Origin of the sequence: Buttiauxella sp. (assembly GCF_049686335.1) — a bacterium.
Lineage (GTDB): Bacteria > Pseudomonadota > Gammaproteobacteria > Enterobacterales > Enterobacteriaceae > Buttiauxella.
On record NZ_JBAVHX010000039.1, the window covers coordinates 172,470 to 228,325 of the forward strand.

A 55,856-nucleotide genomic window follows, 5' to 3' on the forward strand; every position below is an offset into this window, starting at 1 on the left:
AATCAGCATCAGAATCGAACGCACCAGACGCAGGGACTGCACGCTGATGGTATCCAGATCGATTTCCGGCTCTTCAATAGTTTCAGCCGAGCCTTCTGTGCTGTGGGCATGAGCCGGTTCTTCTTCGCCGCGAGCACGCTGAGCCAGGATTTCTGCACGGCGATGTTTGGCGCGGTCAAATGCCAGACGGCGGCGCTGGATGAACATCCAACGGCGGAAGATGTGGTAAACGACCAGCAACAAGAACCAGATGGCGACCGATGTTTCCAGCCTTGCGAGCAACGCTTGTGCGGTGGCGAGATAACCGACCGCTGCGGCCAGAATGGCCAGTAACGGAGCCGCAAGCAGCAGGTTCCACAACATGGTGTTGGCAATGTTTTCGCTATTACCTTGTTTATCCAGATACAGCGGAATACCGGCGCGTTTCAGGCTTAACGTGACGAGCGCTGTCGCGCCGCATATGAGAATAAAGCACAGCCGCCCAAGGGAGTCGGAGAACTCACGGTCACTGAGATTATCAAACATAATCAATGCCATAATCAGTGGCACGATCAGGCAGATACTCAACATGTAATAGCGCAAGGCGCGGGCCACGCGGTGTTGAGGCCAGCCAAAATGCACAATGAACAAACCATTCGGGCGGGCGAACGTTGCACAAATCATTACCGCCCACAGCAGCGGAACGGTTGCCGTCACGCCATCACCAATCGCCACGGCGAGGGGATACGGCCACGCCGCTTGCAGCCCGAACCCTAGCGTCGCCCAAAGCACCGGTAACGGCAGCGCCACCAGAATCGACCAGAACACCGTACGCAACGTTAAGCTGAAATGATCCTGAGTCACCTTACCGACCCTGGCACTGGAGCGTTCAAGGAAGGCGGTGAAATGCCGGCGTGAACTGATGCTGAAGCCCACCAGAATCAAGGCGGCAAACAGCGGCAGCAGCGTTTCCTTGCTGGTCAGCATCATGACAGTGGCGCTACCGAGCTGGCTGAAGGTATCCATCGACACCAGACGACGCAAATCCTGCACAATCTCAACCGGCCAGGTGATGCCAATTGGACTGACATCTGAGGTCCAGAACAGGTAACGGTGGGTGGCTTCGTTGACCTCTTTTAACGCATCTTCAAGCTGGCTGTTGGCCACTTTCAGTTTGGTTAGTTCGAGGATCAGGTTATCGCCGCCCTGCAGCAGAGAGTTGAGCAGTTCGCGCTGGGTACGCAGTTGCGCTTCCAGAATACGATTCTGCTCGCTGGTGAGCTCCTTGCCATCTGCCTGGCGAATCTGGCGCAGTTGCTGCTGCTTGTTGAGCAGATCTTCGTAATGCAGGCGCTGAACGCGTAACTGGCCTAGTTCGGTATCCAGCTGCTGGGGTTTTGGCATTTCAGGCAAACGAGACACCTGCGCACGTAATGCCTCGCCCAACACATTCGACACGCCAAGCCATTGTGACTGTTCACGCAACGTGTTGAGTGCCTGACGGACTTGCAAGGTCTGGCTGGAGGCCTGGCGTTGCTGAGAGGCCACTAAATCCATACGTTGAGCCTGTTGATTCAACGCCTGAGATAATTCACGGTTATTTTTAAACTGATCAACGATATCTGATGGCAGGTTGGCACTGCTTTCTGCCAGCAACTCGGTGCTTTCCAGGGCTTTTTCAGCTTCCCGCTGGCGCTGGTTATTCAGTTGATTACGCAGTGCCTGAAGATAGGCATCCAACTGCGTGCTCTGTTTTTGCGCCAGTTCGGCCCGCAGGCGAGCGAGCTCCTGGCGGTTACTGGCCGACAGTTGTGCCAGTTCCAGCTCATCGACTAACGCTTTCAGGCGTGAAGATTCGGCCTGCAAAGAGAGATTTTGCGCCTGGGCTAACGGTGTGCTGGTAGCCGGAAGCGTACCAATTCGACGTTCTACGTCGTTTAACTGGCGGCGAGCATCGGTTTGCTGTTGCGGGAGTTGGCTGAGTGAATCGGTGATTTCGCGAGTACGTTCCTGCTCTTGCTGCGCAAGGCGGCTTTTATCCAGCAGCTGGCTGCTAACTTGCAAGATTTCCTGATTGAGCGCATCGGTCGTCATGCCTTCCGGCACTTTTTGCGGTTCTTCGCTCAGGTTGTTGATTTGACGACGTAAGGTGTCAGAGAGCTTCGGGAAGTTATCGATAACTTGCTGATATTGTGTGGCTCGCTCCAGAGAGACTTTGCGTTCATCAAGCGCGTTGAGGGCAGCCTGAAGCGCTTCCACGGTTTCAGCGTTGCCAGGTTTGTCTTTTGCAGACTTAGCTTGTTCGAGTTCCTGGGAGATTTGTTTGGCGTCGGGGGCCGTTGCGGCAAAGGCGCCAAAGCTGAGGCACCAGGCCATCAGGAAAGTGATTATCAGGCGCACGTCAGTCCCTTTGGTTTACCCTTCGTCCTTCAAGCTGTAACGGCGTTGGCTGCCTTCGTTCACCCCAGTCACTTATTTATATAAGCTCCTGGGGACTCATTCAGTTGCCGCCTTGCTACAGCTCGAATGACTTTGGGTTGGGTAATCGAATTAGATGTCTGGTTTGTTCTCTACCGCTTCAGCCGCAACTTCGACTTCCAGAATCTCACTTACCGGGATTTCTGGTTCAATCACAGGTTCGATGGAAATCGCCAGTGGCTCACCAATTTTAGTGGCAGACAGGCTTTGCAGTTGTTCGGCCAGATTGACTTTACCTGGAGCGAACAAATTGATGACGGTAGAACCGAGTTTGAAGCGGCCCATTTCCTGGCCTTTTAACAGCGCCACAGAACCTTCGCTTTCACCCGCAGGCCATGTCCAACGCTTAATCACACCTTCACGCGGTGGGGTGATGGTGCCAGCCCAAACGGTTTCGATGCTGCCAACAATGGTTGCACCCACCAGAATTTGCGCCATCGGGCCAAACTCGGTATCAAACAGACAGATAACGCGTTCGTTACGGGCAAACAGGTTTGGTACGTTTTGCGCCGTTAAGTGGTTCACGGAGAACAGATCGCCCGGCACGTAAATCATTTCGCGCAAAATACCGTTACACGGCATGTGAACACGGTGATAGTCGCGCGGTGACAGATAAGTGGTAACAAAGCTGCCGTTACGGAACAAATCCGCCATTAAATAGTTACCGGCGAGCAGGGCTTCAAGGCTGTAGTTGTGACCTTTTGCCTGCAGGATTTTGTCTTCTTCGATTGGGCCTAACTGGCTGATAACACCGTCTGCAGGCATCACCAGCACACTTGGGTCAGTGTTCACAGGGCGAACATCGTCACGCAGTGGGCGTACGAAGAATTCATTGAAGGTGCGATAGCTGGCGGTGTCCGGCTTCTGAGCTTCCTTCATGTCGACTTTGTAGTATTTGACGAACATGTCGATAACCAGTTTGGTTAACCAGCCAGCTCGTTTGCTTGCACCCCAGCCTGCCAGGCGAGTCAGCCAAAGTTTAGGCAGGATGTACTGGAGCGAAAGTTTAAAGTTGTCTAACAAGATAGCCTCCTGGCTAAGTACCCATGTAAGCGGGCAAACACAAAAAGGAGCGCGATTTTAGCGATGCCCAGCTTAATTGTCAGCGGTCGGTATCGGAAAAGGTTTTACGCGATTTTACCTCGGACATACTTTCCAGTATGCGATGGTAATTATCGAAACGCGTTTCAGCGATTTCCCCTCGCTCCACAGCTTCACGCAGCGCACAGCCTGGATCGTTGGTGTGGCTGCAGTCACGGTATTTGCAACGGCCTAAATAGTCGTGGAATTCAGTGAAACCCTGCGTAACTTGATCCGGCTCTAAGTGCCACAAACCAAATTCACGCACCCCTGGTGAGTCGATGACATCGCCGCCACCCGGGAAGTGATACAGACGTGAAGCGGTGGTGGTGTGCTGGCCTAAACCTGAGTTATCAGAAACGTCATTAACCAGAATCTGGACTTCTTTAAAACCGAGCAGGTTGTTCAGCAGGCTGGATTTACCCACGCCCGATTGCCCGGCAAAGATACTGACGCGCCCGATAAGCGCCTCTTCAAGCTCTTTCAAGCCTTCGACTTTGTGGCTGGAGACGAATAAAACGCGATACCCAATTTTGCGATAGATATCCATTTGTTCATTGACGAACGCCAGGCCTGCTTCGTCGAGCAGGTCGGTTTTATTCAGCACCAGCAGCGGTTCTACGTCGAGGGTTTCGCACGCAACCAGATAACGGTCAATAATATTTAGTGACAGCTCCGGCAGGATCGCGGAAACCACGATGATTTGGTCAATGTTGGCGGCAATCGGTTTGACGCCGTCATAGAAATCAGGACGTGTCAAAACGGTGGTGCGTTCATGAACGGCATCCACAATGCCTTTGATGGTGACACCCGCGGCAGCTTCTTTAGCCGGGCGCCAGACCACGTTATCGCCCGTTACCAGCGAACGGATGGTACGGCGAATATTACAGCGGTGAATTTCACCACCGGGTGCTTCAACATCGGCATGTTGGCCGAAACGGCTGATCACGCGGCCATCGCGCGGTTCACCAAACTGAGAGTCGTCAGGATCGGCTTTCTCCACAGTCTGTTTAAGCCGACGCTGGTGGTTTGCTGAAACCCGGCGCTGCTGTCCTTTGGAGAGTTTATTTTTGCTCAATCTTACTGGCTCCTGGTCGCCCGTGATGGGCAAAACCTCTATGATACACACTATTTTATACGAATTAACCCATCGACAAGGGTGGGCTACGCACAAGAAGGGTGGAAAATAGCATGAGTGGAAATGAAAACAATCTGATTTGGATTGATTTAGAAATGACCGGCCTGGACCCCGAGCGGGATCGCATAATTGAAATTGCCACTCTGGTTACCGATGCCAATTTAAATATCCTCGCCGAAGGCCCAACGATTGCTGTCCATCAATCTGACGAACAATTGGCTCTGATGGATGACTGGAATGTGCGTACCCATACTGGAAGTGGCCTGGTTGAGCGTGTTAAAGCAAGCCACCAGGATGATCGTGCCGCTGAACTGGCAACGCTTGAGTTCCTGAAGCAGTGGGTTCCTGCTAATAGCTCGCCTATCTGTGGTAACAGTATCGGCCAGGATCGCCGTTTCCTGTTTAAGTACATGCCGGAACTGGAAGCTTACTTCCATTACCGTTATCTGGATGTCAGCACGCTCAAAGAACTGGCTCGTCGTTGGAAACCTGAAATTTTAGCTGATTTCAAAAAGCAGGGGACTCATCAGGCAATGGACGATATTCGTGAGTCCGTCGCTGAACTTGCGTTCTACCGTGAGAACTTTATTAAGCTTTGACAGGCGTTATGGAGGAGCTAAACTCCTCCATCGTCGACAAATTAATCATTTTGTCGTTTAAATCGCCATTCGAACTTATTTTATGAAAAAAACCTTTTGCAGGGGTTGCGACTAAAACGTTTTCTCGTATAATGCGCCTCCCGTACCGATGCAGAATTTGCAGCGTTACACAGAGCGGGAATAGCTCAGTTGGTAGAGCACGACCTTGCCAAGGTCGGGGTCGCGAGTTCGAGTCTCGTTTCCCGCTCCAAATTTGATTACAGCAGTGCCACCAAATTCGATGGCTTTTAAGCACCAGCTTGAAAGACGAAGAATATGCGGGAATAGCTCAGTTGGTAGAGCACGACCTTGCCAAGGTCGGGGTCGCGAGTTCGAGTCTCGTTTCCCGCTCCAAAATTTGATTGGCTTTTTTACAGCCACGCACCACCCAAGCGGGAATAGCTCAGTTGGTAGAGCACGACCTTGCCAAGGTCGGGGTCGCGAGTTCGAGTCTCGTTTCCCGCTCCAAATTCTTATCTCCAGTACAAATTATCCACAACGCTAAGCAGCGTCAGTGGTGGTTTTTACGTCCATGATAAATTATTGTGAACAGAGTTATCCACAGATTCCTTCCTCTCTCTTCGATTGCTAATTATTTCTTAACTTTTACATGATTATTTTAATAGGTTGATTTATATCATGTTTTAAATATTTGGAAATGTTAACCCGACCGCTTGACGTTTTTTTTCTGGTTGCTTCACAAGGTGTTCTAATTTTTATTCACATCCTGTGGACATGTCACGCATCACGTTTTAGCCCCTTTTCAATGACGCGAACCAGACGCTGTTTTTGCGGTAACTGGACTTCCGTAGCATCTGCACTTCGCCTGGTTAATTGTTGCGCAATCGCCCAGTCAATGTGTTCATCAAGAAGTGGGTGCTCACCTTTTCGCTGTTGCAGCGCGTTCAGAATCGCTTCATCCCACGGGGCGTTACCCATCGCCACCGCAATATTTCGCAGCCAGCGTAAATGTCCAATACGTCGAATCGCTGAACCTTCCGTCAACCGGAGGAAGTAAACTTCATCCCAGCCAAATAGCTCAACGAGCGGCGGCGCATGTAACGCGCGGCGCGGGCTAAAATCGTCTTCTACGGTTAATTGCGAAAAACGGTTCCACGGACAAATCAGCTGGCAGTCGTCACAACCGTAGATGCGATTTCCAATGAGCGGTCTTAACTCTTCCGGAATGGCTCCTTCCAGCTCAATGGTGAGGTATGAGATACAGCGCCTGGCGTCCACGGTGTAAGGTTCAACAATTGCGCCAGTAGGGCAAATGGTCATGCAGGCCACGCAGCGCCCGCACTTTTCCTCAATGGGTTCATCAACAGGAAGAGGAATATCGACTAACAATTCCCCCAGGAAAAAGAACGAGCCTGCTTCTTGATTGAGGATTAGTGAGTGCTTACCTGTCCAACCCAGTCCGGCCTTTTCAGCCAGAGGGCGCTCAAGAAGCGGCGCTGAATCCACAAAAGGTCTAAAATTCAGCGTGGCACAGTGGGACTGGATCATTTCACCCAGTTTTTTGAGCCGGTTACGCAGCAGCTTGTGGTAATCGCGCCCCAGGGCATAACGGCTGATATAGCCGATTTTAGGATTTTTGAGTGTCGACGCAAACGCGGCATTAGCCGGAAGATAGTTCATCCGCACGCTAATTACCCGCAATGTACCGGGTAGCAGTTCGTGAGGCCGGGCGCGCATCATGCCGTGACGAGCCATCCAGTCCATCTCGCCGTGGTATTGTTTATCCAGCCACAACTGAAGCGCGGGTTCACTGGCAGTGAGATCGGTATCGGTAATCCCTACTTGCTGGAAGCCGAGTTCGATTCCCCACTGTTTAATATTTTGCGCTAATTGATTGAGATCGAGGGGCTGTGACATGACGGACCTGAGCCTAAAAATAACCGCTAAAAGTATACCACACTCAGTCTGGTCAGCAGACTGGCTACGCACAGCGGAAAAGCAGGCAGCAGATGACTTAGGATTAACGTTGTATGAGTTGATGCAGCGCGCAGGAGCGGCGGCGTTTAATCTGGCACGCGAACTTTACCCACAAAGCCAGCACTGGCTGGTGGCATGCGGGCACGGTAACAATGGTGGCGATGGATACGTAGTCGCACGCCTCGCCCAGGCCGCCGGGATCCGCGTGACGTTGCTGGCGCTAGAAAGTGATAAACCCTTACCAGAAGAAGCCGCTACGGCGCGTGATGCATGGCTGAATGCAGCGGGTGTCATTCATGCGCCGCAACATCTCTGGCCTGATGACATCGACCTGGTGATTGATGGCGTATTGGGTATCGGTCTGAATAGCGCCCCGCGTGAGGCTGCGGCACAGCTTATCGAAAAATGTAATCAATCTTCGGCGCCGATCTTAGCGCTTGATGTCCCTTCCGGTTTGCTTGCAGAAACAGGTGCCACCCCAGGTGCTGTGATTCACGCCTCCCATACTCTGACGTTTATTGCCCTCAAACCTGGGCTACTGACAGGAAAGGCCCGGGATGTAGTGGGAAAAGTGCATTTCCATGCGCTCGGCCTTGAAGAGTGGTTGAGCGGACAGACGGCGCCCATTACTCGTGTGGATAGCGCGCAATTGTCCGGCTGGCTGCACCCGAGAAAACCTACGTCGCATAAAGGCAGTAATGGGCGTCTGGTGATTATTGGTGGCGACCATGGCACTGCGGGCGCGATTCGCATGACAGGCGAGGCCGCATTGCGTGCAGGAGCGGGACTGGTCAGGGTGTTGACTCGCCCTGAGAACGTTGCCCCCTTGCTGACCGCTCGCCCTGAATTAATGGTCCAGGAACTGACTCCACATTCACTGGATGAATGTCTTGAATGGGCGGATGTGATCGTCATTGGCCCGGGTTTAGGGCAGCAACCCTGGGGCAAAAAAGCGCTGGAAAAAGTTGAGAACAGCCGCAAACCGATGCTCTGGGACGCCGATGCGTTGAACCTTCTGGCAATCAATCCCGATAAACGTCAGAATCGCGTGATTACGCCGCATCCTGGCGAAGCTGCCCGGCTATTGAATTGCTCAGTATCACAAATTGAGAGTGACCGCTTACTTTCAACTGACCGCCTGGTAAAACGTTATGGCGGAATTGTGGTCTTAAAAGGTGCCGGTACGGTTGTTGCCAGCCACAGCGGTGAATGCGCACTCATTGATGTGGGCAATGCTGGAATGGGCAGTGGCGGAATGGGGGATGTGCTATCCGGAATCATCGGAGCATTGCTGGCACAGAAGTTAACCCCGTATGATGCTGCTTGCGCTGGATGTGTTGCTCATGGAGCCGCCGCTGACATGTTGGCCCATCGCTACGGTACTCGTGGCATGTTAGCGAGTGACTTATTAACGACGCTGTACCCTTTTGTTAACCCGGATTTGAATAGCAAAGAAAATGATTAATCGAGTTATCGCATTACCTGATGAAGCCGCGACATTAGAACTGGGTGCCTCTATGGCTAAAGCCTGCGAAGGGGCTACCGTCATTCATCTGTATGGTGACCTGGGTGCGGGGAAAACCACATTCAGCCGTGGTTTTGTGCAGGCGCTAGGCCATAAAGGGAACGTTAAAAGCCCAACCTATACGTTGGTGGAGCCTTACACCCTCGGTGATCTGATGGTGTATCACTTTGATCTTTACCGTCTTGCCGATCCAGAAGAACTCGAATTTATGGGAATCCGTGACTATTTCACCAATGATGCAATCAGTCTGGTGGAGTGGCCACAAAAAGGTCAGGGTGTGCTTCCAGAACCGGATGTCGAAATCCACCTAAGTTACCAGGCTGACGGGCGCGAAGCGTGTCTGAAAGCAGTTTCCTCATCTGGTGAGTCGTTACTGGCGCGGTTAGCCAAATAACAAGGATGACGGGATGATCTATCGCGTAAAAAGTTGGTTGATGGCTGTATGTTTACTGGTGTTGACCTCACAGGTCAGCGCCGCAAATTTGGCAGATATTCAGGTATCAAACGGTGATTCTCAGGCCAGAATCACGTTTAGTTTTGTTGGCGATCCTGAATATGCTTTTTCTCAGGATGATAAGAAAAGCGTTGCACTGGACATCAAACAAACCGGCGTGATTAGAGGTCTGCCGCTGCTTTTCAGTGGCAATAACCTGGTGAAAAGCATCCGTTCGGGCCAACCGAAGGACAGTGATTCTTTACGGCTGGTCGTAGATCTCACGCAGGCGGGTAAAACACGTGCCGTGAAGCAGCAAAATGGTGCCAATTACACGGTGGTGTTTACCATCAATGCCGATGCACCGCCGCCACCGCCACCTCCGCCACCTGTCGTGGCTAAACGCGTAGAAGCGCCTGTGATTACCCGCTCATCGGAACCGGCTAAAAATCCGTTTAATTCGCAAACTGTTACTGGCGTAGTCGGCTCGAATACGGTTATCCATCCGGCACGTACTAAGCGTGCCAGTACTCCACAATCTGATGCGGTGGTCGTGGCTATTGATGCCGGACACGGCGGACAGGATCCTGGTGCGATTGGGCCTGGCGGCACCAAAGAGAAAAACGTCACCATTTCTATCGCGCGTAAACTTCGCTCGCTACTGAATGACGACCCGATGTTTAAAGGCGTCCTAACCCGCGATGGAGACTATTTCATTTCGGTGATGGGGCGATCGGACGTTGCTCGTAAGCAGAACGCCAATATTCTGGTGTCGATTCATGCGGATGCTGCGCCAAACCGTGATGCTACCGGAGCTTCTGTCTGGGTGTTGTCAAATCGCCGTGCAAACAGCGAAATGGCAGGCTGGCTTGAGCAACACGAAAAGCAATCCGAGCTGCTCGGCGGTGCTGGTGACGTGCTGGCTAATAGCCAGGCAGACCCGTATCTCAGCCAGGCGGTACTGGATTTGCAATTCGGCCATTCCCAGCGTGTCGGGTATGATGTGGCGACCAAAGTTCTGGCGCAGATGCAGCGCGTAGGCTCGTTGCATAAACGTCGTCCGGAACATGCGAGCCTTGGGGTGTTACGTTCTCCAGACATTCCTTCTGTATTGGTGGAAACTGGGTTTATCAGTAACAACTCGGAAGAACGTCTGTTGGATAGCGATGATTACCAACAAAAAATCGCCCAGGCTATTTATCAAGGGTTAAGGGATTATTTCCAGACGCATCCATTACAATCTGCTCCTGATTCCTCTCAGACCGCACGCTCAGGCGTAGGTCTTGATCAGGTCGCGATTACTCAATAAGGATTTTGCATGCCGATTCAGGTTTTGCCGCCGCAACTTGCCAACCAGATTGCTGCTGGCGAAGTGGTAGAGCGCCCCGCATCGGTGGTGAAAGAACTGGTTGAGAACAGTCTTGATGCAGGCGCCACGCGTATTGATATTGATATTGAACGTGGTGGTGCCAAGCTGATTCGCATCCGGGATAATGGCTGCGGGATTAAAAAAGACGAGCTGGCTCTGGCGCTAGCTCGCCATGCCACCAGTAAAATCGCCACGCTTGATGACCTTGAGGCCATTATTAGCCTCGGTTTTCGTGGTGAGGCGCTTGCGAGTATTAGCTCTGTTGCACGGCTGACGTTAACCTCGCGCACCGCTGAACAAAGCGAGGCGTGGCAAGCCTATGCCGAAGGGCGTGAACAGGATGTGACGGTGAAACCCGCCGCGCATCCTGTCGGAACCACGCTTGAGGTGTTGGACTTGTTCTACAACACGCCTGCGCGTCGCAAGTTCATGCGTACCGAAAAAACCGAATTCAATCACATAGATGAGATCGTCAGACGTATTGCGCTGGCGCGCTTTGATGTGTCGATAAATCTCACCCATAACGGCAAAGTGATTCGTCAGTACCGTGCAGTTACACAAGGCGCACCGCGTGAGCGACGCCTTGGGTCGATTTGCGGCACTGCATTCCTCGAACAAGCGCTGGCCATCGAATGGCAACATGGTGATTTGGCTTTGCGTGGCTGGGTGGCTGAGCCGTCAGCGACCACCTCTGCACTGGCAGAAATTCAATATTGTTATGTAAATGGACGCATGATGCGCGATCGCTTGATCAATCATGCGATTCGCCAGGCCTGTGAAGATAAGCTTGGAGCCGATCAACAACCGGCGTTCGTGCTATATCTTGAAATTGACCCGCATCAGGTGGATGTGAACGTGCATCCCGCTAAACATGAAGTTCGTTTCCATCAGTCGCGTCTGGTGCATGATTTTATCTACCAGGGTGTGTTGAGTGTCTTGCAGCAGCAGAGCGAAAATCGTCTGCCGCTGGAAGAGACCGCGGAAGATCCGCAACCACGCTGGCAGCCTGAAAATCGCGTGGCATCAGGGCGTAATCAGTTTGCGACGCCTGGTCCTGCCACAGCACATCGTGAAACGTCTTATCGTGAAACCGCGCCTCGTAGTTCTGGCCCAAATACCAGTGGGGATAGCCGCGCGAGTACGCATAAAAGTGCCCCGTTGTGGCCTCATGCGGCGCCTGGTTTTCAGAAGAAAGAAGGCGCGTTGTACCGCGAGTTACTGAATACGCCTTCACCAGTGACGGAAAACCGCATCACTGAGCCAGAAGTTGTCGAAGCACTAGACGCCCATGCGCAAAGTTTTGGCCGTGTGCTGACGGTTCTGGCACCCGATGTCGCATTGTTGGAACGCGAAGGCAAATTGATGCTGCTTTCCCTGAGCGTCGCTGAACGTTGGCTGCGAATGGCACAACTTGTCCCTGGTTGTGAAGGTGCCCGAGCTCAACCCTTGCTGATCCCCGTTCGTTTGAAAGTCACCAAAGAAGAGCAGGACATTTTGGTGAAAAATCAGCCGCTTTTACTGGAAATGGGCATCGATTTTGCTGTTGAGTCGCGTCAGATAACAATTCGCACGGTACCTTTACCTTTGCGTAAACAAAATTTACAAATCTTGATTCACGAACTGCCAGGATACCTGGCGCAACAGACAGAGGTTAACTCAACACAGATTGCTCAATGGTTTGCTCGTCAAATGGACGGCTTTCATGAACAATGGAACCAGGCGCAAGCTATTGCCCTGCTCGCTGATGTAGAACGCCTTTGTCCGCAGCTGGTGAAATCACCACCTGGCGGTTTGATACAACCTGTTGATTTACAATTGGCGATGAACGCCCTGAAACATGACTGAAGTTAAGCAAAACCTGCCACAGGCAATTTTTCTGATGGGGCCGACGGCCTCTGGTAAGACAGCGTTAGCCATTAATTTGCGTAAAACGTTGCCAGTAGAGTTGATAAGCGTCGATTCGGCCCTTATCTATCAAGGGATGGACATCGGTACAGCGAAGCCCACGGCGCAAGAACTAGCCCAGGCTCCGCATCGGTTACTTGATATTCTCGACCCGGCACAGGCTTATTCTGCCGCAGATTTTCGGCGTGACGCGCTGGCTGAAATGGCGGAAATTACCGCGAGCGGACGTATCCCCTTGTTAGTAGGGGGAACGATGCTCTACTTCAAGGCATTGTTAGAAGGTTTATCGCCGTTGCCATCCGCCGATCCACTTGTTCGGGAACGGATAGAAAAACAGGCAGCAGAGCAAGGATGGGAGGCGTTGCATCGTGAGTTAGCACTGGTTGACCCAGTGGCCGCTGCGCGTATTCATCCAAATGATCCACAAAGGCTTTCCCGGGCACTGGAAGTTTTTTTCATTTCGGGTAAAACTTTAACGGAACTGACACAAACGTCAGGAGAAGCTCTGCCTTACCAGGTGCATCAGTTCGCCATCGCCCCGGCGAGCCGTGAACTGCTCCATCAAAGAATTGAGCAGCGTTTTCATCAGATGTTAGCTTCTGGATTTGAAGCTGAAGTACGGGCTCTTTTTGCCCGTGGTGATTTGCATACGGACATGCCTTCCATTCGTTGTGTGGGTTACCGGCAGATGTGGTCTTATCTGGCGGGTGAAATTCCTCATGATGAAATGGTTTATCGTGGTATTTGCGCGACGAGACAATTGGCTAAGCGTCAAATGACCTGGTTGAGAGGTTGGGAAGGTGTTCACTGGTTAGACAGTGATAATCCGTCTCAGTCTTACAACGATGTACTACAGGTAGTTAGTGCGAAGCATCAATGAATGTGTACAATTGAATCGTTATGGTGCGCAGTATCTTACGCAGTTTTTCAGAGCCTCAGGGTTCTTGAGTTACAAACAACAAGCATATAAGGAAAAGATAGAATGGCTAAGGGGCAATCATTACAAGATCCGTTCTTGAACGCACTGCGTCGCGAACGTGTTCCAGTTTCTATTTATTTGGTGAATGGTATTAAGCTGCAAGGTCAGATTGAGTCTTTTGATCAGTTTGTGATCCTGTTGAAAAACACGGTTAGCCAGATGGTCTATAAGCACGCGATTTCAACTGTTGTTCCGTCTCGTCCGGTATCTCATCACAGCAATAACACCGGTACAAGCGGTTCTGGCAGCTACCACCATGGTGGAAGTGCGCAAGGTTCTGCGCCACAACAAGACAACGAAGACGCTGAATAAGGCGTAAACACGTTGTTTTTCCAAGCCGGGGAACCAGGGATGCTGGGTTCCCCGCTGGTCTTTTTGAGAGGTTATACGCTTGTTTGACCGTTATGATGCCGGTGAGCAGGCGGTGCTGGTACACATCTATTTTTCGCAAGACAAAGACATGGAAGATCTAGAGGAGTTTGAATCTCTGGTCTCTTCAGCCGGTGTCGAAGCATTGCAGGTGGTTACTGGTAGCCGTAAAGCTCCTCACCCGAAGTATTTTGTTGGTGAAGGTAAGGCAATTGAGATTGCCGATGCAGTGAAAGCCACTGGGGCATCGGTCATTTTATTTGATCATGCGTTGTCTCCAGCTCAGGAGCGTAACCTCGAAGCGCTGTGTGAATGTCGCGTCGTCGACAGAACCGGCCTGATTTTAGATATTTTTGCTCAACGTGCGCGTACCCATGAAGGTAAGTTGCAGGTTGAGCTTGCTCAGTTACGTCACATGGCCACTCGCCTGGTGCGTGGCTGGACTCACCTTGAGCGTCAGGGAGGGGGGATAGGTTCACGAGGCCCTGGGGAAACTCAGCTTGAAACCGACCGCCGTTTGTTACGCAATCGGATTATGCAGATCCTTGGTCGCTTAGAACGAGTTGAAAAACAACGTGAGCAAGGTCGAAGATCGCGTGCCAAGGCTGACATCCCAACCGTTTCTCTGGTGGGCTACACCAACGCCGGTAAATCCACCCTGTTTAACCAAATAACAGCGGCAGACGTCTATGCCGCAGATCAGTTGTTTGCCACACTGGATCCTACATTGCGTCGTATTGACGTGACCGATGTTGGCGAAACCATTCTGGCAGATACAGTAGGTTTTATTCGTCACTTGCCACACGATTTGGTGGCAGCGTTTAAAGCGACCTTGCAGGAAACACGTCAGGCCACATTGTTATTACATGTGATTGACGCAAGTGACCTCAGGATCCAGGAAAACATTGCCGCGGTTGATACCGTTCTCGAAGAGATTGAGGCGAATGAAATTCCGACGCTGTTGGTAATGAATAAAGTCGATATGTTGGATGACTTTGTTCCGCGAATCGACAGAGATGATGAAAATATGCCGATACGGGTCTGGCTTTCTGCCCAGACTGGTGACGGCGTTCCACTGCTTTTCCAGGCTTTGACTGAGCGTTTATCTGGTGAAATTGCACAGCATACGTTGTGCTTGCCCCCCCAGGCTGGGCGTCTGCGAAGCCGTTTTTATCAGCTTCAGGCAATAGAAAAAGAGTGGATGGAGGAGGACGGCAGTGTTGGCTTACAAATTCGTATGCCTATTGTTGACTGGCGTCGCCTCTGTAAACAAGAACCGGCACTCGCTGACTACATCGTTTAGCAAGTCAAGGGACTGTCCTGAAGACTTTTTCCCCTTAGGGGGATATCACCGCACAACAAATATGGAGCATAAACATGGCGTGGAATCAGCCCGGTAATAACGGACAGGACCGCGACCCGTGGGGAAGCAGCAAACCTGGCGGCGACTCTGGGGGTAACAAAGGAGGGCGGGATCAGGGGCCTCCTGATCTGGATGATATCTTCCGGAAATTAAGCAAAAAACTCGGCGGCCTGGGCGGCGGTAAAAGCGGTGGTGGTGGCGGTACCGGTGGCGGTTCTTCACAACTTCCTCGCCCTCACATCGGTGGCCGTATGGTCGGCATCGTTGCTGCTGTAGCCGTAGTTATTTGGGCTGCAACTGGGTTCTATACCATCAAAGAAGCAGAACGTGGTGTTGTGACGCGTTTTGGCCAATTCAGCCATCTGGTTGAGCCGGGCCTGAACTGGAAACCAACATTCATTGATAGCGTCCGAGCGGTTAACGTTGAAGCAGTACGCGAATTAGCGGCTTCCGGTGTGATGCTGACATCTGACGAGAACGTGGTTCGCGTCGAAATGAACGTTCAGTATCGTGTTACCGATCCGCGTCGTTACCTGTTTAGCGTAACCAGCGCAGACGATAGCTTGCGTCAGGCAACCGACAGCGCATTGCGTGGTGTTATTGGTAAATACACCATGGATAAGATCCTCACCGAGGGTCGTACCATCATTCGAAATGATACTCAGCGCGAACTGGAAGAAACCATTCGTCCATACAACATGGGTATCACCTTGCTGGACGTCAACTTCCAGGCTGCTCGTCCGCCGGAAGAGGTGAAAGCAGCGTTTGATGACGCGATTTCCGCGCGTGAAAACGAACAGCAATACATCCGTGAAGCAGAAGCCTATACCAACGAAGTTCAGCCACGTGCTAACGGTCAGGCGCAGCGTATTCTTGAAGAAGCTCGTGCTTATAAAACACAGACCGTGTTAGAAGCGCAGGGTGAAGTTGCCCGCTTCGCGAAGATGTTGCCGGAATACAAAGCTGCACCGGAAATTACCCGTGAGCGTCTGTATATCGAGACCATGGAAAAAGTGCTTAGCCATACCCGTAAAGTTCTGGTTAACGACAAAGGGGGCAACCTGATGGTTCTGCCTTTGGATCAGATGCTTAAAGGCGGCTCACAACCTGCAGCAAAGAGTGATACCAGTGGGGCGAATAACTTGTTACGTCTGCCACCGGCAAACAGCTCTAGCAGCGGTAGCGCCAGCACACAGTCCTCATCAAGTCGGGGCGATATCATGGATCAGCGTCGTGCCGATGCACAGCGCACTGATAACCAGCGCGTAGGGAGTGAATAACGATGCGTAAGTCAGTCATTGCTTTAATTATCATCGTGCTGGTAGTGCTGTTTACCTCGGTGTTCGTGGTGCAGGAAGGCGAGCGCGGGATTACGTTACGCTTCGGTAAAGTGTTGCGTGATGACGAAAACAAACCAGTGGTCTATGAACCAGGTCTGCATTTCAAAGTACCGTTTATCGAGTCGGTGAAAACCCTTGATGCGCGTATTCAGACCATGGACAACCAGGCCGATCGCTTTGTAACCAAAGAGAAGAAAGACCTGATCGTTGATTCTTATATCAAATGGCGTATCAGCGATTTCAGTCGTTACTACCTGGCAACCGGTGGTGGTGATGTTTCTCAGGCAGAAGTGCTGCTAAAACGTAAATTCAGTGACCGTCTGCGTTCTGAAATCGGTCGTCTTGATGTGAAAGACATCGTGACTGATTCTCGTGGCCGTCTGACGCTGGATGTCCGTGATGCGCTGAACTCTGGTACTGCAGGTACTGACGATGAAGTCGCAACACCGGCTGCGGATGATGCAATCGCATCGGCTGCTGCGCGTGTAACGGCGGAAACCAAAGGTAAAGTGCCAGTGGTGAATCCGAACAGTATGGCGGCGCTGGGTATTGAAGTGGTCGATGTGCGTATCAAGCAGATCAACCTGCCAGCAGAGGTTTCTGAAGCCATCTACAACCGTATGCGTGCAGAGCGTGAAGCCGTTGCTCGTCGTCACCGTTCACAAGGTCAGGAAGAAGCTGAGAAGCTGCGTGCGACCGCCGACTACGAAGTAACTCGTACTCTGGCAGAAGCTGAGCGTCAGGGCCGTATTAGCCGTGGTGAAGGTGATGCTGAAGCTGCCAAACTGTTTGCTGATGCATTCAGCCAGGATCCAGACTTCTATGCCTTCATTCGTAGCCTGCGTGCTTACGAGGCAAGCTTCAATTCTGGTCAGGACGTGATGGTGTTAAGCCCGGAGAATGATTTCTTCCGCTATATGAAAACACCCGCGAACAGTTCACGTTAATCTTCGCAAGTGATACAAGAGCCGGTTAAAACCGGCTCTTTTTTTATTGGTGTTTGAGGGAAATATGAATTCGACTATCTGGATGGCATTAGCGTTAGTTTTAGTGCTCGAAGGACTCGGGCCGATGCTTTATCCGAGAATGTGGCGCCGAATGATTGCCGCTTTAACTCAGCTTCCCGACAACACCCTGCGCCGTTTTGGTGGCGGTCTAGTGGTTGCGGGTATCGTTATCTACTACATGTTGAGTCGAACCGGCGGTTGATGGACATTGAGGGCGGTGATTACCATTTTGTATACTAAAAGGGCTGATCATCGTTGAAACCGATGGTAGAATCCTTTTTTAAGCAAACGGTGATTTTGAAAAATGGGTAACAACGTCGTCGTACTGGGCACCCAATGGGGTGACGAAGGTAAAGGAAAGATCGTAGATCTTCTGACTGAACGGGCTAAATATGTTGTGCGCTACCAGGGCGGTCACAACGCAGGCCATACTCTCGTAATCAACGGTGAAAAAACCGTTCTTCATCTTATTCCATCAGGTATTCTGCGTGATAACGTTACCAGCATCATCGGTAATGGCGTTGTGCTGTCTCCTGCTGCACTGATGAAAGAGATGAAAGAGCTGGAAGACCGTGGGATTCCGGTACGTGAGCGCCTGCTGTTATCTGAAGCATGTCCACTGATCCTTGATTATCACGTTGCGCTGGATGTAGCTCGTGAGAAAGCTCGTGGTGCGAAAGCTATCGGTACTACCGGTCGTGGTATCGGTCCTGCATATGAAGACAAAGTGGCCCGTCGTGGCCTGCGCGTTGGCGACTTATTCGACAAAGCCACCTTTGCAGACAAACTGAAAGAAGTTCTGGAATACCATAACTTCCAACTGGTTAACTTCTATAAAGTTGAAGCGGTTGATTACCAGAAAGTTCTGGACGATGTCATGGCAGTGGCTGACATTCTGACCAGCATGGTAGTTGATGTGTCCGATCTGCTGGATCAGGCACGTAAGCGCGGCGACTTCATCATGTTCGAAGGTGCTCAAGGCACGTTGCTGGACATCGATCACGGTACCTATCCGTACGTGACCTCTTCCAACACCACCGCGGGTGGCGTGGCAACAGGTTCCGGCATTGGTCCACGTTATGTTGATTACGTTCTGGGTATTATCAAAGCGTACTCTACTCGCGTTGGTGCAGGTCCGTTCCCAACTGAACTGTTTGATGACGTCGGCGAGTTCCTGTGCAAACAAGGTAACGAGTTCGGTGCAACAACCGGTCGTCGTCGTCGTACTGGCTGGCTGGACATCGTTGCTGTACGTCGCGCAGTGCAGATCAACTCCCTGTCAGGTTTCTGCCTGACCAAGCTGGACGTACTGGACGGCTTGAAAGAAGTTAAACTCTGCATCGGTTACCGTCTGCCAGATGGTCGCGAAGTGACCACCACCCCAATGGCTGCGGATGACTGGGAAGGCATCGAGCCAATCTACGAAACCATGCCAGGTTGGTCCGAAACCACCTTTGGTGTGAAAGAGCGTAGTGGTTTGCCTCAGGCAGCGCTGGACTACATCAAACGTATTGAAGAACTGACTGAAGTACCTGTAGATATTATTTCTACTGGTCCAGACCGTTCTGAAACCATGATTCTGCGCGATCCGTTCGACGCATAATGATGATACGGGGTGTGGCCATCACACCCCGTTTTGCTTCGCTTCTCGCCGTTTTTTTGCCTTCCCCAGTCAAATAAATTAGCCGCCAAACATATGGCTGGTTTATCATCAATCTATACCCGTCATACTTCACGTTGCAGCGGCGTTGGCTGCACTCACTCACCCCAGTCACTTACTTAAGTAAGCTCCCGGGGATTCTTGAGCTGGCCGCCTGGCTGCAACCCGAATTATTTAGGGTATAGTATTTACAGCTATTAAGCGTTTCCCCTCCCACCCAAGAGGTTGATGTGCAGTTAACGAGTTTTACTGATTACGGTTTACGTGCTTTGATTTACATGGCGTCTTTGCCAGCAGGAAAGATGACTAGCATTTCTGAGGTGACAGAGGTGTACGGCGTGTCACGTAATCATATGGTGAAAATCATCAATCAACTGAGTCGTGCAGGCTATGTGACGGCTGTGCGCGGCAAAAACGGTGGCATTCGCCTCGGCAAACCGGCGGAATCAATCCGTGTCGGTGATGTGGTGCGCGAGCTGGAACCGCTTTCTTTGGTGAACTGTAGCAGTGAGTTTTGTCATATTACCCCCGCATGTCGCCTGAAACAGGCACTGGCCCAGGCGGTGCAAAGCTTTCTAACAGAGCTGGATAAGCACACGCTGGCCGATTTGGTGGACCAAAACCAACCGCTCTACAAATTATTGCTGGTGGAATAAATCACGATTTCCTCAGCAAATGACAACGGAGGAACCGCAATGTCAAAAGATCCTTTTCAGGAACGAGAAGCCGAAAAATACGAAAACCCGATCCCAAGCCGGGAGTTTATTCTCGCTCATCTCTCCAAACGTGAAAAACCAGCCAATCGTGACGAACTGGCTGAAGAACTGAATATTACCGGTGAAGAACAACTTGAAGCGCTGCGTCGCCGTCTTCGAGCCATGGAACGCGATGGACAGCTGGTCTTTACCCGCCGCCAGTGTTACGCCCTGCCAGAACGTCTCGATTTGCTAAAAGGCAAAGTCATTGGCCACCGCGATGGCTTTGGCTTCCTGCGCGTAGAAGGCCGTAAAGACGATCTCTACCTTTCATCTGAGCAGATGAAAATGTGCATGCATGGCGATATTGTGCTGGCGCAGCCGTTAGGTGCCGACCGCAAAGGCCGTCGCGAAGCGCGTATTGTGCGCGTGCTGGAGCCAAGAACCGCCCAAATCGTTGGCCGCTATTTTACCGATGCGGGTATCAGTTTTGTGGTGCCTGACGACAGCCGTCTGAGCTTCGATATCCTTATCCCACCTGAAGGGGTAATGGGCGCACGTATGGGCTTTGTGGTGGTGGTTGAACTCACCCAACGTCCAACTCGCCGTACCAAAGCCGTGGGTAAAATCGTTGAAGTGCTGGGCGACAACATGGGCACTGGCATGGCCGTCGATATGGCGCTGCGCACCCATGAAATCCCTTATGTCTGGCCACCAGAAGTGGAAGCACAGGTTGCTTCGCTGAAAGAGCAAGTGCCGGAAGAAGCCAAAATTGGCCGCGTGGATTTGCGTGACCTGCCGCTTGTCACCATTGATGGTGAAGACGCGCGTGACTTCGACGATGCCGTGTTCTGTGAGAAGAAACGTGGCGGCGGCTGGCGTTTGTATGTCGCTATCGCCGACGTAAGTTATTACGTTCGCCCGCCAACCGCGCTGGATAAAGAAGCTCGCAATCGTGGCACGTCAGTTTACTTCCCTTCGCAGGTTATCCCGATGCTGCCGGAAGTGCTGTCCAACGGTTTGTGCTCGCTGAACCCGCAGGTTGACCGTCTGTGTATGGTCTGCGAAATGACCATCTCTTCGACTGGCCGCCTGACCGGCTCTAAATTCTACGAAGCGGTAATGAGTTCTCATGCGCGTCTGACCTACACCAAAGTGTGGCACATGTTGCAGGGCGATCAGGAGCTGCGCGAGCAGTACGCCCCGCTGGTGGGTCACATCGAAGAACTGCATAACCTGTATAAAGTGCTGGATGTGTCCCGTGCTCAACGTGGTGGCATCTCTTTTGAAAGCGAAGAAGCGAAGTTTATCTTCAACGCCGAGCGTCGCATTGAGCGCGTCGAACAAACCGTTCGTAACGATGCGCACAAACTTATCGAAGAGTGCATGATCCTCGCGAATATCGCGGCGGCACGCTTTGTTGAGAAGAACAATGAGCCATCTTTGTTCCGCGACCACGATCGTCCCACTAATGAGGCGATCACTTCATTCCGCTCGGTGCTGGCTGAACTGGGTCTGGAACTGCCTGGTGGGCAGAAACCAGAACCGCGGGATTACGCAGAATTACTGAATTCGATTGCCGATCGTCCTGATCATGAAATGCTGCAAACCATGCTGCTGCGCTCCATGAAACAGGCGGTGTACGATCCAGAGAACCGTGGCCACTTTGGTCTGGCGCTGCAATCCTATGCGCACTTTACCTCGCCGATTCGTCGTTACCCGGATTTGCTGTTACACCGTGCAATTAAATATTTGCTGGCAAAAGAGCAGGGTCATAAAGGCAACAGCACCGAATCGGGTGGCTGGCACTATGACATGGAAGAGATGCTGCAACTGGGTCAGCATTGTTCTATGGCTGAACGCCGTGCTGATGAAGCGACACGCGATGTTGCCGACTGGCTGAAATGCGACTTTATGCAGGATCAGGTCGGTCAGACCTTTAGCGGGATCATCGCAAGCGTTACCGGCTTCGGCTTCTTTGTACGCCTGACAGATCTGTTTATCGACGGCCTGGTACACGTTTCCACTCTCGATAACGACTACTACCGTTTCGACCAAATCGGGCAGCGTCTGATTGGTGAGTCCGGTGGCCAAACTTATCGTTTGGGTGACCGTGTCGAAGTGCGCGTTGAAGCCGTCCACATGGACGAGCGTAAAATTGATTTTGCTCTGATTTCCAGCACTCGTGTTCCTCGTGGTGCGGGTAAAACTGAGAAAGACCGAGCGAAAAAAGGCGCAAACGGCAATGGGCCAAAACGTCGCCAGGGCGGCAAACGCACGAACTTCGAGCCGGACAGCGCTTTCCGTAAAGAGAAAGGGCCAGGCACGCCGAAGAAAGCGAAAGCCGAGAAAAGCGTCGACCAAAAAGCCGAGCCGAAGGCGAAGAAACCAAAAACGCAGTCGGATAAAACTCGTAAAATAGCCGCCGCTACTAAAGCCAAGCGTGCTGCGAAAAAGCAGCCGAGCTAACGAATAATACCTCTCACCCTAACCCGCTCGGTTTTCTCCCTCTCCCAGGGGAGAGGGCCGGGGTGAGGGTGACCATATCAGCATTAACACTGGTGCATCAGCACCTGAAATGAGTAACAGTAATGAGTGAAATGATTTACGGCATTCACGCCGTCCAGGCACTGCTTGATAACGCCCCTCAGCGTTTTCGGGAAGTTTTTATTCTTAAAGGTCGTGAAGACAAACGTCTGCTGCCTTTGATTCATGCACTGGAAGCCCAGGGCGTGCCTGTTCAAGTGGCAAACCGGCAATGGTTGGATGAAAAATCTGAAGGCGCGGTGCATCAGGGCATTATCGCTCGTGTGAAACCGGGCCGTCAGTATCAGGAAAATGATCTTCCAGACCTGCTTGCCAGTATCGACCAGCCGTTCCTGCTGATTCTGGATGGCGTTACCGATCCCCACAACCTCGGTGCCTGCCTGCGTAGCGCAGATGCCGCTGGCGTGCATGCGGTTATCGTACCTAAAGACCGCTCTGCGCAATTGAACGCGACTGCCAAGAAAGTGGCTTGTGGTGCCGCTGAGCACGTTCCGCTTATCAGTGTGACCAACCTGGCTCGAACCATGCGTTTATTGCAGGAATCGAACGTATGGATCGTTGGTACCGCGGGCGAAGCAGACCACACCTTGTTCCAGAGCAAAATGACTGGCCCAATGGCGCTGGTGATGGGCGCGGAAGGTGAAGGAATGCGTCGTCTGACACGTGAACATTGTGATGAGCTGATTAGCATCCCAATGGCAGGGACGGTTTCATCACTGAACGTTTCTGTTGCTACCGGTATTTGTTTGTTCGAAGCAGTGCGTCAACGCAGTTAATCTCTCGTGGGGTGCTTTCGCACCCCGCTTTGTGATCCCCCTCCATGCATAAGTGCTGTCACCGTCCATACTAATGGCTATGCCATTAATGGGAGGGAACACGATGCGCTGGCAAACTCATACCGTTTTTAACCAACCGATACCCCTCAACAACAGTAACCTTTTTCTTTCTGATATTTCGTTAACCGAAGCTGTTGCCCGTGAAGGTGCTGGCTGGGATGCTGAGCTTCTGGCGAGTATTGGCCAGCAACTTGGCTCGGCTGAATCCCTGGAACTCGGGCGGCTGGCAAACACCCATCCACCAGAATTACTGCGTTACGACTCCAGTGGTGAACGACTCGACGATGTGCGTTGTTATCCGGCCTGGCATCTGCTGATGCAAGGGCTATGTGCCAATCGAGTACATAATTTGCCGTGGCAGGAAGATGCTCGTCAGGGTTCATTTGTTGCCCGTGCCGCGCGCTTTGTTCAACACGCGCAGGTGGAAGCCGGCACGTTATGCCCGATAACCATGACCTTTGGCGCGATCCCGTTATTACAAAAACATCTACCTAAGGAGTTTCAGCCGTGGCTGAAACCATTACTCAGCGATCGTTATGACGCGCATCTCTCACCTGGTGCGCAAAAACGTGGCCTGTTGATTGGTATGGGCATGACCGAAAAACAGGGTGGCTCGGATGTCCTGAGCAACACCACACGAGCTGAAGCCATCGATAAAAGCGGTGCAGGTGAAATGTATCGCCTTGTCGGCCATAAATGGTTTTTCTCCGTTCCGCAAAGTGACGCGCATTTGGTTCTGGCTCAGGCGAAAGGCGGATTGTCCTGCTTCTTCTTACCGAGATTTCTCCCGGACGGACAACGCAACCAGGTTCGCTTTGAGCGGCTGAAAGATAAACTCGGCAATCGCTCAAATGCCAGCAGTGAAGCGGAGTTTTTCGATGCGACGGCATGGCTGATTGGTGAAGAAGGCGAAGGGGTTCGCTCCATTCTGCAAATGGGGGGCTATACCCGTTTTGATTGCGCATTAGGCAGCCATGGCCTGATGCGCCGCGCGCTCTCAGTTGCGTTGTATCACGCACATCAACGCCAGGCATTCGGCAAAACGTTAATCGACTTGCCCCTTATGCGCCAGGTTTTGGGGCGTATGGCTTTGCAACTTGAAGGCCAGACCGCATTTCTGTTCCGCCTGGCTCGCGCCTGGGAATCCCCAGGTAGTCCGCATGAACTGGCATACAGCCGCCTCTTTACCCCAGTTGCCAAGTTTAGCGTCTGTAAATCGGGTATCCCGTTTGTTGCGGAGGCGATGGAAGTGCTCGGCGGAATCGGTTATTGCGAGGATAGTGAACTGCCGCGTATCTATCGCGAAATGCCGGTAAACAGCATCTGGGAAGGCTCCGGCAATATCATGAGTCTCGATGTATTGCGGGTGCTGACCAAACAGCCTGGCGCCATGGAAATGTTGCATGCTGAATTTGATGAGGTGAAGGGGCAAAACCGGCATTTCGATCGTAGCTGGCGTCAATTGCAACAGCGTTTGCACAAACCCCAGGAGGAGTGGGGCAGGGAACTCACCCGGCAGTTGGCCTTACTGGCAACAGGCGCACAAGTATTACAGCATCTCTCTCCACCATTGGGCGAGGCGTGGTGCCGTATGATGCTGGATTCACGAGGGGAAAGTGTTTTACCGAATCAAGTACTGACTGATGTGCTGCTGCGGGCGACGGGACGTACAGGATAGAAATATAAAAGCCAGCGCCATAGAATTCAATTAAATGGCTGCTGGCTTATTTATGCATAAATAATGGCTTGTACACGCCAGCCTTCTGGAAGCTGGTTTTCCTGCATTTTAACGATGCGATAGTACGATGCACCGTGTTCATCAGCCTTCAAGGCAATGACTTTTTCCACATCTTGCACGGTGCCGGCGATACCATTGACTGAAATCATGCCGATTTCATTCAAACCTGTCACACAATCTGCGGCAACATCCTCTGCCGATTGTGCCGACGTTGTGATTAGCCCCACTGACAGCAGTAATGAGGTTAAGGCAAGTGATCGTTTCATAGTGAGTTCCTTTAATACTTACCCTAAATCAGCAGGGCATTCCTTCGCGTGAGGTGAACTACGAACCTGTCCGTTGGCTGAGGTTCATTGTGCATAAGAAACGATCAGTTGGCGCAAAGCTATGTAAATCTTAATAAAGTAAACACAGCGCTACTTACTTGCGGAACAAAATTGCCTGGGCATACCATTGACCCGGAATCACCGTCTCATCGTTTAACAAGATTTGGTAGTAATCCGCTTTCGCAGCAATTGCTTTCTCTTTTATCACCCGCTCTGAGTCCATTGGAGAGCCGCGCTCGAGTGCTGTCACTGTCCCTATTTTGGTTAATCCCTGCGTTTGCGAACGCTGTATTTCCTGAGGACTTCCGGTTACCGGCGGTGCGGGTTGCGGCGTACCCTGTAACACGCTACAGGCACTGAGTGCTGTCGCAAGTAGCAAAGCTGATAGCAGTCGCATGATCGTTTCTCGTCTCTTAATAGCCATAGTGTAGCCCCGGTTTTTTTCTGGGAAGAGGGAATGTTCCCATTCTGTTAGCTTCCCCGCGCTTTTTAATCACTTTCGAATGAAAACCGCTAAGCAGATCTCATAGTGAATAATAATCTCTGTAAGCCTTTGGCTTGCCATACCGTCAATGCTGGCTTACAAAGGTATGCGCACAATGATACGGGGCGATTCCAATGATAGAAATGTACACTGAACAGTTAGGTGGTATCGAAGTTCTGCACGCTGTACCTGCTGGCCAAAAAGAGAGCTCGCTGCCGGTGGTCGTCTTCTATCATGGTTTTACTTCATCCAAACTGGTGTACAGCTACTTTGCTGTCGCACTCGCTCAGGCTGGAATGCGCGTCATTATGCCCGATGCGGAACAACATGGTTCCCGCTTCGATGGTGATGACACGGCACGCCTTTATCAATTCTGGTCGATTCTCAAACAAAACATTGATGAGTTTTCTCAACTACATCAGGCTCTCTGCGAGCGTTATCTCATCGATGAAAATCGTGTAGCCGTAGGCGGCGCTTCGATGGGAGGAATGACCGCTCTTGGTATTATGGCGCGTTACCCGCAAGTACGCTGTGTGGCCTGCCTGATGGGCTCCGGATATTTTATGTCGCTTGGGAAAACACTCTTCCCGCCTCGGGTAGAAGAGCGCGAATCCCTTCACGCACTCGCAGGTTACGACATTAGCTACCAACTGGAAAATATCGGAAACCGGCCACTTATGTTGTGGCACGGCGAAGAAGATGATGTGGTTCCGGCAGCCGAGACATGGCGCTTAGAACAGTCGCTGGTTGAGAAGGGGCTGGATAAACAAATGATCTGTTTACGTGAGCCGGGCGTAAAGCACCGTATTACACCCACTGCGCTCGAGGCAACCAGCCGCTTCTTTAGCGAATATCTTTGATTAAACCAGAATGACTTGCACACCCTGTTCTTCAAGCTTTTTGATGACTTCAGGGTTTGCTTGCTTACCTGTAATCACCAGGTCAATTTGTTCCGCACGGCTAAAGAGCATTCCGGCTCGCTGACCAATTTTTGTGCTGTCGACCAGCACCGCCAGTTTACCCACCACCCCCAACATTTTCTGTTCAGCCATAGCAGTCAGCATATCTGTTTTATACAGGCCTTCTGCTGTCAGCCCTTTGCCGCTGGTAAACATCCAGTGTCCGGCGTAGAGCGAGGTTTCGTTATCTTGCGGGCCAAGCGTAATGGAGTGGCTTTTATTGTACTGGCCACCCATGATGACCACACTTTCATGCTCTTGATCGATAAGATAATTTGCCAGTGGTAAGTAGTTAGTAATGATCTGTACCGGCTTGCCACAAATTTGCTGACCAAGCAGAAAAGCGGTGGAACCACAGTTAATGACCACGCTTTCACCCGGTTTTACCAGCGCCGAGGCGGCACTGGCAATGCGGCTTTTCTCATCATGATTTTGCGCCAGATGAATGTTCATCGGCGTCCAGCGTGGGCGCTGCTGACTGATAGCCTCGGCACCGTTACGGACTTTCTTTAGCCTGCCACTTTCATCCAATTTATTAATGTCGCGCCGCGCAGTTGCTGGCGAAATGGCGAGACGTTCCATCACTTGCTCGACAGTCACAAATCCGGTTTGCTGTAACAGTTCGAGCAGTATCTGGTGGCGTTGTGCTTCAGTCATGCGTGTTTCCGATGGATGATGATTTTTAAAGATGATATTTGAAATGCGTTGAAATACCTATGAGTAAACTGAAAAAGCCGGGCATCACCCGGCTTAATTTTAGAGGAAAGATTTAAACGGTAAATCCGGTTCGAGTGTAAAGCAGTCCTCAAACCCGCGTGGATAATGGTACTCGAACTGATCTTTATCCAAAGGCCAGGTAAATTTGCCGCCAACTTGCCAGATAAAAGGCTTAAAGCCATATTTCAGACGATCTTTTTTCATCTCCCATAGCACACGGATCTCGTGTGGATCAGCCTGGAAATTCGACCAAATATCATGATGGAACGGGATCACCACTTTGGTGTTCAGGGATTCCGCCATGCGCAGGATATCTGAACTGGTCATTTTGTCGGTGATGCCACGTGGATTTTCACCGTAGGAGCCCAGTGCGACGTCAATCTGATGGTCATTACCATGTTTGGCGTAGTAATTGGAATAATGGGAGTCCCCGCTGTGATACAGCGAACCGCCCGGCGTTTTAAACAGATAGTTCACTGCGCGTTCGTCCATCCCATCGGGTAATACGCCCGCCGCTTTTTCTTCCGCAGGCAGGGTGATCAAAGCAGTACGGTCAAATGCATCAAGTGCATGAATTTCAATATCTTTTACTTTCACGATGTCGCCTGGCCTCACCACAATGCAACGCTCACGCGGCACACCCCAGCCAGTCCAGATATCCACACACGTTTGCGGCCCGATAAATGGCACATCAGAAGCACAGTTCTGCATTACTGCCGCTGCAACATTCACATCGATATGATCGTTGTGATCATGAGTGGCCAATACCGCATCAATACTGCGAATGGCAAAAGGATCGAGTACAAATGGCGTGGTGCGCAGGTTCGGTTGTAATTTCTTCACACCAGCCATGCGCTGCATCTGGTGGCCCGTTTTCATCAGCGGGTTGCCGTGGCTTTGCTTGCCCGTGCCACACCAAAAATCGACACAGATATTTGCCTCTCCCTGAGACTTCAGCCAAATACCGGTACAGCCCAACCACCACATAGCAAAGGTACCTGGTGCGACCACTTCCTGCTCAATCTCTTCATTTAGCCAGCTACCCCATTCCGGGAAGGTGTTCAGTATCCAGGATTCACGAGTAATGGATGCCACTTTGCTCATTCAGTCTCTCCTCATTAAATGCATTTTAAAATCATAAATAATCATAAATTGATTTTCTGTGATTGATATTGGCACTAAAAATCATTATTGAGAAGTGCTTTTTATGTGCGACATGTCGAATTTTAAAGTGAGGAATAACGAAGTTTCACTTGATCATTCATCTCTTTAAGATTTTAACTAATTGATTTTAATGTTATTTAATCTGATTGGTTTTAATGATTATTACCCTTTCTGTAACCATGGATAATAATTTGCGGTGCATCTCACAAATAATCAAATTCAATCTTGTTGTGATTATATTTGACGAATAGAGTGAGTGCGAACACAACATCCGCCTGTTTTCTGACCGTAAACAGGGAGCGACTACCCAACGGAGAGCTTTATGGAGACCCTCTACAGTGCCTTTACCATTTTCTTTAATCAGGTAATGACCAATGCCCCTTTGTTATTGGGGATAGTCACTTGCCTGGGATATGTGCTGCTGCGTAAAAGCGCGAATGTCATCATCAAAGGAACGATCAAAACCATTATCGGTTTTATGTTGTTGCAAGCCGGCTCTGGGATCCTGACCGGCACCTTTAAACCTGTGGTGGCAAAAATGTCTGAGGTCTACGGGATTAACGGTGCGATTTCCGATACCTACGCATCAATGATGGCAACCATTGAAAGAATGGGTGATGCCTATAGTTGGGTGGGATACGCCGTCTTACTGGCTCTGGCGCTCAATATTGGTTACGTCCTGCTGCGGCGAATCACTGGGATCCGCACCATCATGCTGACTGGGCACATCATGTTCCAGCAAGCCGGGCTAATTGCGGTGTTCTTCTTCATCCTCGGCTACTCAATGTGGACCACGATTATTTGTACCGCCGTTCTGGTGTCGCTGTATTGGGGAATCACCTCCAATATGATGTTCAAACCCACGCAAGCGGTTACCGAAAATAGCGGTTTCTCCATTGGGCATCAGCAACAATTCGCATCATGGTTTGCCTACAAAATTGCCCCGTATCTCGGCAAAAAAGAGGAAAGCGTTGAAGACCTCAACCTGCCCGGGTGGCTGAATATTTTCCATGACAACATCGTCTCCACCGCGATTGTGATGACCCTGTTCTTCGGTGTGATTCTTTGTTCATTTGGGATTGATGTCATGCAAGCGATGGCCGGGAAAACTCACTGGACCATCTACATCCTGCAAACCGGTTTCCAGTTCGCCGTTGCGATTTTCATCATCGTACAAGGTGTCCGCATGTTCGTTGCGGAACTCTCCGAAGCCTTTAACGGTATTTCACAGCGGCTGATCCCGGGTGCGGTGCTCGCCATCGACTGCGCGGCGATTTACAGCTTTGCGCCGAATGCCGTGGTGTGGGGCTTTATCTGGGGAACCATAGGTCAGCTTATTGCCGTAGGCATTTTGATAGCTCTTGGCTCTTCCATCATGATCATCCCAGGTTTCATTCCGATGTTCTTCTCGAACGCCACCATCGGTGTGTTTGCTAACCACTTTGGCGGCTGGCGCGCGGCGCTGAAAATCTGTCTGGTGATGGGCATGATTGAAATCTTTGGCTGCGTTTGGGCCATCAAATTGACTGGACTTAGCGCATGGATGGGGATGGCCGACTGGTCCATTTTGGCTCCGCCATTGATGCAAGGGCTTACATTAGGCCTTTGGTTTATGGGTGTCGTTATCGTTATTGCACTGATTTATATGTTCTTTGCCGGGCGCACTTTGCGTCAGGAAGAAGATGCTGAAAAACAACTGACAGAATCATCAGCTAATTAAGGAATTGAGATTATGACCGTACGCATTCTCGCTGTTTGTGGCTGTGGGCAGGGCAGTTCCATGATTATGAAAATGAAAGTGGATCAGTTCCTGACGCAAGAAGGGGTGGACCATAGCGTCAATAGTTGTGCTGTTGGCGAGTACAAAAGTGAACTGAGTGGTGCCGATATCATTATCGCTTCCACTCATGTTGCTGGCGAAATTAACGTGTCGGGCAATAAACATATCGTCGGTGTCCGTAACATGCTTTCTGCCGCAGATTTTGGCCCAAAGTTGATGGACGTGATTCGCGCACATTTTCCCCAGGATATGAAGTGAGGAAAGCTAATGAAACTGCGTGACTCACTGGCGAAAAACCACTCTGTACGCTTGCAGGCCGAAGCAAAAACCTGGCAGGAAGCAGTAAGAATCGGTGTTGATTTGCTGGTGGATGCGGACGTTGTTGAACCGCGTTATTACCAGGCGATTCTCGATGGTGTTGCTCAATTTGGCCCTTACTTCGTGATTGCTCCCGGGCTTGCTATGCCACATGGCCGCCCGGAAGAAGGAGTGAAAAGTACGGGGTTCTCGCTGGTGACATTGAAAACGCCGCTGGTGTTCAACCACGAAGATAACGACCCAGTGGATATTCTTATCACCATGGCTGCTGTTGATGCCACCACCCATCAGGAGGTGGGCATCATGCAGATCGTTAATCTGTTCGAAGACGAAGACAATTTTGACCGTTTACGTGCCTGCCGTACTGAGCAGGACGTCCTGGACTTAATCGACCGCGCCACGGCTGCGGCAATATAAGGAGCTTGGTATGTCTCATTCTTTACCGATGTTACAGGTAGCACTGGATAACCAGACGATGTCAGACGCTTATAAAACCACACGCCTGATTGCCGAAGAGGTCGACATTATTGAAGTTGGTACCATTCTTTGCGTTGGCGAAGGTGTGCGAGCGGTACGCGATCTCAAAGCCCTTTACCCGCATAAAATTGTGCTGGCAGATGCCAAAATTGCTGATGCCGGGAAAATCCTTTCGCGCATGTGTTTTGAAGCCAATGCCGATTGGGTCACCGTCATTTGTTGTGCGGATATCAATACCACCAAAGGTGCGCTGGAAGTGGCTCGTGAATATCAGGGAGATGTGCAAATTGAACTGACCGGTTTCTGGACGTGGGAACAGGCTCAAGAGTGGCGTACGGCAGGCATTGAACAAGTGGTTTATCACCGCAGTCGTGATGCACAAGCAGCGGGTGTCGCCTGGAGTGAAGCGGATATCACCGCCATTAAACGTCTGGCTGATATGGGCTTCAAAGTGACTGTAACCGGCGGTCTGGCGCTCGAAGATTTGCCGTTATTTAAAGGCATCCCTATTCATGTGTTTATTGCCGGGCGCAGTATTCGTGATGCGGTTGATCCTGTAGAAGCTGCTCGCCACTTTAAACGTTCCATCGCCCAACTGTGGGGATAGGGAACCATTATGCTGCACAAACAGGTCCCGCTTGGTATCTATGAAAAAGCACTCCCCGCGGGGGATTGCTGGCAGATAAAACTGGCGCTTGCTGCTCGCCTGGCGTTCGATTTTGTCGAGATGTCGATTGATGAGACTGATGAACGCCTGGCACGTCTTGACTGGAGCAGCGAACAGCGGCTGGCACTAGTACAAGCAGTTGCGGAAACCGGGGTTCGCATCCCTTCAATGTGCCTGAGTGCACACCGCCGTTTTCCCCTGGGAAGCGAAGATGATGCCGTGCGTAACCATGGGCTGGAAATCATGCGTAAAGCCATTGAATTTGCGCAGGATGTCGGTATTCGCGTCATTCAACTGGCGGGTTATGACGTCTATTATCAACAAGCCAATGATGAAACGCGTCGCCGCTTTCGCGAAGGTTTAACTGCTGCTGTGGAAATGGCAAGCCGTGCACAAGTAACGCTGGCGATGGAGATAATGGATTATCCCCTGATGAACTCCATCAGCAAGGCGATGGGATATGCAAACTATCTCAATAATCCGTGGTTCCAGATCTATCCCGACATCGGCAATTTATCAGCATGGGATAATGACGTGCAGATGGAACTGGAAGCAGGGCGTGGGCATATCGTTGCCGTGCATGTAAAAGACACTCGTCCAGGGGTATTTAAAAATGTGCCATTTGGCAGCGGTGTGGTGGAATTTGAACGCTGTTTTGCCACGCTGAAACAAAGTGGATATAGCGGACCGTATTTGATTGAAATGTGGAGCGAAAATGCTGAAGACCCAGTAGCAGAAGTTATTGCCGCTCGGGACTGGGTTCTTGAGCGAATGGCCACCGCCGGGCTGCTGGAGGCAAATCATGAAACAGCTTAAACAGCAGGTCTACGAGGCAAACATGGCTCTTCCACGCCATGGTCTGGTCACTTTCACATGGGGTAACGTCAGCGCTATCGATCGTGAACGCCAGTGCATTGTGATTAAGCCGAGCGGTGTCGCGTATGAAAAGATGTCTGCCAGCGATATGGTTATTGTTGACATGAACGGCACCGTACTTGAGGGGAAATATCGTCCTTCTTCCGATACAGCAACACATCTGGCTATGTATCAGCGTTACCCCAAACTGGGCGGCATTGTGCATACCCATTCGACTCACGCCACTGCCTGGGCACAGGCCGGGTTAAGTATTCCCGCGCTTGGCACAACACATGCCGATTACTTTTTAGGTGATATCCAGTGCACGCGCGCGCTCACCATCGAAGAAGTGCAGGGTGAATACGAGCTCAATACCGGCAGAGTGATTATCGAAACGTTGGGCAATACCAACCCGCTGCATACGCCGGGGATCGTGGTTTACCAGCACGGCCCGTTTGCGTGGGGGAAATCTGCCGAGGATGCGGTACATAACGCAGTGGTTTTGGAAGAAGTGGCAAGGATGGCATGGATTGCTCGGGGCATTAATCCTGGTCTCAAACCGATCGACAGCTTTTTGATGAACAAGCATTTCCAGCGTAAGCATGGCCTGAATGCTTACTACGGTCAGAACTAATTGTATTTACGCGAAAAGCGTAAAAAAAAGCCCCCGCAAGCGGGGGCAAGTCAAACGTTGGCTTTCTATGTCGTTGTGGTATTCCTGGTGTTAACGCTTTACTTCATTACCTCATTGCATTCTGTTAGCGGTAGATCTCAGCACTGACACGCATATTGCCGTTACTCCCTGGCTCTCTCATCAGTACTGGACGGAAGTACTTTGCTGCATGTTGATCCGCGTCGTCATTAATCGCGACTTCGGCTTCTTGTTCGGTAGCAAAATTATGATTGATATAAATCACACCTAAGCTCATTACATCATCCATATTTTTGGCTTGATGATTGTCTACTTTGATCGCGGCTATGGCATTTGAGCTAAGTAAAAGAGCCGCTACAAAGGCATAAGCGATAATTTTCATAATCCGCTCCAATACCCGTCACCCTTCAATATCCAGGGGCTTGGGCATACAACTTACATGTGTCAGTTGCGGTCGTCGCTCCTGTTAATGAATAGTGGCGGCCTATGACAACAAGTGTAACCCCTCAATGTTGAATAAAAAGCGACCATTTCTGATGGTGTTGGTCAAAAATTTTAAGTGATCCACTTCAAAGTTATAGATATCACCGGGTTAGTACGCTGTTTAAATCTTATCCTTCATGCAAAAGAATTAATTTCTCTATGGCCTTGAGTTTGTTGGGCTCCGCTTGTATGATTACGCGTCAATTTTTCAGCCGCCTTTATAAACACGTTCCTTGCTTCCATGGGCCGCGGCTGACCCTGACAGGAGGCTGAATAATCCGTAAGGAGCAATTCGATGCGTCATTACGAAATCGTTTTTATGGTCCATCCTGACCAGAGCGAACAGGTTCCGGGTATGATCGAACGTTACACTGGTGCAATCACTGCAGCAGAAGGTACGATCCACCGTCTGGAAGACTGGGGCCGCCGTCAACTGGCTTACCCGATCAACAAACTGCACAAAGCACACTACGTTCTGCTGAACGTTGAAGCTCCGCAGGAAGTGATCGATGAGCTGGAAACTAACTTCCGCTTCAACGACGCCGTTATCCGTAGCATGGTTATGCGTGTTAAAAACGCGGTAACTGAAGCATCTCCAATGGTTAAAGCTAAAGACGAACGTCGTGATCGTCGCGATGACTTCGCTAGCGAAACTGCTGATGATGCAGATGCTGGGGATTCTGAAGAGTAATTTCCAATGACGGCCAACCGCCTGGTGTTGTCTGGCACAGTGTGCAAGACGCCTCTTCGCAAGGTCAGCCCGTCAGGAATTCCTCATTGCCAGTTCGTGCTTGAGCACCGTTCTGTGCAGGAGGAAGCCGGTTTTAATCGGCAGGCCTGGTGCCGTATGCCAGTTATTATTAGCGGGCACGCACACTCAGCCATTACTCAAAGTATAACGGTCGGCACGGTACTCACAGTTCAAGGTTTCATTAGTTGCCATCAGGCAAAAAATGGTCTGAACAAAGTGGTATTGCATGCCGAGCAGATTGAATTGATAGATACTGGAGACTAGCCAAATGGCACGTTATTTCCGTCGTCGCAAGTTCTGCCGTTTCACAGCGGAAGGCGTTCAAGAGATCGATTATAAAGATATCGCAACGCTGAAAAACTACATCACCGAAAGCGGTAAGATTGTCCCAAGCCGTATCACCGGTACCCGTGCAAAATATCAGCGTCAGCTGGCTCGCGCTATCAAACGCGCTCGCTACCTGTCCCTGCTGCCGTACACTGATCGTCATCAGTAATCGGTCACGGTCCATTAATACGACTTTGAGAGGATAAGGTAATGCAAGTTATTCTGCTTGATAAAGTAGCAAACCTGGGTAGCCTGGGTGATCAGGTTAACGTTAAATCTGGTTATGCTCGTAACTTCCTGGTACCACAGGGCAAAGCTGTTCCTGCTACCAAGAAAAACGTTGAATTCTTCGAAGCACGCCGTGCAGAACTGGAAGCTAAATTAGCTGACGTTCTGGCTGCTGCTGAAGCTCGCGCTGCGAAGATCAACGCACTCGAAACTGTTACTATCGCGTCTAAAGCTGGCGACGAAGGTAAACTGTTCGGTTCCATCGGTACTCGCGACATCGCTGACGCTGTAACTGCAGCTGGCGTTGAAGTGGCTAAGAGCGAAGTTCGTTTACCGAACGGCGTTCTGCGTACTGCTGGTGAGCACGAAGTGGACTTCCAGGTTCACAGCGAAGTATTCGCTAAACTGACTGTAAACGTTGTTGCTGAAGCGTAATATTCGCTGAGGTTTACACGTAAAGACGCCGGCCTAGTGCCGGCGTTTTGCATTTTACACGTCATACCTCGAGTTACAGGGTTGTTGGCGGAAAATAGAATTCTTTAGAGTAAAGATTCAGCGAGCCCGAACGAAACTTCCATCTGGCTGGCGCGTAAACAGCACCTGCTGATCGTTACCAATATCAATTGTCAGCCCCGTCACCACGCCACTCGCATTCTGGCGAATCTGCACCATCTGCCCGGTTTGCAAAGTACTCAGCGGTTTGTTGCCGCCTTCGACCTGTGCCATTGAATACACATCCGCTGGCGGTAAATTATGGTCGCGGAATAGTTGCGCCATGGTTTGTCCGGACTCTACACGGTACGAACGCCATTGTTGGTCAATATCGTTATTAGCATTAGGAACGGGCGCCTGTGTATCAACCTGCGGCTGTTCTTCAACACGTGAAGGTTCAACAGGCGTGGCTGGAGCCGTATTAACCGGTGGGTTTACCAGTTCGGCATGCATAGGGGATTGCGATTCAATGGACAGTTGCGCGTCACGCGTAACCGGACGAAGCGGCTCATCAGGCGTGGGCCACAGGAAACCTAACACGACGACCAGCGCGGCAATAATAATGCCACGGCGATGCATTGCTGGCAGAGGGTCCATCAGGCGGATGTGATCGGGTGCATGCCAAATCCGCGCAAGCCAAGGTTTAACAGCGAATTGCATTAGCAACACTCCTCATTTTCACACTATTTGCTCTGTAATTTACCCTTTCCATTATAGAACGCTAACTATTTGATGCATTGAACAATCCCGGTTTATGTGACGTTTTACATGTCAGCTTTCCGGCACACGCCATCGCTATTAAGCGCTCATTGAAACCATTGTTCCTGTTTCGTCTGCATTTGTCACCTTTGCCGCTTTTGCATTTTACCCAATAGATTGACGCTGCTATGCTGCGAGCTTGCTTTTAAACACATGAAAGGAAAACCCATGACGACCCCTTCTTTTGACAGCGTCGAAGCGCAAGCAAGTTACGGTATTGGTTTACAAGTAGGTCAACAACTCAGTGAATCTGGTCTGCAAGGTCTGCTGCCAGAAGCGCTGGTAGCTGGTCTGCGTGATGCGCTGGAAGGGAATGCTCCGGCAGTTCCAGTTGACGTGGTTCATCGCGCTCTGCGTGAAGTTCACGAGCGCGCTGATGCTGTTCGCCAGGAACGCCAGAAAGAAATGGCTGTTGAAGGTCAGAAATACCTGCAAGAAAACAGCACCAAAGAAGGCGTGAGCAGCACTGAGTCTGGTCTGCAATTCCGCGTTCTGACCCAGGGCACTGGCCCAATCCCGGCTCGTAAAGACCACGTTCGCGTGCATTACACCGGTAAACTGGTTGATGGCACTGTATTCGACAGTTCCGTACAACGTGGCGAACCTGCAGAATTCCCAGTAAGCGGCGTAATCGCGGGTTGGATTGAAGCACTGACTCTGATGCCAGTTGGCTCAAAGTGGGAACTGACTATTCCTCATAACCTGGCTTATGGCGAGCGTGGCGCAGGCGCGTCCATTCCTCCATACAGCACTCTGGTTTTTGAAGTTGAACTGCTGGAAATTCTGTAAGCGTTCAAATGACCCCGCTGCGGCGGGGTTTTTATTTGTCTGTTAACAAAATTAACGCGATTTAATCTGGCTAACACCTCGATATCGGGTGTTTTTGTGAAGCGTTTCTCGTTATGAAAGCGATTTCACACTCATTTCAAACAATAAATTAACAATAATCTTCGCTATTAGTATTCATCCTCTGAATATTTACCTACTATCTTGACGTTCCCCGGAACAACATCACATCTCTACACATTTAATAAAGGCCAGAAGAGCCTGAACACAACACAGACAGGTACAGGAAAAACACAACATGGTAGATCAGATAAAAGTAGCTGACGTCGCTGAGGCGCCGGCTGAGCAGTCGCTACGGCGTAATTTAACTAACCGTCATATCCAACTTATTGCCATTGGTGGCGCAATCGGAACCGGCTTGTTTATGGGCTCGGGTAAGACGATTAGTCTTGCAGGGCCTTCCATCATCTTCGTCTACATGATCATCGGCTTCATGCTGTTCTTCGTGATGCGAGCGATGGGCGAACTGCTGTTATCGAATCTGGAATACAAGTCATTTAGCGATTTCGCGGCGGATTTACTCGGGCCGTGGGCGGGATATTTTACTGGCTGGACATACTGGTTCTGCTGGGTGGTTACCGGAATGGCAGACGTGGTCGCGATAACTGCCTACGCGCAATTTTGGTTCCCGGGGCTGTCAGACTGGGTGGCATCGCTCGCTGTTATCGTGCTGCTGTTGAGCCTCAACCTCGCCACTGTAAAAATGTTCGGTGAGATGGAGTTCTGGTTTGCGATGATAAAAATCGTCGCCATTGTCGCGCTGATTGTCATCGGCCTGGTGATGATTTTAACCCACTTCCATTCGCCATCTGGTGTCGAAGCGTCCATCAATAACCTGTGGAATGATGGCGGTTGGTTCCCGAAAGGCATCAGCGGGTTCTTTGCTGGCTTCCAGATAGCGGTATTCGCATTTGTGGGTATTGAGCTGGTGGGAACCACGGCTGCTGAAACGAAAGATCCGGAAAAATCGCTGCCACGTGCCATCAACTCCATTCCGATTCGTATCATCATGTTCTACGTGTTTGCGCTGATTGTGATTATGTCAGTCACACCATGGCGTTCAGTGGTGGCGGATAAGAGCCCGTTTGTTGAATTGTTCGTGCTGGTGGGTCTGCCTGCCGCCGCGAGTATCATCAACTTTGTCGTGCTGACTTCTGCGGCTTCTTCTGCCAACAGTGGCGTGTTCTCCACAAGCCGTATGTTGTTCGGCCTGGCGCAGGACGGTATGGCACCGAAAGCGTTCGCCAAACTCTCCAAACGCGCAGTTCCGGCGAAGGGTTTAACCTTCTCCTGTATGTGCCTGTTGGGTGGGGTGGTGATGCTGTACGTTAACCCGAATGTGATCGCGGCATTCACCATGATAACCACGGTGTCTGCGATTCTGTTTATGTTCGTCTGGACGATCATTCTGTGTTCGTACCTGGTGTACCGCAAACAGCGTCCCCACTTGCACGAGAAATCAATCTACAAAATGCCGCTCGGTAAACTGATGTGCTGGGTTTGCATGGCGTTCTTTGTGTTTGTGATTGTGCTGCTGACACTTGAGCAAGATACCCGCCAGGCGCTGATCGTTACGCCATTGTGGTTCATCGCATTAGGTGTGTTCTGGATGTTTATCGGCAAGAAACGCATCGCGGCCATGCGTAAGTAATTTTTGCCCTCACCCAAACCCTCTCCCACAGGAGAGGGGACTGACCGGTTTGTTTCCCCCGGGGTGAGGGCGAACTACTCCCCGGCTAAAGCGCGTGGAAACAGCACGTTATTCTCAAGACTGATGTGATTCATCAAATCATCAATCAGCTCATTAATCCCGTTATACATCGCTTTCCACGTCGTGCAGGCTTCCGGCGGTGGCGTCACGTTATTAGTGGTGTGCTTGATAACTTCCAGTAATTCACCGGCATCATCATGCTCACTTTCCATCACGCTAATCGGGCCATTCGCCTGAGTGCCCATCCCTTGTTTAATCATCGGGAACAGGATCTGTTCTTCTTTCATCATATGGCTGCTCAATTCCTGATGCAGCATGGTGAGATACTTCGCCAGGCCTTTCGGTACATTCGGTTTATCTGCGTGAACGCGCTCTACTTTTGTTGCCTGAAGGATGAGCTCCGGTAATTGTTCGCGGTGGCGATTGTGATAACGCACGATGATATGGTCGATGATCTCTGGCAACGGCGCACTGCGCCACTCCTTCTCAACTGGCTCTTCAGCAAGGGCGGCGAGTTCAGCTTCAATGGCTGCCAGATCCAACTCTTTACGGGTTGCGGCACGCTCAAGCGTCTGCTTCCCGCCGCAGCAGAAATCGAGATCCAATTTACGGAACAGCGCAGAAGCGCGTGGAATGGTTAAAGCCAGTTCACCTAAAGCTTGATCGCGGAAAGCCATGAGCAGATACCTCGTTGTCAATAATATAAGATGCATATTAAATGCATCTTTAAACTGGCGCTATGACTATTTCGAGGTAAGGCGCTATTTGTCCGTGGTGATAACCACTTCTTCGAGCGTGTTTTTGTGCGGCTTTGTCAGCACAGCCATTACCACACCGGCAACCAGGCAAAGGATGCCAAGCAATGTCAGAAACGGCGGCCAGCTATGGCGTAACATAAAGGTGTAAGCCAGTCCTGCGAGGGTTTCGAAGACGATTAACGGGCCGACAATTACCGTCGGTAAACGTTGGCTGGCAATGTTCCAACACAGCGCGCCCAGCCACGAACAAAACAGTGCAATCGCTAACATCAGGGTTAAAAAGACCTCCGGACGCGGACCAAAGGGCAGGGTAAAGTCGCTGTTGGTTTGCGACATCCACAGGCAAACCACGATGTAGCCGAGCAACGAGAATGGCAATATAGAAAGCCCTTGCGCCGTCGCCCACATCAACGGGTTTTTATCCGGATTTTCTCGTAACCAGCGGGCATTGCGCAGTGCATACCATGCCCAGCAAGCCACGGATATAAAGGCCAGCCCGATGCCGCTGACATAACGCCACCAGCTGAAATCCAGCTCGCCGGTGCGTAATTCGGCGGTGTTCACCATCACCAGTCCAAGCGCGATAATCACCAGTGCGGGTGCCAGCCGCTGCCACGGAAGTTTGCCATCGCGTTTGCTGTAAAGCAGGTTAGCAAACACCGGAATCACCACCGGAAGCGTGCCGATAATCATGGTAGAGATTGGCGCTCCGGTGCGCTGAATGGCACTGGCAAGGCAGACGTAATAGATGAGATTACCCACGGTGGAGAGCTTGAGTGCGGTGAACCAGTCTTCGCGACACAACTGGCGCAGGCGCTGGCGACCAAACCAGGCCAAAGGCAGGGCAATCAATCCCAACGCCAGGTAGCGTCCGGTCGATTGCATTGCGGCGGGATAGTCAGGAACAATCAGCGGTCCGACGAAAATCAGCCCCCACATCAACCCTGCGAGCAGGGCGTATAGCACACCAGTTAACATTTTCTTGTTCTTCCACTTATCTCTTTGCAAAGAGTGTAGGTGTGGTGGGATTAAAAATATTGTACCAGCTTGCGGTGCAACTATCGGGCGACCTGTTTTTGGTAACGGACGGGCGTGATGCCATAACGTTGGGAAAAGGCGCGGGTGAGATGGGCCTGGTCGGTTAATCCGCTGGCCGCGGCGACATGCGCGGCGGGCATGCCGGTTGTCAAAAACTGCTTTGCACGCCACAGGCGAATTGCCATTAACATCTGATGCGGCGTGACGTGGAAATGTGCTTTAAACATGCGCTGAAAGTGATACGGACTCAGGGAAACCACGGCGGCAAGCTCGTCGAGCGTCACCGGATGCATATAGTTATCATGAAGATAATCGCGAACCTGTTCAAAGCGATGCGCCGCATCTTGCGGGCCAGAAGGAAAATGCCGCGCGTAAGGTTGAAAGGTTTCGATGAGATTTAAAAGCAGGCCTTGTTGCGCCAGTGAATCGCCTTCGCTCCACAATCCATTTATCAGCTGTGAAATACGCCCCGCACGTAACGGATCGTGATTGACCACTTCGCTAAAAGACCAGTGGCGCGAGCCTGTCACGGCCTCGAGAGTTTCTGGCTCGAGGTAAATCATGCGGTATTGCCAGCCGTCTTCAGTTGCTGCTTCGCCGGTGTGGAGCTCGTCGGGATTCATTAATACTAACGAGTCTGTGGCAGCCACATGCTGGACACCGCGATAGCGAAAGCGCTCCGCTCCCCATGTCACCGTCCCAATGCCAAACGCTTCGTGGGTATGAGGTTCGAAGGCATAACGTGAAATATGAGCGTGATAAAGCTCAACGCCAGGCAATTGCGGCAAATGCCGAAACTGGGCGCTGTCTTTCTTATCGTGGAACTGCTCGGGAACGCCTTGCAAGCTAACCTCCGTTTGGACACCCTTCCACTATTCAGGATATAGGATGTCCAGGGTTAACGGAAATTTAACAATTACAGCGCGGCGCGCACACTCTCTTCAAGGGATGTGGTGGGGCGACCCAGTAACTGGCTTAACTGGCGGCTGTCATCGAACAGGCCACCTTTTGCCGCGCCGCTATCGGAGTTTGCCAGCATTGCGGCTAAACCTTCCGGCAACCCGGCACCCAGCAACGCGGCTTTAAAATCAGTTTCTGGCAGATCCTGATACACCACGGGTGTGCCGCTTTGTTTGGTCAGTTCGGCGGTGAGTTCTGCCAGCGTCCAGCCGTTATCACCTGCCAGTTCATAAACTTTGCCCGCCTGGTTTTCCAGTGTTAGCACTTTTGCTGCTGCCGCTGCGTAATCCGCGCGGGTGGCTGAAGCAATTCTCCCGTTTCCGGCGCTCCCGATAAACGCGCCGTGTTGCAGGGCTGGCGGTACGCTGGCGAGATAGTTTTCGGTGTACCAACCGTTGCGCAGCAGGACAAAAGGAATGCCTGATTGTTGCAGCATTTTTTCGGTCGCCACGTGCTCGTCCGCCAGACCCAGTGGTGAAGAATCTGCATGCAGCAGGCTGGTGTAAGCAATCAGTTTCACACCCGCTTCTTTTGCTGCTTCAATCACGTTGCGATGTTGAACCGCGCGTTGGCCGACTTCACTTGAGGAGATCAACAGCAGCTTATCCACGCCGTTCAGCGCCTGTACTAATGCGGTTTTGTCTTCATAGCTGGCGGCTCGAACCTGAACGCCACGTGCAGAAAACTGGCTCACTTTTGCAGGGTTACGCACAATGGCGACCAGTTGCTCAGCGGGAATCGTGTTCAGCAAGTCTTCAATAACGAGTTGGCCCAGTTGGCCGGAAGCACCAGTAATAGCGATCATGTTCATTCTCCTGTGGGGGTTCTGCTTAAGTTGTGTCACACTATCATTGACACTAACTTTTAGTAAGTACGTACATAAAGGTAAGTATGAAATGATTGAAACTGAAACCCTCGCACCTTCGCTAACCGAGCAATTACGTAACGGCAATTTATTCGCGGAACAGTGCCCGTCGCGGGATGTGCTAAAGCACGTCACCAGCCGCTGGGGGGTGTTAATTCTGGTGGCGCTGCAGGACGGCACGCATCGTTTTAGCGACTTGCGCCGTAAGATGGGGGGCGTTAGTGAGAAGATGCTCGCACAAACACTGCAATGGCTTGAGGCAGATGGTTTTGTTAACCGTAAATCGTACCCGGTGGTGCCTCCGCATGTCGAATACAGCCTGACACCATTAGGTTTTGAGGTTGCCGAAAAAGTGGCAGGGCTTGCTGACTGGGTTGAAGTGAATTTGCCAAGAGTGTTAGCGTCCCGTTCGGAACGCTAACACAGAGCTGGTGGATGACGCTGTCGCTTATCCACCCTACGAATTCATGTGTTTGTAGGTCGGATAAGCGCAGCGTCATCCGACGTTATTTACTCAAATCCAACTGATAAATCGCAAAACCAATCTCATCGCTACCGACATTCTTCACTGGATACTGCGCTTTCTCTTTGATAAATGCCGCAGCTTATCCATCCTACGAAATCATGTGTTTGTAGGTCGGATAAGCGCAGCGTCATCCGACGTTATTTACTCAAATCCAACTGATAAATCGCAAAACCAATCTCATCGCTACCGACATTTTTCATTGGATACTGCGCTTTCTCTTTGATAAACGCCGCAGCTTTTTCGCCAGGCGATGTTTCAAAGCGGATATCTAACGGCTGCTTGCTGTGAATCGGAGCGAGACGCCAGTTATTATCGGCGGCAGGGTGGATCTCTTTGCTCGCGGTAATCCAGTTCGCCAGCACCGAGCGGTTTTCATCCGGGGAAGCGAACGCAATATGGCTATCGCCTGTACCGGCAAACTTGCCGCCGTATGCACGATAGTTATTGGTTGCGACGAGGAAAGTTGCGTTCGGGTCGATTGGTTTGCCTTTATACGTCAGCCCTTTGATACGCTCGGCTGTCGGGTTCACCGTCTGGCATTCACCGTCGTAACGTGCCGGTTGTGACACATCAATCTGGTAATCCACGCCATCGATAACATCAAAGTTATACGTGCGGAAACCGTCCCAGTTAATCAGCGACTGCGGCTTGCTGCTGTTGACATCAATCTGATTAAACTGCGCGGCAGAACATTCCAGCCACTCTTTGACCTCTTTCCCACTGGCTTTCACTACCACCAGCGTGTTCGGATAAAGATACAAATCTGCGGCATTCCGGAAGGTTAGCTGGCCCTTTTCTACTTCAACATAACTGGCAGGATCGTTTTTACGTCCACCCACTTTAAACGGTGCAGCAGCAGATAATACCGGCAGATTCGCCAGATCCGGGTCACCCTGAATATATTTTTCGACGTAAGCGGACTGGGCGTTATTCACTACCTGCACGGTTGGATCGTCCTGCACCAGCGCCAGATAACTGTACATATTGTCGGAGGATTTGCCGATTGGCTTGCTGACGAACTCGCGCGTGGCGTCATGATCGTGTTTCAGCACTTTCGCCAGCTCAGCGTCTTCTTTCACCAACGCTTTCTTCGCCACGCTGTCGTAAATAGGGCGTGCTTCAGCCTTGCTGCTGACCACTTTCCATGCGCCGCTATCGTTGTTGAGCACCAGATCAACGACGCCAAGATGGTCGCCCCACATACCTGGCATCACCGCAGGAATACCGTTTAGTGTCCCTTTCTCAAGATCGACTCCTTTGATATTGGCAAAATCTTTGCCCGGGAAAACGGCGTGAGCGTGGCCAAACAGAATGGCATCTACGCCCGGAACGTTGCTCAGGTAATAAACAGAGTTTTCTGCCATCGCATGATAAGGGTCACTGGATAAGCCAGAATGGGCGATAACTACCACTAAATCCGCACCTTGCTTGCGCATCTCCGGTACATACTGGCGCGCCGTTTCAGTAATATCTTTAACCGTCACCTTACCTTCGAGATTGGTTTTATCCCACGTCATAATCTGCGGTGGCACAAAACCGATATACCCGATACGCAGCGTCTGCTCTTTGCCGTCTTTATCTTTCACTTGGGTTTCTTTGATGACGTAAGGTGTGAAGCGAGGCTTACTGGTTTTGGCATCAATAATGTTGGCATTTACATACGGGAATTTAGCCCCTGACAGCGCCATATCCAGGTAATCGAGGCCATAGTTAAATTCGTGGTTACCGAGGTTGCCCACCGCATAATCCAGCGTATTTAGCGCTTTATAAACCGGGTGAATATCGCCTTTTTTCAGACCTTTTGCCGCCATGTAATCGCCAAGCGGGCTACCCTGAATCAGGTCACCGTTATCCACCAGCACGCTGTTAACGGTCTCACCACGGGCGGCATTGATTAAGCTCGCGGTGCGCACCAGTCCGAACTTCTCTGTTGGAGTGTCTTTGTAGTAATCGAAATCCATCATATTGCTATGGAGATCGCTGGTTTCCAGGATTCGCAGGTCAACGGTTGCAGCATGAACACTGGAAGCAACCAGCATGGCAACAAGCGTTGCGCTAAACTTAATCATGATAAAGGTCCTTTTTAGAGATTCAGCACAGAAGGTAATGTATATAAATGTTGTTGCTTACAAAAATGTGAAGTGTGCCAAAAAAATGACCAGGAAAACCGGAATCGCTTCACAGATAGCGCAACAAGGCGCTTTGCTATATAAAAACAACACTAGCAAAACAACGAGTTAATCAGCGCAGGACAAGCAACACTGCGACACAACATGAGGTGGATAATGTTAGAGCAAATTTGCCAACTGGCCCGGGAGGCGGGAGCCGCCATTATGGATGTTTACCAGGGTGTGAAACCGCTGGAGGCAACGCAAAAACTGGATGACTCACCCGTGACTGCGGCCGACATTGCGGCTCACTCCATTATCCTGAAAGGGCTGCAAACGCTCACCCCAGAGATCCCCGTGCTGTCAGAAGAAGATCCGCAAACCTGGGAGACGCGCCAACACTGGCAGCGCTACTGGCTGGTGGATCCGCTGGATGGCACCAAAGAGTTCCTGAAACGTAACGGTGAATTCACGGTGAATATCGCCCTGATCGAACAGGGGAAAGCGGTGCTGGGCGTGGTGTATGCACCGGTGCTGGACGTGATGTATAGCGCTGCAGAAGGTAAAGCCTGGAAGGAAGAAAACGGCACGCGTAACCAAATCCATGTTCGTGATGCACGTCCACCGCTGGTGGTGATCAGTCGTTCGCACGGCGATGATGAACTCAAAGAGTATCTTCATCAGTTAGGCGAACACCAGACTACGTCGATTGGTTCATCGCTGAAGTTTTGCCTTGTGGCAGAAGGGCAGGCGCAGTTGTATCCGCGCTTTGGGCCAACCAACATCTGGGACACCGCCGCAGGCCACGCTGTTGCATCCGCAGCAGGCGCCCACGTTCATGACTGGCAGGGTAAGTCGCTTGACTATACCCCGCGCGAGTCATTCCTAAACCCTGGATTCCGGGTCTCTATTTACTAAGCAATTCGCGCAGCAGGCTAATCACCTGCTGCACCTCTTCCTGCGTCAGCGCACCATCTTTGGCATACTGAACGCGTCCTTGTTTATCCAGCACGACAATCGCTGAACTGCCCGTTTCGAGCTGCCAGGATTTTTGCGCTACGCCGTTACTGTCGACAATAAATTGCGACCACGGATACTGAGTCTTATTGCTCTCAAGGCTGCTGCGAACAAACATTCCGGTGCCGACGATGGCGTCATCGGTGTTCACAATCGTGGTGGTTTGATAGCGGTCATGCGGGAATTTCGCGGCCTTGATGGCCTCAATCAGCCCGGCATTTTTCTCTTTGGCACTGGTGCGTCCGGCAATATGTTGCAGCAATCGCACTTTTCCCACCAACTGCGCACTATTCCAGTTTTTATAGCTAAACTTATCATTGTCGAGCATCAACTCACCTTTATCGGTAATGCCAATAGGTGAGACTCGCTGATTCTTCTCGAAATTATGTGCCGATGCCGCAAGAGGCAACAGCAGCAAGGCAAGCGCCAGTGTTGTGCGTAGGGACATGGTGACTCCTTATCTTATTATTGGCTAAAAATCGCAGGTGATCCGACCACTTGTCGTGACGTTTTAAGCATATGTGCTGAATAGCTTTCTGTCCCGCAACAACAATGCCAGTTTGCGGGCGACCGCACATATCCCTGTTATTTGAAGGCTTAAACTGACTTATCTTTAGATTTGAAAAGAATATTCTGAGTTTTTGTAATAAAACCGTAAATAAGATTATGCAAACTAGGTGCCGGTTTGTATATGGACTATAGTTTCCAGGCACCAAATTTTTCGCCTCGTTTTGTCGGACCAAATGTGGAACCGCAGGGGCGTTAACACTGCAGGAGAAAAAAAGAATGAAAATTTTCCAACGGTACAACCCGCTTCAGGTGGCGAAGTACGTGAAAATCCTGTTCCGTGGACGGTTGTACATCAAGGACGTTGGCGCTTTTGAATTTGATAAGGGCAAGATTCTTATCCCAAAAGTGAAAGATAAGCAGCATCTATCTGTTATGTCTGAAGTAAACCGCCAGGTAATACGTATGCAGGCGGAGATGGCTTAAAGCCATCAGTAGTACAAAAAACGGCACCCGAGGGTGCCGTTAGTGTTTCCAGGTTTTGTAGGGTGGATAAGCGCTAGCGTCATCCACCACTTCTGGCCGCTTACGCTGCGTTTTGCTCCTCAGCATCCGGCAGTTTTGGCGTTAATGGCGTCGGCTTGTTGTCGATACGCGTGACCAGCAACTGGTCGATGCGGTAGTTATCAATATCCACCACTTCAAATTTATAGCCTGAGAACTTCACCGAATCAGTACGTTTCGGGATTTTACGCAGCATAAACATCATGAAGCCGCCGATGGTTTCGTAGTTTCCAGACTGCGGGAACTCGTCGATATCCAGCACGCGCATTACATCATCAATCGGTGTGCCGCCTTCAACCAGCCAGGAGTTTTCATCACGAGCAACAATCTGCTCCTCCATGCCCTGGCCAACCAGGTCGCCCATCAGGGTTGTCATCACGTCATTCAGAGTAATGATACCTACCACCAGCGCGTACTCGTTCATGATGACCGCAAAGTCTTCACCCGCCGCTTTGAAGCTTTCCAGCGCTTCGGATAGCGTCAACGTATCCGGCACAATCAGCGTGTTACGCAGATGCACACCGCTGTTAAGCGCAAGGCTCTGGTTGCCCAATACGCGGTTGAGCAACTCTTTTGAATCAACATAGCCGACGATATGGTCGATATCGCCGTTACACACCAGGAACTTGGAGTGAGGATGCTCGGCGATTTTATTCTTCAGACTCTGCTCGTCGGTATGCAAATCAAACCAGATGATGTTCTCGCGCGAGGTCATGGACGATGGCACGGTACGGGATTCCAGCTCAAACACGTTCTCGATAAGTTCATGTTCTTGCTTACGCAACACACCCGCTAGCGCACCCGCTTCAAATACCGCGTACACATCATCGGATGTGATGTCGTCATTACGCACCATCGGCAGTTTGAAAATACGGAAAATGACGTTTGCCAGGCCGTTAAAGAACCACACCAACGGACGGAAGATAAACAGACAGAAGCGCATCGGGTTGATGATTCGCAAAGCAACAGATTCAGGCGAAATCATACCGATGCGTTTCGGAGTGAGGTCTGCAAACAGAATGAACAGGCTGGTGACCAGGGTGAAGGAGATGATAAAGCTCAGTTGATCAGCCATTTCCGGGGAGAAGAAACGCTCAAGAAGCGCTTTAAACGCCGGGGAAAACGCCGCGTCGCCGACGATACCGCCGAGAATCGCAACCGCGTTCAGGCCAATCTGCACCACGGTAAAGAACATGCCAGGGCTTTCCTGCATTTTCAGTACACGTTGTGCGTTCAAGTTGCCTTCATCAGCAAGCAGCTTGAGTTTGATTTTGCGGGATGCAGCCAGCGAGATCTCCGAAATTGAGAAGAACGCACTGACGGATATAAGAAGAAGTATTAGTAAAATACTGTTTAACATAGTTTATCCGGCTTAGAGCCAGAGCCTCGGAAGGAAAAGTTGAAAATCTAAGGGTTAGTACATTTTGACTGCCAGTCCGTGGAAGTTGGGCCAGCAATTTCAAGGGGTAGTATAGCGTAAGGGTGTGTGAGGCTGCCAGAGGGCAAAAATGGGCAGAACTGCTAAACCGCTTTAGTAGGGCGGGCAAGCGCAGCGCCCCCGCCAGCATTGACGCAAACGGTGGATGACGCTATTCGCTTATCCACCCTACAACTGATGAATAAGCAGCTGCTAAACGGTTCTGGTAGGGCGGGCAAGCGCAGCGCCCCCGCCAAAATTAGCGCAAAGGGTGGATGACGCTATGCGCTTATCCACCCTACAACTGATGAATAAGCAGCTGCTAAACGGTTCTGGTAGGGCGGGCAAGCGCAGCGCCCCCGCCAGCATTGGCGCAAATGGTGGATGACGCTATTCGCTTATCCACCCTACAACTGATGAATAAGCAGCTGCTAAACGGTTCTGGTAGGGCGGGCAAGCGCAGCGCCCCCGCCAAAATTAGCGCAAATGGTGGATGACGCTATGCGCTTATCCAGCCTACAACTGATGGATAAGCTGGTGCTAAACCGCTTTTGTAGGGCGGGCAAGCGCAGCGCCCCCGCCAAAATTAGCGCAAATGGTGGATGACGCTATGCGCTTATTCACCCTACAACTTAGAGAATTTCCATCACCCACTCAGCTTTTCTTCAAACCGTAATATACGCCCGGCGTTGCCCAGCACCAGCAGCGTGCTCATGTTATGCAGTATCGCGGCGATGACGGCACCGGAAGCGCCGAGCCAGCCAAACGCTGCGGCGGCGACGATGACCAGTGTCCAGCCCAGGCCTATCAGCACGTTGATTTGCAGCGTGCGGCGGCACAGGCGGCTCAGGCGCACACAGGTTCCCAGGCGGCGTAAATCATCGCCAATCAACACGATATCTGCCGATGCCATGGCGATATCCGAGCCACCGGTGCCCAGAGCCACTCCAACCACGCCTGCTTTCAGGGCGAGCGAATCATTGATGCCATCGCCGACCACCATCGGACGGAAGCCGTTGTCGATTTGCGCGCTCACCTGCTGCAATTTATCCGCAGGAAGCGCTCCTGCGATAACGTTGTTGATACCGACGTTTTTCGCGATGCGTTCTGCCACCTCCAGGCGGTCCCCGGTGAGTAATAATTGCTGGTTTAGCCCCAGTTCACGCAATTCGTTCATCGCGCCGGCAGCTTCATCACGCAGGCTATCGGCCAGTAAAATCCAGCTCCGGAAACGGCCTGCCAGCACCAGGCCAACAATGGGGCCGTCATGTGGCGGCTCTGGCGGTAAATCCGTAACCTGGGTTTTCAATAACTCATGCCTGCCGAGAAATGCCTCACCCGCAGCGGTGGTGGCTGCAACGCCGAGTCCCTGATGTTCACGCACATTTTCAAGTAGAGGCCAGTCGCCAGGCGGCGCGATATTCACCAGCGCACAACTGACGGGATGGTTACTGGTCGCGCCGAGGCTTGCCGCCAGCGCAGATAGTGCTTCAGGCGATTCACCGGCTTGCGGGAGAAGCGCATGCAGTTGCAGTTTGCCGTGGGTCAGCGTGCCGGTTTTATCGATGATGACCGCATTCAGTTCGGCTAACTCTTCGAGGAATGCCGCACCACGAATCAAAATACCGTGACGCGCAGCCACGGTCAGACCGGCAATGGAAGTTGCGGGCGCAGAAAGCACCAGCGCGCACGGGCAGGCGGCAACCAGCACCGCTAACATCGCCTGAGCATTTTGCGTTAAAAACCAGGTGCTCGCCGCAATCAGTAACACCAGCAGCAGGTAACGCGCCGCATGGCGTTCGAGTAAACGGGTAATCGGTGGACTGGCTTGTTCGGCGCTTTGCATTAACGCCACAACTCGCCCAAGGGTTGAGGTTTCCCCGGTGCGAGTGACTTCAATGCGCAAGCGCCCATCAAGGTTTATCGCCCCACCATAAACATTCATCCCGGCTTGTACTTCTTGCGGGACAGACTCTCCGGTTATCGGCGCGGTGTCGAGACTCGCCTGGCCTTCCAGCACGCGTCCGTCGGCAGGCAATCTGTCACCCGCACGCACTTCCACAATATCGCCCGCCACCAGCTCATGGTTATCGACGTCATGCAGATTGCCGTCGGCATCGAAACGCCGCGCCCGGCTGCGGGTCAGTTTGCTCAATGATTCAATCGCTTCTTGCGAGCCAATCACGCTGCGCTCTTCGAGGATATGGCCGACGATCATAATCAGCGGTAACAACGCGGCGGTGAGCAGATCTCCGGTTGCCCACGAACCCATCAGCGCCAGCGCCACCAGTTGATCGGTAATGCCGTGCAAACTCGGGTAACGCAGGCTGTAAAAGGCGTGGCGCAATACCGGAATGCCGACCATCACAGAGGATGCGCCCAGCAAAATATCAGCCACCGCAACCTGTTCGGGGGCAAACCAGCGCCACAGTAAACCCAAAATAAGCGTGCCACCGGCGCACAACGCAAGGATAAGCTGACGGGTTATCTGTCGCTGTTCTTGATGCGACAGCGCGCTACCTGGATTAACAGAATGAGTACTCATGGTGTAGACGGTTCCTTTTGCCCGGCCGCTTGCAGGATCAAATTGGCATCATCCTGAGGTGAAACCGTGATGACGGACTCGGCATGCGCCAGAATCGCCGCAATGCGTTCGCGGTACACTCGCGCTAACAAATCAGGGTCGTTTGGACTGCTCGCCAGCCGGTTCACCATCGCCGTGTCGGACTGGGCTTTGGCGACTTTCTCGCGCGCCTGAGCCTGAGCGGTCTGACGTAACTGATCCGCAAGTTGCGTGGATTTTTGTCGAATCAATGATGCATCGTTATTGGCGGTGGCAATCGCTTGTGAAGCCTGCTGGCTGGCGGTTAATACCGCATTAAAGGCGGTGACAGTGGTCGTGGGCAGCGTGGATTGCACCGTCACGCGCTCAAGGGTGATACCCAGCGAACTGCCCGATTGCGCCAGGCGTTGCAGATTCTGCTCAATATCATGCTGCACATCGGCACGCAGGCGTTCGCGCTGTTGGGCGACATTCAAATCGCTGCTGACCATTTCCGGGCGTGCGACCAGAATGGTATCCAGATCCCGCGAGGCACACACGGCAATGGCGGCGCGCTGAACCAGCCGATCGAGTGCCGGGATCACATGTTCGCCCTGCAAGACATATGCCATGGGCGTGACCACGCGATAAAACACGCTGATGTCCAGTTGCACTACGCCGGCGTCACCCGTGAGCAGGTAACCGGAACCCGCCAGCGCATCACTGCTGTTATCGCCGCGGGCATCCGCATGCAGTGCATCGGTTGAACGCAACAGTGCGGTAACGTGATGTTCGATAACGCGATCCGGGGCAGGCACCATCACCACATCGTCAATTGGCTTCGGCCAGGTAAACAACAGACCCGGTTCGGCCACACGCTGCTGTGCGCCAAAATGCAGCACCACGGCGCGGCTGTCGGCGGGGATCTGGCGGATGTTAGAGAACAACCACGACGCCGCAGCCAGCAAAGTCAACGCATACAGGGCGTAAAAAGCGAGGCGTATCGACTGAGTCCACGGGCCGGCAGATGTTGGCGTCTGATTATCAGTCATGGGTTTTATCCAGCTTCGGCCCTTCCACCAGCAGGCGGAACGGCGCGGCATCAGTGCGTAAAACCAGACGGGTACTGGAATTCACCACGCCACTGAGCGCATCAAGCTGGCGCAACAGGCTATAAAGTTGCGGCGAGCTGGCGTAGGCCTTGCCATAAATTTCAGCCGCTTGCGCCTGAGACTGCGCTTCGATGTCGGCAGCTTGCACCTGCGCCTGCGCTTCAACGATGCGTGCGTCACGTTCTGCCGCTGAGCGGATCTCTGCGGCGGCGCGCTTACCTTCAGCGGTACGTTCGGTGGCAATGGTTTCGCGTTCAGCACGCATCCGGTCGACCGTTGCGTTGAGCGTCACCGCAGGTAGCGTCAGGCGCTCAGTGCCAACCTGTACTAAACGGATGCCGTAACTTTCTAACAGCGGCTGGCTGATTTGCGCCTGCAAATGGGATTCAAACTGGTTCAACTGCACTTGCTTGCTGTCGGTGTTTACCAGTTGCGAAAGGGTAAAACCACTGGCTGTGGTTTCCAGGGCTGAGCCGAGATATGCGCGGATCTGGCGCGCCGCTTCATCGGGCTGATTTTGCACCGCGCGCATAAAACGCTGCACATGTTCCGGCGTGTTATCGACCTGCCAGACAGCAAAGGACTGCACAATGATGCGCAGCCCATCACGCGTCCCCACATCCTGCAACCCGCTTGATGTGGTTCGTAGCCGCAAATCCACGGCGGTCGACATTTCAAAAGGCGCAGGTAAGCGCCACGCAAGGCCAGGATTGAGCAGCACGCGTACCGGATTACCAAAGCGGGTAACGATCAGCGATTCGCCAGAACGCACCTGCACAAGGCTTGCCGCAGCGGCCAGCAAAACCACCAGCAATCCCGCGCCCGCAATGCGCTTCCACGCTCCCTTCTTCGGTGCGTCAGAAGCAGAATGATGGTTGTGCTGGCAACCACAACCATGATGATGTGAATGGCTCAACGGGAAGACTCCTGTGTCGGTTTGGATGGCGCATCGCGCTTTGCTGCATCGTTCAATGAGGGAAATTCGCGCAGGTCGATAGTCGGTGGCGAGCCCGCGCCAATGCGGCTGTCGATAATCAGTAGTGGGCTGTGGCCGAGCGTCTGGTGCAGCTGGCTGTACCATAATTCATCGACAAACACTTGCCCTGAGTGCGCCACCGCCTGTTTTTGCGCAGCGAAACGCACCGCGGTGGACTGCGCTTTGCTGGTCACATCGGTGGCGTTCATTTGAGCCTGATGCTGGCGCGTGGTTGCGATGGTCCGGGCACTGGCGGCCTGCTCAGCGGCATGTCCGCGTTCGCGGGAAATCAGCGCCTCGGCAGAAATTTGCGCCGCCTGCACGCCATGGAACGCATCCGCAGCGCCTGCCGGAGGATGGATAGCTTCGACAACCGTCGACAGCAGTTCAACGCCGGAATGCAGGTTATCGAGTTTTTGCTGTACCGCTTGCTTAATCTGGCTGGCTAACGCGTTGCGTTGCTCACCCAATAACTGTTCAAGCGTCTGAGAGGAAAACTGATGCACCAGCACCTGATTCGCCGCGCTGCGGATAAGCTCAGGAAGATTTGTGCTGTGATAGGTGGCGGCGAGGGCGGCGTCATCTGTTAAACCAATACGCCACATAAACCGCACATCGCTATTAATGATTTGCAGACTCTGCTGGCTACCGCTTTGGCTGGCAATAATCTGTGCTTTATCAAAACTATGGATGGCATCCCACAGACGATCGGCACTTTGCGGGGCTCCGCCTTCTGCGCTTGCCAAAGGTTCTGACGCACTATCGGGTTCTTCTCCCGCCGCTAACTCATGCACCTGGCCATTTTCCGTCAGCATCACTTGCCCGAACGGCCACGGCAGACCGTAATGCAGGCCGGATGACAACACTTTCACCGGCTTACCAAAGCGTTCATATATCCCGCGTTGAGCGGACGAGACTTGCTGCAGCCCGGTTAACAACCAGCCGCAAATTACCATCACCGCCAGCACCGGTATAAAAGCACGACGCAGAACCGTAACCGCCCAGAGCTGGCGTAAGTCGATACCAAAGTGTTGATGCAGTTCACGCTGCAAATAGAGCAACGGACGCGGCGGCCATACCAGTTGCGCCGCCAACTGGCTTTGGGCAAGGAAGACAGGCTCGCTCCCAGCTTCTTTTGGCGGGGCGAACAGTGAAAACAGGCCGCGTAGCAGGAACTCAAGCGCAACCAGAAAAACCAGAATGGCAGGGAGATCGACCAGTAACGGGATGTTGGCTGTGGGGAAAATCAGAGCGGGCAAAGAGAGGAATTGCACCGCCAGAGTCAGGCGTAAGAGCGGCGCAATCAATTTTGCTTCCGGCCACGCCTCATCGACGGTCGCGGCCAGATGGCGTTCCGCCACCAGCGTGGCAAACATCGCCGCCGCAATGATCCCGACCGCAATCCAGCGCAGGTTGCCATCATCAAGCTCAATATAATGCGCGGCGACACCCGCCTGCGTGACAAACAGTACAAACAGCGCCATCGACCCAAGCCAGACGCCATCGCTCTTGAGCAACGCATTGATGCGGCTAAAGTTAACGGGAATGAGTGCGCCGAGCCGTTGGTAAATGGTCAGCGGGAGTTCAGTGTCTGCAGCCGTTTCCGCTTCGGGTTTTGCCACAGGCAAAAACTTCTGCGCCCGCCACTGGCAGATTCGCTGCGCATTAAATAAAGAGACCGCGAGCAAAATCAGGGCTGCGGCATTGCTACTTAATAACGTGGGCCAGCGGGAGGAGGACTCGAAAATACTGACAATCAGCGCCACCACGATCATCAGGAAAATCACGGCGCTTAAGCCAAAGACTAACCTTGCGGTAAGCATGGCCTGTGCGGGGGCCAAAGAGTCACGAGCCTGAAAGCTAAACGGCGAACGTTGCGTGGGTTCTGTCATTTGGATGGGCTGGGTTTAGAGGTTAAATTGTTATCATATAACATATCATGACCGGCAATTAGCCGTAAACGAAGCGTGGGTAACCGTTTGTACAGTTACGGATAAGGGGAGGTTAGCGTTAGCGTCCCCCATCAGCTTTAAACCCATTATTTACCCGGTACGTTTTCCTACCCAACAAAATCCATCGTCGTGACATTCGTCACAGTTATTATTTTCCTCCGGTTCTAACTTGACCCACTTTAAATTTATATCACTTTGATTTTATTATATTTATTTAAATTATGAGTAGATGAAAATCATATGCTCTGCTCAATGATTCCATGCTTTGTTGAAGGAATAACATGATGGCCTCAGACGGCACCCGCTTTACCTTCAGCGCCGGGCATACTCCGGCGGACACCTTTGCGGTGGTGGGCTTTAAGCTCAGGCAATCTCTCTCTTCCCTGTTCAGCCTGGATATCACCGTCGCCTGCAAGGATCCGGCAATTGACTTCAAAAACATCCTTGATGAAACAGCCACGCTGGTTATCTGGCAGGGCGAAGAGATTAAACGCCGGGTGC

General features: G+C 51.7%; 53 protein-coding genes, 3 tRNA genes and 1 pseudogene (1 of these 57 only partly in view). 36 read left to right on the plus strand and 21 right to left on the minus strand.

What is annotated here, in order from left to right:
* From mscM to rsgA, 3 genes are all read right to left on the minus strand, one after another.
* A protein-coding gene (gene mscM, locus WBL83_RS22680) for a miniconductance mechanosensitive channel MscM (RefSeq protein WP_424591226.1) crosses the window boundary here: on the minus strand, positions 1 to 2,379 show its 5' portion. It extends 960 nt beyond the left edge of the window; 2,379 of the gene's 3,339 nt are visible here — the first part of the coding sequence; the start codon lies at positions 2,377 to 2,379; its stop codon lies beyond the left edge, outside the window.
* 150 nt (positions 2,380 to 2,529) lie between these two features.
* Entirely contained in the window at positions 2,530 to 3,480 is a 951-nt protein-coding gene (gene asd / locus WBL83_RS22685; protein ID WP_424591227.1) for an archaetidylserine decarboxylase, read from the minus strand.
* Positions 3,481 to 3,559: 79 nt separating this feature from the next.
* Complete coding sequence (gene rsgA / locus WBL83_RS22690) at positions 3,560 to 4,615, minus strand: small ribosomal subunit biogenesis GTPase RsgA (protein ID WP_424591228.1); 1,056 nt, start codon at positions 4,613 to 4,615, stop codon at positions 3,560 to 3,562.
* A gap of 113 nt (positions 4,616 to 4,728) precedes the next feature.
* Here rsgA and orn point away from each other — a divergent pair, with 113 nt between their 5' ends.
* From orn to WBL83_RS22710, 4 genes are all read left to right on the plus strand, one after another.
* Complete coding sequence (gene orn / locus WBL83_RS22695) at positions 4,729 to 5,274, plus strand: oligoribonuclease (RefSeq protein ID WP_424591229.1); 546 nt, start codon at positions 4,729 to 4,731, stop codon at positions 5,272 to 5,274.
* A 174-nt stretch (positions 5,275 to 5,448) separates the two neighbouring features.
* A tRNA-Gly gene (locus WBL83_RS22700) sits at positions 5,449 to 5,524 on the plus strand.
* 67 nt (positions 5,525 to 5,591) lie between these two features.
* Positions 5,592 to 5,667 (plus strand) — tRNA-Gly (locus WBL83_RS22705).
* A 38-nt stretch (positions 5,668 to 5,705) separates the two neighbouring features.
* A tRNA-Gly gene (locus WBL83_RS22710) sits at positions 5,706 to 5,781 on the plus strand.
* A 270-nt stretch (positions 5,782 to 6,051) separates the two neighbouring features.
* Here the strand turns inward: WBL83_RS22710 and queG are convergent.
* On the minus strand, positions 6,052 to 7,191 hold the full coding sequence (gene queG / locus WBL83_RS22715; protein WP_424591230.1) for a tRNA epoxyqueuosine(34) reductase QueG: 1,140 nt from the start codon (positions 7,189 to 7,191) through the stop codon (positions 6,052 to 6,054).
* Between queG and nnr the strand changes: the two genes are divergently transcribed.
* The 15 genes from nnr (at position 7,190) to WBL83_RS22790 (ending at position 24,957) form a co-directional block, all read left to right on the plus strand.
* Complete coding sequence (gene nnr, locus WBL83_RS22720) at positions 7,190 to 8,716, plus strand: bifunctional ADP-dependent NAD(P)H-hydrate dehydratase/NAD(P)H-hydrate epimerase (protein ID WP_424591231.1); 1,527 nt, start codon at positions 7,190 to 7,192, stop codon at positions 8,714 to 8,716. The genes queG and nnr overlap by 2 nt on opposite strands.
* On the plus strand, positions 8,709 to 9,170 hold the full coding sequence (gene tsaE / locus WBL83_RS22725) for a tRNA (adenosine(37)-N6)-threonylcarbamoyltransferase complex ATPase subunit type 1 TsaE (RefSeq protein ID WP_424591232.1): 462 nt from the start codon (positions 8,709 to 8,711) through the stop codon (positions 9,168 to 9,170). Before nnr ends, tsaE begins: the two co-directional genes overlap by 8 nt.
* Positions 9,171 to 9,183: 13 nt before the next feature.
* Positions 9,184 to 10,518: an N-acetylmuramoyl-L-alanine amidase AmiB gene (gene amiB, locus WBL83_RS22730; protein WP_424591233.1), complete on the plus strand. Its 1,335-nt coding sequence runs from the start codon at positions 9,184 to 9,186 to the stop codon at positions 10,516 to 10,518.
* A gap of 9 nt (positions 10,519 to 10,527) precedes the next feature.
* On the plus strand, positions 10,528 to 12,423 hold the full coding sequence (mutL, locus tag WBL83_RS22735; RefSeq protein ID WP_424591234.1) for a DNA mismatch repair endonuclease MutL: 1,896 nt from the start codon (positions 10,528 to 10,530) through the stop codon (positions 12,421 to 12,423).
* Positions 12,416 to 13,363, plus strand: coding sequence for a tRNA (adenosine(37)-N6)-dimethylallyltransferase MiaA (gene miaA, locus WBL83_RS22740; RefSeq protein ID WP_424591235.1), 948 nt, complete (start codon positions 12,416 to 12,418; stop codon positions 13,361 to 13,363). The genes mutL and miaA overlap by 8 nt, the downstream gene beginning before the upstream one ends.
* Before the next feature lie 102 nt (positions 13,364 to 13,465).
* Positions 13,466 to 13,774, plus strand: a complete 309-nt coding sequence (hfq, locus tag WBL83_RS22745; protein ID WP_034461169.1) for an RNA chaperone Hfq — start codon at positions 13,466 to 13,468, stop codon at positions 13,772 to 13,774.
* 79 nt (positions 13,775 to 13,853) lie between these two features.
* Positions 13,854 to 15,134 (plus strand): ribosome rescue GTPase HflX, encoded by a 1,281-nt coding sequence (gene hflX, locus WBL83_RS22750; protein ID WP_424591236.1) that lies wholly within the window; start codon positions 13,854 to 13,856, stop codon positions 15,132 to 15,134.
* A 74-nt stretch (positions 15,135 to 15,208) separates the two neighbouring features.
* Entirely contained in the window at positions 15,209 to 16,474 is a 1,266-nt protein-coding gene (hflK, locus tag WBL83_RS22755; protein ID WP_424591237.1) for an FtsH protease activity modulator HflK, read from the plus strand.
* A 2-nt stretch (positions 16,475 to 16,476) separates the two neighbouring features.
* Positions 16,477 to 17,481, plus strand: a complete 1,005-nt coding sequence (hflC, locus tag WBL83_RS22760) for a protease modulator HflC (protein WP_424591238.1) — start codon at positions 16,477 to 16,479, stop codon at positions 17,479 to 17,481.
* Positions 17,482 to 17,545: 64 nt separating this feature from the next.
* A complete protein-coding gene (locus WBL83_RS22765; protein WP_424591239.1) occupies positions 17,546 to 17,743 on the plus strand; it encodes a DUF2065 domain-containing protein in 198 nt (65 codons plus the stop codon).
* Positions 17,744 to 17,845: 102 nt separating this feature from the next.
* A complete protein-coding gene (locus tag WBL83_RS22770) occupies positions 17,846 to 19,144 on the plus strand; it encodes an adenylosuccinate synthase (RefSeq protein WP_424591240.1) in 1,299 nt (432 codons plus the stop codon).
* Positions 19,145 to 19,431: 287 nt separating this feature from the next.
* A complete protein-coding gene (gene nsrR / locus WBL83_RS22775; RefSeq protein WP_424591241.1) occupies positions 19,432 to 19,857 on the plus strand; it encodes a nitric oxide-sensing transcriptional repressor NsrR in 426 nt (141 codons plus the stop codon).
* A 39-nt stretch (positions 19,858 to 19,896) separates the two neighbouring features.
* Positions 19,897 to 22,365 carry a ribonuclease R gene (rnr, locus tag WBL83_RS22780; protein ID WP_424591242.1) on the plus strand — a complete coding sequence of 823 codons (2,469 nt, stop codon included), beginning with the start codon at positions 19,897 to 19,899 and terminating at the stop codon, positions 22,363 to 22,365.
* Positions 22,366 to 22,487: 122 nt separating this feature from the next.
* A complete protein-coding gene (gene rlmB, locus WBL83_RS22785) occupies positions 22,488 to 23,219 on the plus strand; it encodes a 23S rRNA (guanosine(2251)-2'-O)-methyltransferase RlmB (protein ID WP_424591243.1) in 732 nt (243 codons plus the stop codon).
* 103 nt (positions 23,220 to 23,322) lie between these two features.
* Positions 23,323 to 24,957 carry an isovaleryl-CoA dehydrogenase gene (locus tag WBL83_RS22790; RefSeq protein ID WP_424591244.1) on the plus strand — a complete coding sequence of 545 codons (1,635 nt, stop codon included), beginning with the start codon at positions 23,323 to 23,325 and terminating at the stop codon, positions 24,955 to 24,957.
* Between the two features lie 50 nt (positions 24,958 to 25,007).
* Here WBL83_RS22790 and WBL83_RS22795 read toward each other — a convergent pair whose 3' ends face one another.
* Both WBL83_RS22795 and bsmA read right to left on the minus strand, forming a co-directional pair.
* Complete coding sequence (locus tag WBL83_RS22795) at positions 25,008 to 25,283, minus strand: DUF1471 domain-containing protein (RefSeq protein WP_424591245.1); 276 nt, start codon at positions 25,281 to 25,283, stop codon at positions 25,008 to 25,010.
* Positions 25,284 to 25,437: 154 nt separating this feature from the next.
* Positions 25,438 to 25,767 (minus strand): biofilm peroxide resistance protein BsmA, encoded by a 330-nt coding sequence (gene bsmA / locus WBL83_RS22800; protein WP_424591246.1) that lies wholly within the window; start codon positions 25,765 to 25,767, stop codon positions 25,438 to 25,440.
* 194 nt (positions 25,768 to 25,961) lie between these two features.
* Here bsmA and yjfP point away from each other — a divergent pair, with 194 nt between their 5' ends.
* Positions 25,962 to 26,687: an esterase gene (yjfP, locus tag WBL83_RS22805; protein ID WP_424591247.1), complete on the plus strand. Its 726-nt coding sequence runs from the start codon at positions 25,962 to 25,964 to the stop codon at positions 26,685 to 26,687.
* On the opposite strand, the gene ulaR is transcribed toward yjfP, so the two are convergent.
* Both ulaR and ulaG read right to left on the minus strand, forming a co-directional pair.
* Entirely contained in the window at positions 26,688 to 27,443 is a 756-nt protein-coding gene (gene ulaR / locus WBL83_RS22810; protein ID WP_183272549.1) for an HTH-type transcriptional regulator UlaR, read from the minus strand.
* Between the two features lie 99 nt (positions 27,444 to 27,542).
* The gene (gene ulaG, locus WBL83_RS22815) at positions 27,543 to 28,607 is read right to left on the minus strand and encodes an L-ascorbate 6-phosphate lactonase (protein WP_424591248.1); all 1,065 of its coding nucleotides are present in this window, start codon (positions 28,605 to 28,607) and stop codon (positions 27,543 to 27,545) included.
* A gap of 382 nt (positions 28,608 to 28,989) precedes the next feature.
* Here ulaG and ulaA point away from each other — a divergent pair, with 382 nt between their 5' ends.
* From ulaA to WBL83_RS22845, 6 genes are read left to right on the plus strand one after another with little or no spacing between them, the layout of a single operon-like run.
* Positions 28,990 to 30,387: a PTS ascorbate transporter subunit IIC gene (ulaA, locus tag WBL83_RS22820; protein WP_424591249.1), complete on the plus strand. Its 1,398-nt coding sequence runs from the start codon at positions 28,990 to 28,992 to the stop codon at positions 30,385 to 30,387.
* Between the two features lie 12 nt (positions 30,388 to 30,399).
* Positions 30,400 to 30,705, plus strand: a complete 306-nt coding sequence (gene ulaB / locus WBL83_RS22825) for a PTS ascorbate transporter subunit IIB (protein WP_424591250.1) — start codon at positions 30,400 to 30,402, stop codon at positions 30,703 to 30,705.
* A 9-nt stretch (positions 30,706 to 30,714) separates the two neighbouring features.
* Positions 30,715 to 31,182, plus strand: a complete 468-nt coding sequence (gene ulaC, locus WBL83_RS22830; protein WP_424591251.1) for a PTS ascorbate transporter subunit IIA — start codon at positions 30,715 to 30,717, stop codon at positions 31,180 to 31,182.
* Between the two features lie 10 nt (positions 31,183 to 31,192).
* Positions 31,193 to 31,849, plus strand: coding sequence for a 3-keto-L-gulonate-6-phosphate decarboxylase UlaD (locus WBL83_RS22835; RefSeq protein WP_424591252.1), 657 nt, complete (start codon positions 31,193 to 31,195; stop codon positions 31,847 to 31,849).
* 9 nt (positions 31,850 to 31,858) lie between these two features.
* Positions 31,859 to 32,725 carry an L-ribulose-5-phosphate 3-epimerase gene (locus tag WBL83_RS22840; RefSeq protein WP_424591253.1) on the plus strand — a complete coding sequence of 289 codons (867 nt, stop codon included), beginning with the start codon at positions 31,859 to 31,861 and terminating at the stop codon, positions 32,723 to 32,725.
* Complete coding sequence (locus WBL83_RS22845; protein ID WP_424591254.1) at positions 32,712 to 33,398, plus strand: L-ribulose-5-phosphate 4-epimerase; 687 nt, start codon at positions 32,712 to 32,714, stop codon at positions 33,396 to 33,398. Before WBL83_RS22840 ends, WBL83_RS22845 begins: the two co-directional genes overlap by 14 nt.
* Positions 33,399 to 33,522: 124 nt before the next feature.
* Here WBL83_RS22845 and WBL83_RS22850 read toward each other — a convergent pair whose 3' ends face one another.
* Entirely contained in the window at positions 33,523 to 33,798 is a 276-nt protein-coding gene (locus tag WBL83_RS22850; protein WP_424591255.1) for a DUF1471 domain-containing protein, read from the minus strand.
* 396 nt (positions 33,799 to 34,194) lie between these two features.
* Between WBL83_RS22850 and rpsF the strand changes: the two genes are divergently transcribed.
* The 4 genes from rpsF to rplI are packed head-to-tail and all read left to right on the plus strand — an operon-like array spanning position 34,195 to position 35,640.
* Positions 34,195 to 34,590, plus strand: a complete 396-nt coding sequence (rpsF, locus tag WBL83_RS22855; protein WP_183272558.1) for a 30S ribosomal protein S6 — start codon at positions 34,195 to 34,197, stop codon at positions 34,588 to 34,590.
* 6 nt (positions 34,591 to 34,596) lie between these two features.
* Positions 34,597 to 34,914, plus strand: coding sequence for a primosomal replication protein N (gene priB / locus WBL83_RS22860; RefSeq protein WP_424591256.1), 318 nt, complete (start codon positions 34,597 to 34,599; stop codon positions 34,912 to 34,914).
* Positions 34,915 to 34,918: 4 nt separating this feature from the next.
* Positions 34,919 to 35,146, plus strand: a complete 228-nt coding sequence (gene rpsR, locus WBL83_RS22865; RefSeq protein ID WP_000135199.1) for a 30S ribosomal protein S18 — start codon at positions 34,919 to 34,921, stop codon at positions 35,144 to 35,146.
* Between the two features lie 41 nt (positions 35,147 to 35,187).
* Positions 35,188 to 35,640, plus strand: coding sequence for a 50S ribosomal protein L9 (gene rplI, locus WBL83_RS22870; RefSeq protein WP_424591258.1), 453 nt, complete (start codon positions 35,188 to 35,190; stop codon positions 35,638 to 35,640).
* Between the two features lie 117 nt (positions 35,641 to 35,757).
* Here rplI and WBL83_RS22875 read toward each other — a convergent pair whose 3' ends face one another.
* Entirely contained in the window at positions 35,758 to 36,357 is a 600-nt protein-coding gene (locus WBL83_RS22875) for an OapA family protein (RefSeq protein WP_424591259.1), read from the minus strand.
* 267 nt (positions 36,358 to 36,624) lie between these two features.
* Here WBL83_RS22875 and fklB point away from each other — a divergent pair, with 267 nt between their 5' ends.
* Together fklB and cycA are read left to right on the plus strand one after the other, a co-directional pair.
* The gene (fklB, locus tag WBL83_RS22880; protein ID WP_424591260.1) at positions 36,625 to 37,245 is read left to right on the plus strand and encodes an FKBP-type peptidyl-prolyl cis-trans isomerase; all 621 of its coding nucleotides are present in this window, start codon (positions 36,625 to 36,627) and stop codon (positions 37,243 to 37,245) included.
* A gap of 295 nt (positions 37,246 to 37,540) precedes the next feature.
* Positions 37,541 to 38,953 carry a D-serine/D-alanine/glycine transporter gene (gene cycA, locus WBL83_RS22885; protein WP_424591261.1) on the plus strand — a complete coding sequence of 471 codons (1,413 nt, stop codon included), beginning with the start codon at positions 37,541 to 37,543 and terminating at the stop codon, positions 38,951 to 38,953.
* A 74-nt stretch (positions 38,954 to 39,027) separates the two neighbouring features.
* Here cycA and ytfE read toward each other — a convergent pair whose 3' ends face one another.
* The 4 genes from ytfE to WBL83_RS22905 form a co-directional block, all read right to left on the minus strand.
* Positions 39,028 to 39,690, minus strand: coding sequence for an iron-sulfur cluster repair protein YtfE (gene ytfE / locus WBL83_RS22890; RefSeq protein ID WP_424591262.1), 663 nt, complete (start codon positions 39,688 to 39,690; stop codon positions 39,028 to 39,030).
* Between the two features lie 84 nt (positions 39,691 to 39,774).
* Positions 39,775 to 40,749 carry a DMT family transporter gene (locus WBL83_RS22895; protein WP_424591263.1) on the minus strand — a complete coding sequence of 325 codons (975 nt, stop codon included), beginning with the start codon at positions 40,747 to 40,749 and terminating at the stop codon, positions 39,775 to 39,777.
* Between the two features lie 80 nt (positions 40,750 to 40,829).
* Positions 40,830 to 41,654, minus strand: a complete 825-nt coding sequence (locus tag WBL83_RS22900) for an AraC family ligand binding domain-containing protein (protein WP_424591264.1) — start codon at positions 41,652 to 41,654, stop codon at positions 40,830 to 40,832.
* A gap of 71 nt (positions 41,655 to 41,725) precedes the next feature.
* On the minus strand, positions 41,726 to 42,574 hold the full coding sequence (locus tag WBL83_RS22905) for an SDR family oxidoreductase (RefSeq protein ID WP_424591265.1): 849 nt from the start codon (positions 42,572 to 42,574) through the stop codon (positions 41,726 to 41,728).
* A 91-nt stretch (positions 42,575 to 42,665) separates the two neighbouring features.
* Here WBL83_RS22905 and WBL83_RS22910 point away from each other — a divergent pair, with 91 nt between their 5' ends.
* Entirely contained in the window at positions 42,666 to 43,055 is a 390-nt protein-coding gene (locus WBL83_RS22910; RefSeq protein ID WP_424591266.1) for a winged helix-turn-helix transcriptional regulator, read from the plus strand.
* A gap of 242 nt (positions 43,056 to 43,297) precedes the next feature.
* Here WBL83_RS22910 and WBL83_RS22915 read toward each other — a convergent pair whose 3' ends face one another.
* Entirely contained in the window at positions 43,298 to 45,229 is a 1,932-nt protein-coding gene (locus WBL83_RS22915; RefSeq protein WP_424591267.1) for a bifunctional 2',3'-cyclic-nucleotide 2'-phosphodiesterase/3'-nucleotidase, read from the minus strand.
* Between the two features lie 216 nt (positions 45,230 to 45,445).
* On the opposite strand from WBL83_RS22915, the gene cysQ reads away from it, so the two are divergent.
* Positions 45,446 to 46,186, plus strand: coding sequence for a 3'(2'),5'-bisphosphate nucleotidase CysQ (gene cysQ / locus WBL83_RS22920; RefSeq protein ID WP_424591268.1), 741 nt, complete (start codon positions 45,446 to 45,448; stop codon positions 46,184 to 46,186).
* On the opposite strand, the gene WBL83_RS22925 is transcribed toward cysQ, so the two are convergent.
* Positions 46,176 to 46,733, minus strand: a complete 558-nt coding sequence (locus WBL83_RS22925) for a YtfJ family protein (protein ID WP_424591269.1) — start codon at positions 46,731 to 46,733, stop codon at positions 46,176 to 46,178. The two genes, cysQ and WBL83_RS22925, sit on opposite strands and share 11 nt — an antisense overlap.
* A gap of 338 nt (positions 46,734 to 47,071) precedes the next feature.
* Here WBL83_RS22925 and WBL83_RS22930 point away from each other — a divergent pair, with 338 nt between their 5' ends.
* Complete coding sequence (locus WBL83_RS22930) at positions 47,072 to 47,278, plus strand: DUF1107 domain-containing protein (protein WP_034461209.1); 207 nt, start codon at positions 47,072 to 47,074, stop codon at positions 47,276 to 47,278.
* Positions 47,279 to 47,378: 100 nt separating this feature from the next.
* On the opposite strand, the gene WBL83_RS22935 is transcribed toward WBL83_RS22930, so the two are convergent.
* The 5 genes from WBL83_RS22935 to hflK (WBL83_RS22955) all read right to left on the minus strand — a co-directional run bounded on the left by WBL83_RS22935 (position 47,379) and on the right by hflK (WBL83_RS22955) (position 55,295).
* Positions 47,379 to 48,716, minus strand: coding sequence for a hemolysin family protein (locus tag WBL83_RS22935; protein WP_424591270.1), 1,338 nt, complete (start codon positions 48,714 to 48,716; stop codon positions 47,379 to 47,381).
* Positions 48,717 to 49,419: 703 nt separating this feature from the next.
* Entirely contained in the window at positions 49,420 to 51,318 is a 1,899-nt protein-coding gene (locus WBL83_RS22940) for a heavy metal translocating P-type ATPase (protein WP_424591271.1), read from the minus strand.
* On the minus strand, positions 51,315 to 52,367 hold the full coding sequence (locus tag WBL83_RS22945) for an SPFH domain-containing protein (protein WP_424591272.1): 1,053 nt from the start codon (positions 52,365 to 52,367) through the stop codon (positions 51,315 to 51,317). The genes WBL83_RS22940 and WBL83_RS22945 overlap by 4 nt, the downstream gene beginning before the upstream one ends.
* Positions 52,360 to 53,343: a protease modulator HflC gene (hflC, locus tag WBL83_RS22950; RefSeq protein ID WP_424591273.1), complete on the minus strand. Its 984-nt coding sequence runs from the start codon at positions 53,341 to 53,343 to the stop codon at positions 52,360 to 52,362. The genes WBL83_RS22945 and hflC (WBL83_RS22950) overlap by 8 nt, the downstream gene beginning before the upstream one ends.
* Complete coding sequence (gene hflK / locus WBL83_RS22955; RefSeq protein ID WP_424591274.1) at positions 53,340 to 55,295, minus strand: protease modulator HflK; 1,956 nt, start codon at positions 55,293 to 55,295, stop codon at positions 53,340 to 53,342. Before hflK (WBL83_RS22955) ends, hflC (WBL83_RS22950) begins: the two co-directional genes overlap by 4 nt.
* Positions 55,296 to 55,636: 341 nt before the next feature.
* Between hflK (WBL83_RS22955) and WBL83_RS22960 the strand changes: the two are divergent.
* A pseudogene (locus WBL83_RS22960) lies at positions 55,637 to 55,856 on the plus strand (type VI secretion system tip protein VgrG); the annotation flags it as partial.

What these genes read in the sequence shown, in the direction of transcription:
- WBL83_RS22790 (WP_424591244.1), top strand. Translation starts at nt 23,323, where the DNA reads ATGCGCTGGCAAACTCATACCGTTTTTAACCAACCGATACCCCTCAAC.
- ulaA (WP_424591249.1), top strand. Translation starts at nt 28,990, where the DNA reads ATGGAGACCCTCTACAGTGCCTTTACCATTTTCTTTAATCAGGTAATG.
- hflK (WP_424591237.1), top strand. Translation starts at nt 15,209, where the DNA reads ATGGCGTGGAATCAGCCCGGTAATAACGGACAGGACCGCGACCCGTGG.
- WBL83_RS22765 (WP_424591239.1), top strand. Translation starts at nt 17,546, where the DNA reads ATGAATTCGACTATCTGGATGGCATTAGCGTTAGTTTTAGTGCTCGAA.
- WBL83_RS22845 (WP_424591254.1), top strand. Translation starts at nt 32,712, where the DNA reads ATGAAACAGCTTAAACAGCAGGTCTACGAGGCAAACATGGCTCTTCCA.
- orn (WP_424591229.1), top strand. Translation starts at nt 4,729, where the DNA reads ATGAGTGGAAATGAAAACAATCTGATTTGGATTGATTTAGAAATGACC.
- mutL (WP_424591234.1), top strand. Translation starts at nt 10,528, where the DNA reads ATGCCGATTCAGGTTTTGCCGCCGCAACTTGCCAACCAGATTGCTGCT.
- WBL83_RS22875 (WP_424591259.1), bottom strand. Translation starts at nt 36,357, where the DNA reads ATGCAATTCGCTGTTAAACCTTGGCTTGCGCGGATTTGGCATGCACCC.
- WBL83_RS22795 (WP_424591245.1), bottom strand. Translation starts at nt 25,283, where the DNA reads ATGAAACGATCACTTGCCTTAACCTCATTACTGCTGTCAGTGGGGCTA.
- ytfE (WP_424591262.1), bottom strand. Translation starts at nt 39,690, where the DNA reads ATGGCTTTCCGCGATCAAGCTTTAGGTGAACTGGCTTTAACCATTCCA.
- WBL83_RS22935 (WP_424591270.1), bottom strand. Translation starts at nt 48,716, where the DNA reads ATGTTAAACAGTATTTTACTAATACTTCTTCTTATATCCGTCAGTGCG.
- ulaG (WP_424591248.1), bottom strand. Translation starts at nt 28,607, where the DNA reads ATGAGCAAAGTGGCATCCATTACTCGTGAATCCTGGATACTGAACACC.
- rpsR (WP_000135199.1), top strand. Translation starts at nt 34,919, where the DNA reads ATGGCACGTTATTTCCGTCGTCGCAAGTTCTGCCGTTTCACAGCGGAA.
- WBL83_RS22910 (WP_424591266.1), top strand. Translation starts at nt 42,666, where the DNA reads ATGATTGAAACTGAAACCCTCGCACCTTCGCTAACCGAGCAATTACGT.
- ulaC (WP_424591251.1), top strand. Translation starts at nt 30,715, where the DNA reads ATGAAACTGCGTGACTCACTGGCGAAAAACCACTCTGTACGCTTGCAG.
- priB (WP_424591256.1), top strand. Translation starts at nt 34,597, where the DNA reads ATGACGGCCAACCGCCTGGTGTTGTCTGGCACAGTGTGCAAGACGCCT.
- WBL83_RS22895 (WP_424591263.1), bottom strand. Translation starts at nt 40,749, where the DNA reads ATGTTAACTGGTGTGCTATACGCCCTGCTCGCAGGGTTGATGTGGGGG.
- WBL83_RS22925 (WP_424591269.1), bottom strand. Translation starts at nt 46,733, where the DNA reads ATGTCCCTACGCACAACACTGGCGCTTGCCTTGCTGCTGTTGCCTCTT.
- bsmA (WP_424591246.1), bottom strand. Translation starts at nt 25,767, where the DNA reads ATGGCTATTAAGAGACGAGAAACGATCATGCGACTGCTATCAGCTTTG.
- rplI (WP_424591258.1), top strand. Translation starts at nt 35,188, where the DNA reads ATGCAAGTTATTCTGCTTGATAAAGTAGCAAACCTGGGTAGCCTGGGT.
- WBL83_RS22945 (WP_424591272.1), bottom strand. Translation starts at nt 52,367, where the DNA reads ATGACTGATAATCAGACGCCAACATCTGCCGGCCCGTGGACTCAGTCG.
- WBL83_RS22930 (WP_034461209.1), top strand. Translation starts at nt 47,072, where the DNA reads ATGAAAATTTTCCAACGGTACAACCCGCTTCAGGTGGCGAAGTACGTG.
- fklB (WP_424591260.1), top strand. Translation starts at nt 36,625, where the DNA reads ATGACGACCCCTTCTTTTGACAGCGTCGAAGCGCAAGCAAGTTACGGT.
- WBL83_RS22770 (WP_424591240.1), top strand. Translation starts at nt 17,846, where the DNA reads ATGGGTAACAACGTCGTCGTACTGGGCACCCAATGGGGTGACGAAGGT.
- WBL83_RS22835 (WP_424591252.1), top strand. Translation starts at nt 31,193, where the DNA reads ATGTCTCATTCTTTACCGATGTTACAGGTAGCACTGGATAACCAGACG.
- cycA (WP_424591261.1), top strand. Translation starts at nt 37,541, where the DNA reads ATGGTAGATCAGATAAAAGTAGCTGACGTCGCTGAGGCGCCGGCTGAG.
- hflC (WP_424591238.1), top strand. Translation starts at nt 16,477, where the DNA reads ATGCGTAAGTCAGTCATTGCTTTAATTATCATCGTGCTGGTAGTGCTG.
- ulaB (WP_424591250.1), top strand. Translation starts at nt 30,400, where the DNA reads ATGACCGTACGCATTCTCGCTGTTTGTGGCTGTGGGCAGGGCAGTTCC.
- nnr (WP_424591231.1), top strand. Translation starts at nt 7,190, where the DNA reads ATGACGGACCTGAGCCTAAAAATAACCGCTAAAAGTATACCACACTCA.
- rlmB (WP_424591243.1), top strand. Translation starts at nt 22,488, where the DNA reads ATGAGTGAAATGATTTACGGCATTCACGCCGTCCAGGCACTGCTTGAT.
- WBL83_RS22915 (WP_424591267.1), bottom strand. Translation starts at nt 45,229, where the DNA reads ATGATTAAGTTTAGCGCAACGCTTGTTGCCATGCTGGTTGCTTCCAGT.
- WBL83_RS22940 (WP_424591271.1), bottom strand. Translation starts at nt 51,318, where the DNA reads ATGAGTACTCATTCTGTTAATCCAGGTAGCGCGCTGTCGCATCAAGAA.
- rpsF (WP_183272558.1), top strand. Translation starts at nt 34,195, where the DNA reads ATGCGTCATTACGAAATCGTTTTTATGGTCCATCCTGACCAGAGCGAA.
- WBL83_RS22840 (WP_424591253.1), top strand. Translation starts at nt 31,859, where the DNA reads ATGCTGCACAAACAGGTCCCGCTTGGTATCTATGAAAAAGCACTCCCC.
- tsaE (WP_424591232.1), top strand. Translation starts at nt 8,709, where the DNA reads ATGATTAATCGAGTTATCGCATTACCTGATGAAGCCGCGACATTAGAA.
- WBL83_RS22905 (WP_424591265.1), bottom strand. Translation starts at nt 42,574, where the DNA reads ATGATCGCTATTACTGGTGCTTCCGGCCAACTGGGCCAACTCGTTATT.
- amiB (WP_424591233.1), top strand. Translation starts at nt 9,184, where the DNA reads ATGATCTATCGCGTAAAAAGTTGGTTGATGGCTGTATGTTTACTGGTG.
- ulaR (WP_183272549.1), bottom strand. Translation starts at nt 27,443, where the DNA reads ATGACTGAAGCACAACGCCACCAGATACTGCTCGAACTGTTACAGCAA.
- rnr (WP_424591242.1), top strand. Translation starts at nt 19,897, where the DNA reads ATGTCAAAAGATCCTTTTCAGGAACGAGAAGCCGAAAAATACGAAAAC.
- queG (WP_424591230.1), bottom strand. Translation starts at nt 7,191, where the DNA reads ATGTCACAGCCCCTCGATCTCAATCAATTAGCGCAAAATATTAAACAG.
- yjfP (WP_424591247.1), top strand. Translation starts at nt 25,962, where the DNA reads ATGATAGAAATGTACACTGAACAGTTAGGTGGTATCGAAGTTCTGCAC.
- WBL83_RS22850 (WP_424591255.1), bottom strand. Translation starts at nt 33,798, where the DNA reads ATGAAAATTATCGCTTATGCCTTTGTAGCGGCTCTTTTACTTAGCTCA.
- miaA (WP_424591235.1), top strand. Translation starts at nt 12,416, where the DNA reads ATGACTGAAGTTAAGCAAAACCTGCCACAGGCAATTTTTCTGATGGGG.
- hflK (WP_424591274.1), bottom strand. Translation starts at nt 55,295, where the DNA reads ATGACAGAACCCACGCAACGTTCGCCGTTTAGCTTTCAGGCTCGTGAC.
- cysQ (WP_424591268.1), top strand. Translation starts at nt 45,446, where the DNA reads ATGTTAGAGCAAATTTGCCAACTGGCCCGGGAGGCGGGAGCCGCCATT.
- hfq (WP_034461169.1), top strand. Translation starts at nt 13,466, where the DNA reads ATGGCTAAGGGGCAATCATTACAAGATCCGTTCTTGAACGCACTGCGT.